The sequence below is a fragment of the Stenotrophomonas sp. Y-13 genome, from assembly GCF_046267925.1.
GTDB lineage: Bacteria > Pseudomonadota > Gammaproteobacteria > Xanthomonadales > Xanthomonadaceae > Stenotrophomonas > Stenotrophomonas acidaminiphila_A.
Genome location: NZ_CP176501.1, coordinates 62501 through 120171, shown reverse-complemented (window position 1 = coordinate 120171; position 57671 = coordinate 62501). Strand labels below are relative to the sequence as shown.

Here is a 57671-nt window from a genome sequence, read left to right as displayed (position 1 = left end):
CGGTCGAGCAGCGCCAGCTGCACCTGCATTACCAGCCGCAGGTGGGCATCGGCGACGGCCGCCTGCGCGGGGTGGAGGCGCTGGCGCGCTGGCGGCACCCGCGCCTGGGCGACGTGCCGCCGATGCAGTTCATCCCGCTGGCCGAGGAATGCGGGCTGATCGGCGACATCGGCCACTGGGTGCTGGAACAAGCCTGCGCGCAGCTGGCGCACTGGCGGCGCACCGGGCTGGAGGTGCCGTCGGTGGCGGTGAACCTGTCGCCGACCGACTTCCACGACCTGGACCTGCCGCTGCGGATCGAACAGGTACTGCGGCGCGAAGGACTGCTGCCGGGCGACCTGAAGGTGGAGATCACCGAGGACGTGCTGCTGGATACCGACCCCAGCACCCTGCGCACGCTGCACGCGGTGCATGCACTGGGCGTGCGCCTGTCGATGGATGATTTCGGCACCGGCTATTCCAGCCTGAGCTACCTGCGCCTGCTGCCGATCAGCGAACTCAAGCTGGATCGCAGCTTCGTGCGTGGCATCGAGAACGACGAAGTGGCCAGCGCCCTGACCCGCGCCATCGCCCACATCGGCCAGAGCCTGCGGCTGACGGTGGTCGCCGAAGGCGTGGAAAGCGGCGAACAGCTGCGCCTGCTCGGCGAACAGGGCTACGGCATCGCCCAGGGCTACCACTTCACCCCGGCGCTGCCCGCGCACGAGCTGGACAGCTGGATCCGCGAGCATCTGCCGGCCGCCGCGTTCGCGCACGCATGAGCCGGGGCGCGCCGGGGCCCGGCATGCCTGCGCTCAGGCCGGTACCACCGCCAGGGTCAGGCGCGAGACGCACACCGGCTTGCCGGCCTCGTTGTCGATGCGGATCTCCCAGACCTGGGTGGTGCGCCCGACATGCAGCGCGCGCGCGGTGCCGGTGACCATGCCACTGCGCGCCGCACGCAGGTGGTTGGCGTTGATCTCCAGCCCCACGCAGACCTGGCTGGCGGTGTCCACGCACAGGTTGCCGGCGCTGCTGCCCAGGGTTTCGGCCAGCACCACCGAGGCGCCGCCGTGCAGCAGTCCGTAGGGCTGGCGGGTGCGTTCGTCCACCGGCATGGTCGCCTGCAGCCAGTCGTCACCGGCCGCGGTGAAGACGATGCCGAGGTGCTCGATCAGCGTGCCCCGGCTGAGGCGATTGAGTTCGTCCAGTGAAACGGGGGCGCGGAAAGCCATGGCGATGACCGGTGTGGGGGCAGGCCAGTTTACGGTGCCGCGCGCGGGCCGGGCTCAGGCGAACAGATCGTCCTGCGGCGGCGGATAGCGCAAGCGGCCATCGACCACGCGTGCGCTGGCGGTGAGCACGTGCGGTCGCGTCGGGCCGGCATCGAGGATGTGCCGCACCGGGATGCCGCGCACGCTGAGCAGATCGGCGATCAACCGGCGGTGGCAGCGCCACCACGGTGCTTCGGCGCACATCAGCGCGGTGCGGCGGCGCGCGGCCAGTTCCAGCAGCCGCGCCAGCCCGTCGGCGAACTCGGTGCTGTCCAGGTGGTCGGCGTAGCCCTGGAAGGCGGCGTTGCGCCAGGCCCCGTTGGGCGAGCCGGGTCGCGCACGGCGACGCCCGCCCAGCTGCGGCAGCCACAGGTAATCGATCCCCGCCGCCGGAAGCGCGTGCGCCAGCGTCCCGCCGGCAAACCAGGGATGGCGCCGCGAACCCGGGAAGCGGCGCACGTCGGCCACGGCCTGGATGCCGTGCCCGCCCAGCAGCGCGAGGAAATCCTCCCGGCTGCGGGTGGAATGGCCGATGGTCCAGAGCGTCACGGCGCCTTCCATGTCAGCCGATCTTCTCCGGTGTCATGCCGCGGGCATGCGCCCGGACGACACGGCCGGCGACGCGGCCGGCTTCGGAGTTCCAGCGCACGGGGTCGCCGCGCTGGAAGGCGCTGCCCATCGGCATCCTCGGTGCAGGCAGGGCGACGGCCATTGCAACCGAGGCCACGTCCACGCGCCGTGTGCGCGCTACAGGATCGGTACCAGCCCCGCGCCGAACGCGGTCAGCATGCGCACCAGCAACCACTTGGGGCCGACGTCGACCTCGGGGAAGTCGCCCACCGGCACGTAGCAGCGGCGGAAATCCGGGTCGTGCCGCGACAGCGGCAGCGGGCACTCCGGCCCGGGCTGGAAGGCGTAGTTGGTGGCGTAGCGCCACGGCCACACGTCGAGCACGGGCAGTGCCTCGGACGCCTTGCCCAGGCTGTAGTTCAGGCCCGACAGCACCGGCGCCTTCTCGCGCGGCGCCACCACCCAGGCATTGTCCGGCGCGATGTCGCGCAGGATGCTCTGCGCCAGCCGCTCGGCGAACACCGGGTCGTCGATGATCACCGCGCCCTCGGTGTTGTAGTTCTCGCTGCGCGGGTCGAAGTTGTGGGTACCGACCACGCCGATGCGGCGGTCCACCACCAGCGATTTGGCATGCAGGCCCATGCGCGCGCCGCGGCGGGTGACCGGCAGCGGGCGGTTGGCCGCCTTGCTGCCGAGGAACGAGGGCCGGGTCTCGGTGCGCAGCACCTCGCGCTCGACCTCGCTGCCGTCGGCGCCGGCGCGACGCCCGGAACCGCTGCCGCGCACGTTGCTGCCGGCCGCGCTCGCCCCGATCAGGCGGTGCGGCGGCGGTGGCAGCCCGGTCCCGTCCAGTGCCGAGGACAGCAGGTTGTCCGGGGCCACCGGCGGATCCAGCGGGAACGGCTTGTACTCGTAGATATCGAAGCCCAGCACGCGCAGGTTGCGGCGCTTGTACTTGTAGGCCATCGCATACACGATCGGGTTGTCGGTCGCCGCCAGGCTGTTGGTCGACACCACCACCCGTGGTGGTTGCGGGCGCGCGCGCAGGTCCTTGAACAGCTGCTGCGCTGGTTCGGACAGCACCAGGTACGGCGTCTGCAGCAGGACTTCGGACCGGGCGCCGGAGATCAACGTGTCCAGCCGCGGTTCGCTGGGGTTGGGCAGCGGGTCGCGGCGGTGCTTGCGCGGCAGGTCGGCGACATAGGCCACCGCGCGCACCGGCAGCGCGGTATCGACGAACGCCTCGGTGACGAACGCCGGGTCGGCCGCCTCCGCCGCGGCGCGCGCCACCCGCTCCGGGCGCATGAAATGCGCCGCCGGCATGTCCGGCACGCCATGCCGCAGCAGGGTGCGGCCGACATCGTTCAGGCGCTCGGCCGGCACGCTGCGCGGCGCGTCCCAGAAGGACTGGAAGTTGGCGGCCATCTCGCGCGCCTCGGGCCCGGCCACCACCACGTCGCGGTCGCGGAAGTTGTACTCGCGGTCCCAGTCGTAATAGTCGTCCTGGTAGTTGCGGCCGCCGACCACGCCGACCACCCCGTCCACCACCAGCAGCTTGTTGTGCATGCGCTGGTTGAAGCGGCGGAAGCAGCACAGCACGCTGCCGGCGTAATCGAAGTAGTTGAGCTTGGCCTTGCCGAACGTGGGGTTGTAGATGCGCAGCTCGAAGTTGGCGTGCGCGCCGGACAGCGCGGCGAGCATCTGCACGTCCGATATGGCCGAGAGCTGGTCGATCAGCACCCGCACCCGGACCCCGCGGCGGGCGGCGTCCAGCAGCGCGTCGATGATCATGCGCGCGCTGTCGTCGGTATCGAAGATATAGGTCTGCAGGTCGATGCTGCGGGCGGCGCTGTGGATCAGGTTGAGCCGCGCCACCAGCGACAACTCGCCCTCGTCGAGGATCGTGGCGTAGTGCCGCGGCGCGCCGGCGGCCGCCGAATCGGCCATGGCTTGGGCGCCAAGCGCGCGCAGCGGCGAATCCAGCGCGCAGCGATCGGCGCGGTCGCAGTCCAGCGCGGTGGGGCGGGCGGACACGGCGATGCCCTGCGCACGGTCGCGCTGCTGCGGCGACAGCGACGCGCAGCCGCCGGCCAGCACGGCCGCGCCGAGCAGCACCAGTCGCAGCAGCAGGTTCACGGCCGGGAAGCGCCCAGCAGGCGCGTACGCAATATGAAGGTCACACGGTCACCGAGGGCAAACTGCCAGCTGTCCATGCCGTAACGACCGCGCTGCACGGTACCCCGGCTTACCAGGTCGCAATCATAGCCCGGGCGGGCGCATTCCGGCGCCTCCAGGCGCAGCACCTCGCGCCGGCTGATACCACGGATGGTCAGCCGCCCCTGCACGCTGCCGCCGCGCTCGACGATGTCCGGTTCGTAGGGATCGGACTCGAACTCGACCAGCGGGTGCCGCTGCGCGTCGAAGAATTCCTCGCCGCGCATCCAGCCGGTGTAACGCGGCTTGCCGGGAATCTCGACGTACTGGGTGAACATGCGCAGGCGCACCTGGTGGCGGCCGTCGGGCAGCACCGTGATCCAGCCATCGAAACGCGGGAACTGGCCCTCGATCCGCTGCCCGAAGCGGGTGCGGATCTCGAAGCCGAAGCGCGAGTGGTCGGTATCGAACTGCAGCGGCTGCGCCGCGGCCGCCGTGCCCGTCGCCGCCAGCCAGCTCAGCAGCAGTCCGCAACGCACCCACCGCATGTGTTCAGTCCCTGTCCACGGCCCCGGGCCAGCGTGCGGCCATGCACGCACGCCCAGCCGGCTTCCGGCCTGTGCCGCCGGGCACGCAGCGTGCCCAGGCGCGGGGGCTGCACCGGTACGGGCGACGGAACCGGATCATCGGCTCACGGCCACCAGAATGCGGCCAGACGGGCGATGCCCGGCTCGATGGCCGCGGCCATCGGCAGCGACAGCACCGCCACCGACGCGGTGGGCATGCCGCGGTAGTCGCCGGACTGGCCGCTGTGCATCAGCGCCACCAGCCGCTCCAGGCCGGGGTTGTGGCCGACCAGCAGCAGGCGTTCGACCTCGCGGTGCTCGTCCACCAGCCCGGCCAGGGTGCCGGGGGTGGCGTCGTAGATCCGCTCCTCCAGGCGCTGCTCGACATAACCGGTCAGCGACAGCACCGCCTCCAGCGTCTCGCGCGCGCGCCGTGCCGGCGAGCACAGCACCCGGTCCGGCACCAGCCGCTGCTCCAGCAGCCAGCGACCGGCCGCCTCGGCCTCGGCCAGGCCATGCGGGGAAAGCGGGCGGTCGATATCGGCCAGGCCGTTGTCGGCCGGCTCGGCATGGGCATGTCGCAGCAGGATCAGTTCACGCATGAGGGTTCATTAGCTCCGGGTCAGACCTTGTTCAACCATTGCAGAAGCGGCTCCCAGTCCTGCTGGTGCTCGCGGACCTGGGCGGAGTGATAGTCGAACAGGCTGCGGCCCAGGCCGACCATGACCACGTAGCTCTGGCTGTCACGCAGCTGCGCGACCACCTCGTAGGGCCATTGCGCCAGCATCTGCCGCGCCTGCTGCGAGGTCTGCGTCCACGGCTTGGTGCGGTTGAGCACCAAGCCCACCGGCAGCGCGCGCGAGTGCACGCGCTTGACCCTGGCCAGACTGTTCAGGAACCCGACGATGGCCTCGATGTCCAGCGCCGACGGCAACACCGGCACCACCACCGCGTCGGCCACGTCCAGGAAATGTTCGAGATCGTCCGCGAGCGCGCCGGCCGGGGCATCGATGATCACCTCTTCGGCGCCATCGGGAATGTGTTTCTGCCAGCTCTTCCTGCGCTGGACGTCCACCGGCAGCACGGCACTGTCCAGGCCGGCGCGGCGCTCCGCCCAGCGCGTGCTGGAGCCCTGCGGGTCGGCATCGGCGATCACCGTCGCCCTGCCCTGCAGCGCCGCATGCGCGGCCAGGTGCGTGGCGATGGTGCTCTTGCCCACCCCGCCCTTGGAACCGGCCACCAGGATCGTCTTCATGCACGCCTCGTTTTGCGCGGGACTGCCCGCAGCGTACACCGGCGCGCGACGGCCGCGGTAGTCGGCGCGTGAGGACACCCCTGCCGGGACGGGAGGCTTTGCTATCGTGGCGGCCCACACCGGAGCCACCATGAGCGAACTGCAGGACCTGACCGCGCTGATCCGCGCCAATACCCCGCTGATCGTCATCGAGACCGCGGACGAGGCCCGCGTGGTGGACCTGTTCCGGCAGGCGCTGATGCACGTGTGGCGGGCGCTGTACCGCTGGTCGATCACCGAAGGCCTGCGCCGCATCGACATGGACCGCGAGGACGACGCCATCGGGCCGCCCGACGCCAGCTCGGCGCTGCGGATGATCCAGGAGGCGGAGCAGCGCGGCATCTACCTGCTGCTCGATTTCCACCCGTACCTGGGCTACGCCAGCCACCAGCGCCTGCTGCGCGACATCGTGCAGCGCCGGCACAGCCAGCCGCACGTACTGGTGCTGGTCGGCACCAAGGTCGAACTGCCGGCCGAGCTGGAAGCGCTGGCCACCCGCTTCAATCCGCGCCTGCCCGACGCCAACGCGCTGCTGAAGATGCTGCGCGAGGAAGCGGCCGCCTACGCCGGCGACAACGGCGGCCGCCGCGTGGAAGTGGACCAGGACGCGGTGCGGCAGATCCTGCGCAACCTGCAGGGGCTGAGCCTGCCCGACGCGCGCCGCATCGCCCGCCAGCTGATCTACGCCGACGGCGCACTGCGCGCCGACGACCTGCCGCAACTGGCCAGGCTGAAGTTCGAACTGCTCAACCGCAGCGGCCACCTGCACTACGAATACGACAGCGCGCGCTTCGGCGACGTGGCCGGCGCCACCCGGCTCAAGCGCTGGATCGAACAGCGCAGGGCGGTGTTCGTGGCCGGCGACGCGCCGCCCGGGCTGGACCCGCCGCGCGGCATGCTGCTGCTGGGCGTGCAGGGCTGCGGCAAGTCGATGCTGGCCAAGGCCACCGCCGCCGGCTTCGGCGTGCCGCTGCTGCGGCTGGATTTCGCCACGCTGTACAACAAGTACCACGGCGAGACCGAGAAGAACCTGCGCGATGCGCTGGCCTCGGCCGAGCAGCTGGCGCCGTGCGTGCTGTGGATCGACGAAGTCGAGAAGGGCCTGGCCAGCAGCGGCGAGGACGGCGGCGTCTCGCGCCGGGTGCTCGGCTACCTGCTGACCTGGATGGCCGAGCGCAAGGCGCCGGTGTTCATCGTCGCCACCGCCAACCAGGTGCACGAGCTGCCGGCCGAACTGCTGCGCAAGGGCCGCTTCGACGAGATCTTCTTCGTCGACCTGCCCACGCCCGACACCCGGGTGGAGCTGCTGCGCCTGCACCTGGGCAAGCGCGGACTCGACGTCGGGAGCTTCGCCCTGCCCGCGCTGGCCGCCGCCGCCGAGGGCTTTTCCGGCGCCGAGATCGAACAGGCGGTGGTCGCCGGCCTGTATGCGGCGCATGCCGAACGCAGGCCGCTGGACACCGACCTGTTGATGGCCGAGATTCGCAGCACGCGGCCGCTGTCGGTACTGATGGCCGAGCAGGTGCAGGCGCTGCGCGACTGGGCACGCGGGCGCACGGTGCCAGCGGAGTGAAGGCGGCTGTGCTCAGCGCGGCGGCGACCAGGGCACCGATTGGGCCTGGTCCAGATACCTCACGCGCGTGGCGCGACCATGCTGCAGCAGCAACGCCTCGCGCGCCGACGGCAGCAGCACGCCGGTGGCGTGGGTGGTATTGGCGCGGTAGAGCCAGGCCACGCCACCGCGCACATCCAGCAGCTCGATCTTGCCCTCCATACGCGCGTTGCCACCGGCGACGCCGGCCAGTACCAGCCAGTCCTCGCCACGGGTGAAGCCGGCCTGGTGCACGCCGACCAGCGAACTGGAATAGACATGTTCGCGCTGCCAGCCGGCCAGGTTCCAGCGCACGGTCTCGTGCTGCAGGCCGCGGTACAGCGGCGGCACATCGTGCTGCAGCACCTTCGCCCGCGCGGGTGAGCGCTGCACCGTCACCAGCCGGGTGCCCTTGTCGAGCAGCATCACCGCCAGCATGTCGTTGCGTGGCCCCCGGCCGGAAGGGGCGTGGCGATCCATGATCTCCAGCCGCGGGATGGCCGCGTCGCGCAGCAGGCGCAACCGCAGTACCACGCCCTTGTCGGTGCCGGCGACGATCAGGCCCGAGGCCTCGTCCCAGTCCAGGCAGGTCACGCCGCCGTCGCCCGGCAGCCGCAACGGCGCACCGGCCAGCGCCCGCCGGGCATGGTCATAGAGGTACAGCTCGTCGCCGCTGGCCAGCAGGTACAGGCCACGCAGCGGCGTGGCCGAGGCCGCGCCCGGCTTCCAGTGCCCTTCGCGGAAGGCATGCAGCAGTTCGCCGCTGCGGGCGTCCCAGACCTTCGGTCCGTTCTCGTGCTGGACAATGTCGCCGGCTTCGACGTTGCCGCTGCTGGAGCGGCTGATCACGATCCCGTCGGCAGGACCGAAAGTGATGTCCTGGGTACGCAGTTCATGGGCCTGCAGCGCGATGCGCGCATCCTTCCTGCACGCGTCCCACAGTTCCAGCCGCCCCGACGCGCGGCCGACCGCCAACAGCCCCATCTGCGGCGAATACGCCGCCGACCATGCGTCATCGTCCAGCCCGCGGTTGGCGTCCACGAACGACTGGGTGAATTCCGGCCGGATGTCCGCCGCGTAGGCCGCCAGCAGGACCGGCAGGAACCACAACGCCATCGTGTATCTCATCGCCCCACTCCCTGGTCGATCCAACCACCCTCGCTCCGGCCCCTGGGCCTCCTGCAATGGCAGGGACGCCGGGCCATTCGAGGGACGGGGAACGGGGCGACATCGCGCCGGCGCCGCGTACCCTCCCGGCCTGGCTCAGGGCCAGGCCGGCGGATTGGCGGCCCAGGCCTGCTGCACCTCGGCCAGGCGCGCCCGTTCCTCGTCCTTCCATGCCGGCAGCAGCTGCGCCAAGCGCGACGGGTCGTTCCACAGCTGCGGCTCGGTACGTACCGCCGCTGCATACCACTGCACGGCTTCGTCGCGGCGTCCCAGCGTCCACAGCGCCAGCGCCAGCGTCGGCGGCACCCAGGCACCGTTGCCGCGCGCGGCCTGGGCGGCGGCGCTCCACTGCTGCAGCGCCCCTTCGGCGTTGCCGTGGCGATACAGGCTCCAGCCCTGGTTCCAGCGGATCCCCCGGGCCTGCGAGGAGTTCTCCGAGACGGCGGCCAGGGCTTCCTGGTAGAGCTTGTCGCCCAGTTCCACGCGGCTCTCGGCGTAGGCGATGGTGGCCAGCTGCACCGTGGCTTCCACGCCCTTGCGGCCGCGCTCGCGCAGCTTCATCAGCTGCTCCACCAGGTCCGGCTGCTCCGGCGGCAGCGCCTGCACCGGCCGCGCGGCGACGTCGTCATCGAAATAGAACTCGGCGATTTTCGGCAACCCCTGTGCCCACGCCGTCGAACAGAACAGGCCGGCCAGCAGCATCAGGCCACCGGCCACGCCCCTTATCACCTGCATGTTTCAATCCCCATCATTCATGTTCCAGCAAGGTCCGATCCTAACCGCTCGGCGGGCGCTCCGCGACCCCGGCCCCCGCCCCGGTGCGGCCGTGGACGCGCCGCAGGGGTACGGCCCGGGTGCCCGGCAGGGCGCCAAAACCCGCGCTGTTACAATCGCCGGCCGCGTGCGCGCCGCCCTGGCGCGGCAGCCGACGCCAGCCGTTCCTGCAATGGGCCAGCCATGACCAGTACCGCCGAACTCACCTCCCCCGCCTCCGCCAACACGCCGCTGACCGGGGTGCGCGACCGCGATTACACGCTCGAGCACAAGTACACCCGCACCGACGGGCGCATCTACCTGAGCGGCGTGCAGGCGCTGGTGCGGCTGCCGCTGATGCAGCAGCAGCGCGACACCGCGGCGGGACTGAACACCGGCGGCTTCGTCAGCGGCTACCGCGGCTCGCCGCTGGGCGGCTTCGACCTGGAGCTGTGGCGCGCGCGCCGGCACTTGGACGCGGCGAAGGTGAAGTTCGTACCCGGGCTCAACGAGGACCTGGGCGCCACCATGGTCTGGGGTACCCAGCAGGCCAATCTGTTCCCCGGCGCCAACGTCGATGGCGTGTTCGGCATGTGGTACGGCAAGGGACCGGGCGTGGACCGCTGCGGCGACGTGTTCAAGCACGCCAACGCCGCCGGCACTTCCAGGCACGGCGGCGTGCTGGCGCTGGCCGCCGACGACCATGCCTGCCGCAGCTCGACCCTGCCGCACGGCAGCGAGGACGAATTCGTCAGCGCGATGATGCCGGTGCTCAACCCGGCCGGGGTGCAGGACATCCTCGACCTGGGCCTGGTCGGCTGGGCGATGAGCCGCTACACCGGGCGCTGGATCGGCTTCAAGACCATCGCCGAGACGGTGGAATCCTCGGCCTCGGTGGATGTAGACCCGTTCGCGCGCCGCATCGTGCTGCCGGAGGACTTCGAGATGCCGCCGGCCGGGCTCAACATCCGCTGGCCGGACCCGCCGCTGGAGCAGGAAATGCGTCTGCACCGCTACGCGGTGAAGGCCGCGCAGGCCTTCGCCCGCGCCAACGGCATCGACAGGGTGGTGATGGATTCGCCGCGCGCGCGGCTGGGCATCGTCACCACCGGCAAGAGCTACCTGGACGTGCTGCAGGCGCTGGAGTACCTGGGCCTGGACGAGAAGGCCTGCGCCGACATCGGCATCCGCGTCTACAAGGTCGGCATGACCTGGCCGCTGGAACCGCAGGGCATCGCCGCGTTCGCGCGCGGGCTCGAAGACATCGTCGTGGTGGAGGAGAAGAAGGCCTTCATCGAGCGGCAGATGAAGGAGTACTTCTACAACTGGCCCGCCGCCTGGGGTGCGCGCCCGTCCATCGTCGGCAAGTACGACGAACAGGGCGAGTGGATCCTGCCGTCCACCGGCGAACTCACCCCGGCGACCATCGCCGGCGTCATCGGCCGCCGCATCCAGCGTTTCTTCAACACCGAATCGATCGAACAGCGGCTGCGCTGGATGGACGAGAAGGAAGCGGAGATGGCGTTGCCGCGGGCGCAGTTCCCGCGCGTTCCGCACTACTGCTCCGGCTGTCCGCACAACACCTCCACCAACGTGCCGGAAGGCTCGCGTGCGATGGCCGGCATCGGCTGCCACTACATGGTGACGTGGATGGACCGCGACACCGACACCTTCACCCACATGGGCGGCGAAGGCGTCACCTGGGCCGGGCAGGCGGCGTTCACCGACACTCCGCACGTGTTCCAGAACCTGGGCGACGGCACCTATTTCCACAGCGGCTCGCTGGCGATCCGCCAGGCGATCGCCGCCGGCGTCAACATCACCTACAAGATCCTCTACAACGACGCGGTGGCGATGACCGGCGGGCAGCCGGTGGACGGCACCCTCAGCGTGCCGCAGATCGCCCAGCAGATGCGCGCCGAGGGCGTGCACACCATCGTGCTGCTGTCCGACGACATCGCCAAGTGGAAGCTGCGCCGCCACGAGTTCCCGCACGACGTCGAGTTCCATGACCGCGCCGAACTGGACGCGGTGCAGAAGCACCTGCGCACGGTGAAGGGCACCAGCATCCTGATCTACGAACAGACCTGCGCCACCGAGAAGCGCCGCCGCCGCAAGCGCGGCAAGCTGGTCGATCCGCCCAAGCGCACGATGATCAACTCGCTGGTCTGCGAGGGCTGCGGCGACTGCGGCGAAAAGAGCTTCTGCGTGTCGGTGCTGCCGAAGGAAACCGAGTTCGGGCGCAAGCGCGACATCGACCAGTCCAACTGCAACAAGGATTTCTCCTGCACCACCGGCTTCTGCCCGAGCTTCGTCACCATCCATGGCGGCCAGCTGCGCAAGGGCAGGAAGAGCGATGCGGCCAGCCTGCTCGACAACCTGCCCGAGCCGGTGTTCCGCAGCGACCTGTCGCAGCCGTGGAACATCCTGATCACCGGCGTCGGCGGCACCGGGGTGGTCACCATCGGCGCGCTGCTGGGCATGGCCGGGCACCTGGAGGGCAAGGGCGCGACCGTGCTCGACCAGACCGGCCTGGCGCAGAAGGGCGGCGCGGTCACCACCCACATCCGCATCGCGCGCGCGCCGGCGGACATTCACGCCGTGCGCATCGCCGCCGGCGAGGCCGACCTGGTGCTGGGCTGCGACATGGTGGTGGTCAACGACTACTGGGCGCTGTCCAAGGTGCGCGGCGAACGCTCGCAGGTGGTGCTCAACACCTACGAAGCGATGCCCGGCACCTTCACCACCCACCCGGACATGCAGTTCCCGGCCGCCGACATCATCGCCGGGGTGAAGGTGGCGCTGGGCGGGCGCGACCCGATCCTGCTCGACGCCACCCAGCTGGCCACCGCGCTGCTGGGCGACGCCATCGCCTCGAACCTGTTCATCCTCGGCTTCGCCTGGCAGCAGGGGCTGGTGCCGCTGTCGCTGGAAGCGCTGATGCGGGCCATCGAACTCAACGGCGCCGCCATCGAGATGAACCAGCGCGCCTTCGCCTGGGGCCGCCTGGCCGCGATCGATCCGCAAGCGGTGCAGCAGGCCGCCGGGCTGGTACGCAACGCGCCGACCGAAGCCGAGCGCACCCCGGGCACGCTGCGCGAGCTGCCGCCCGGCGAGTGGGAAGGCAGCGAGGCCGGCGCGCCGTCGGCGCCGCGCAACCCGGGCAACGAGCCGGAAGTCCGCGGCCTGCCCGCCAGCGACCCGCACCCCGGCGACGCCCCGTTCGCGACCCTGGACGACACCCGCCTGTCGCGCTCGCTGGACGAACTGATCGCGCGCCGCAGCGGGTTCCTCGTCGATTACCAGGATGCGGCCTATGCCAACCGCTACCGCCAGCTGGTGGACGCGGTGCGCCAGGCCGAGCAGCGCGTGGCGCCGCGCAGCACCGCGCTGACCGAGGCGGTGGCGCGCTACTTCTTCAAGCTGATGGCCTACAAGGACGAATACGAAGTGGCCCGCCTGTACACCCGCGGCGATTTCCTCAAGCGCGTGGCACAGCAGTTCGAGGGCGACTACCAGGTGCGTTTCCACCTGGCACCGCCGCTGCTGGCCAAGCGCGACGAACACGGCCGCCTGCAGAAGAAGGAATACGGGCCGTGGATGTTCAGGGCCTTCGGCCTGCTGGCCAAGCTGAAATTCCTGCGCGGCGGCCGCTTCGACGTCTTCGGCCATACCGCCGAGCGCCGCGGCGAACGCCAGCTGATCGCCGATTACGAGCAGACCCTGCACGAACTGCTGGGTTCGCTGGACGCGCGCCGGCTGGCGCTGGCGGTGGAGATCGCCAGCATTCCCGAGCACATCCGCGGCTACGGCCACGTCAAGGAAGCGCACCTGCACGAAGCCAAGGCACGCGAAGCGGCGCTGCTGGCGACGTGGCGCAACCCGAAGGCGCTGCATATCGTGCAGGCGGCTTGACCGTGCAAGGCAACCCAGGCCTTGCGGTTGCGTTATGCAATCTATGGGTTGCATAACGCAAATGAAACCTATCGCTTGCCTTCCGTAGAGGCAAGGCATATGTTGCCCCCACCGTTCGTCCTCGGGGGCGCCTGCCATGACCGACAAACGCCACGCCATCCGTGCCGCCCATCAGCTGGGCCCGTTGATGCGGGCATTCCGCAGGCAGGCCGGGCTCAGCCAGGCGCAGTTGGGCGAGCGCCTCGGTATTTCCCGGCAAGCCATCACCGCGCTGGAGCGCGAGCCCGAGGCGGCCACCTTCGAGCGGCTGATGCGGGTATGGGCCGAGCTCGGTGTGGAGGTCTCGCTGCAACCACGCGGGCAGGAAACGCCAGACACCGGCCTGGAGTGGTGAGCCATGGGCGAACTGCGGGTCTGGATGAACGGCCTGGAAGTCGCTTCGTGGCAGGAGGGCGCACGCACCGGGGCACGGCTCACCTATCTCCCCACGTGGCTGGAATCCGAACAGCCGCGCCCGTTGTCGCTGTCGTTGCCGCTGCTGCCGGCCGGTGAAAGCCACCATGGCCCGCGGGTCACGGACTACTTCGACAACCTGCTGCCCGACAACAGCGCCATCCGCAACCGCATCCGCGACCGCTTCGGCATCCGCTCATCCGGCACGTTCGACCTGCTGCAGGAAATCGGCCGCGACTGCGTGGGCGCCGTGCAGCTGCTTCCTCCCGGCGTGGTGCCGGAAGACATCCACCGTATCGATTGCACGCCGTTGAGCGATGCCCAGGTGGCGGACCGTCTGCAGGCGGTCACCAGCGGCGCGCTGCCGGGCCGGCACGTGGATGACGAGTTCCGCATCTCCATTGCCGGCGCGCAGGAAAAGACCGCGTTCCTGCGCCATCACGACCGCTGGTGCGTTCCCACCGGCAGCACGCCCAGCACGCACATCTTCAAGTTACCGATGGGGCTGGTCGGCAACATGCGGGCCGACATGCACGCATCGGTGGAGAACGAGTGGCTGTGCATGCAGCTGCTGGCGGCGTTCGGCATGCCTGTCGCAACCACCTCGATCGGCCGGTTCGGCGACCAGCGCGCCTTGATCGTGGAGCGCTTCGACCGCAGGCTTGCCCGCAACGGCCGCGGGTGGCTGCGGTTGCCGCAGGAGGACATGTGCCAGGCCTTCGGCCTGCCCTCCTCGCGCAAGTACGAAAGCGACGGCGGCCCGGGCATCGTGCAGATCATGGAACTGCTGCGCCAATCGGAACGGCCGCAGGACCGTGCCACCTTCTTCAAGACCCAGCTGCTGTTCTGGATGCTGGCCGCCACCGACGGGCACGCCAAGAATTTCAGTCTCCACATCGAGCCGGCGGGACGCTTCCGGCTGACGCCGATCTACGACGTCATCTCGACGTATCCGATCTTCGGCAACGGGCCGAACCATCTTTCCCCGCACAAGGCGGCGCTGGCAATGGCGGTGAGTGGCCGGAACCGGCATCGCCAGCTCCTGCACATCCGTCGCAGGCACTGGAACCAGACCGCACGTGTCTGTGGTGTCGCCAACGGCGCCGAACCGTGGATCGGTGACCTGCTGGAGCGCGTCGAGCCGGCCATCCAGACGGTTGAGGCAACGCTGCCGGCCGACTTCCCGGATCGGGTCGCCACCCCGGTCTTCGAGGGCCTGCGCCACGCCGCCGCGCGCCTGGCGCAGATGGCGCCGGACGATTGACCGCGGCCCGCAGCGCTTCGGCGCGCGCGCCGCGCAACCGGGCCAACGCCATCAACGCCGCGGCGCAAGAATCTTCGTCAGCAGGTCGGTGCGGCCGGCGATGCGGCGCAGGTGCGGGTAGCGCAGGCCGTCGCGGTAGTCGATGCGCACCGTGCGGAAGCTGTCGGCCTGGCGCACGATCAGTTCGACCGGGGTGCCGCCCTTCGCATCACTCACCGCCTGCTTCAGGCGCGCGCCGGTGTAGGCCAGGCCGTTGACCGCCACCACGGTGGCGTCTTTCGCCAGCCCGGCCTTGAATGCCGGGCTGTCCCAGCCCACCCATTGCAGCACGCCGTCGCTGCCGGCCTTCAGCCCCAGCGAGTACTGCAGGTCAACCAGGCCACCGGCCTCGCCGTCGGCGATCACCGGGTTCGCGGTCTCGCTGTAGTACAGCTCCCAGCCCGCGGCTTCCAGGCCGTCCGGCGCGCTGCCGTCACGCGCCTCCAGGCGCTGGCCGATGAAGGCGTCCCACGCGCCGGGCTGCAGCGCTTCCAGCGCCTGCATCACGTCGCTGCGGTCGTACAGGCGGATCTCGCCCTGCGCACCGCCCTGGTGGAAGCGGCGGGCGAAGTCGTCCAGCGCCACCCTGCCCTTGGACAGGGTGCGCAGACGCGCGTCCACGCCCAGCCACAGCAGCGTGCTCTCGTTGTAGAACTCGAAGGCGCGCTGCCAGTCGGCCCATGCCTGCGGCTTGGAATTGAAATCGAGGATGCCCTGGTGGACGGTGTCGTGCAGGTCGCGCCACTGCCGCCCGGGCTGGGTGGCGTAGTTGGCCTGCAACTGCGCCAGCATCGCCATGGCGTAGTCCGGCGCCCACAGGCCCGAACGCGCGGCCAGCACCACCGCCCAGTACTGGGTCTGGCCTTCGTACATCCACAGCTCGTCGTTGTGCATGGGCGCGTTGTAGTGCGGCACCCAGGTCGGGCGCGGCCGCCACGCCTTGCCGATCCACGCATGCGCGTATTCGTGCGGCAGCAGGTCGTTGTCGGTGTAGGGACGCTCGCCGCGCAGGTAGCCGTCGTGCATGCCGTTCTCGCTGGACTGCGCATGCTCCAGGCCGATGCCGCTGAACACGTCCGACACCGCCAGCAGGAAGTCGTAGCGCGTGTACGGGCGCGCGCCGAACACCTTGTCCGCTTCGTGCACCAGCGCGCGGTGCGCATCGAGCACCTTCGGCTCGGCCTGCAGGCCCTGCGGGTTCTCGGCGACCACGTCCAGCCACACCGGCCGGGCGGCCTTGTCGTCCAGCGCGAAGCGCCTGAACCAGCGCCCGGCGAATACCGGCGAATCGATCAGAGTCATCAGCGACACCGGCGCGTAATGCTCGACCGCGCCGTCGCGCCGGGCCACGTCCAGCGCGGTGCCGCTAAGCCAGCCCTCGGGCAGGCGCAGGGCCGGCTTGACCTGGATGCCGCGCGCATCGAAACCGGCCGGGTACAGCACCACGCGGTGCCACTGCAGGTCGAGCAGGTTGGGCGTCATCGCCACCCGGCCCTGGTCGGCGGCGGTGGGCGACAGGTACTGGAACTGGACGTCGAGCGCGTCCACGCCTTCCGGCACCTGCAGCCGGAAGGCGTACATGTCGCCGGAGTCGCGGGTCCACGGCAGCGGCTGGCCATTGCCGCGGATCACCAGCCCGGCCATCTGGTTGATCGGCCCGGTCGGCGCATGGTTGCCGGGTATCCACTGCGGGTACCACAGGGTCAACGGACCGGGCGACACCGGAATGCGCTGGCGCACGCGCTGGATGCGCCGCTCCAGGTCGCTGGCATCCACCTCCAGTTCGATCACGCCCGGGTAGCTTGCCTGCACCTGCATCGCCGCCTGCCGCGCCTGGCCGCCCTGCGCGTGCGCGCACGCCAGCGGCGCCAGCCCCAGCACCATCGCCAACCACCACTTGTGCGCGTACATCCGTTCCCCTGCCCCGTGTTGAAGTTTCCGCATCCTAGCCGTTCCGCAGCGGTGCCTGCTGCCACACCAGGGTGCGGTTGTTGGCCGGCATCGCCGCGTCCTCGAGCAGCTGCAGCCCGTGCGCGCGCGCCAGCGCGTCGACCGCCTCGAAATCGCGGATACCCGAATGCGGGTCGCGCGCCTTCAGCCAGCCGTCGAAGACGCGGTTGCTGTCGCTGCTGAAGCCGCCACCGTAGTTGAACGGCCCATAGGCGATGAACCGCGCGCCGGGCGCCATCAGCGCGGGCAACCCGGCGAACAGTGCCTGCACCTGCTCCCAGCCCATGATGTGCAGCGTGTTGGCGGTGAACACCGCATCGAAACCGGCCACGCCGGCGGCCACCGGCAGCGCCGGTGCCGGCTGCAGCCCGGCGCCGGCCACCGCCTGCAGTTCCAGCGCGGCCGGGGTATTGGCCAGCGCGGCCTCGTCCAGCCACAGGCCGATGCCGGGCAGGTGGTCGCGGTGGTCGCTGGCCTGCCAGCGCAGCCACGGCATGGCCGCGGCGAAATACACCGCGTGCTGGCCGCTGCCGCTGCCGATCTCCAGCACGTTGCGGGCCTCGCCCAGGTGGCGGCGCAGCACCGCGAGGATCGGCTCGCGGTTGCGGTCGCAGGACGCGGCATGGGGTTTGGCGGTCATCGCGGCGGGGGCTGGCAAGGGACCCGGGCGATTGTGCCGGAGCGCGCATCGACGCCGCGCATGACCATGGTCACTTGTGCGCGCACCGTGTCGCGGCCGAGATTCGGTGGTTACGCGCGGTGCGCCCGCATCGCATCACCCAGGGAGTCCCGCATGCAACGCCGCCAGTTCCTCGCGCTTTCCGGCCTCGGCCTCGCCGGCATGATGCTGCCCAACGCGCGCCTGATCGCCGCCGAGGAACTGCTCGCGCCGGCCGACGTGGCGCGCAAGAAGGCACTGGCCGACAGCGTGCTGGCACTGGCGCGCAGGGGCGGCGCCAGCTATTGCGACGTGCGCATCGGCCGCTACCTCAACCAGGCCATCATCACCCGCGAGGACAAGGTCCAGAACGTCACCAACAGCGAGTCGGCGGGCGTCGGCATCCGGGTGATCGTCGACGGCGCCTGGGGCTTCGCCGCCAGCAACCAGTCCAGCGAACAGGGCGTGGCCGCGGCGGTGGCGCAGGCACTGGCGATCGCCCGCGCCAACGCGAAGATCCAGACCCGGCCGGTGCAGCTGGCGCCCACCCCCGGGGTGGGCGAGGTGCGCTGGCAGACGCCGATCCGCCGCAACGCGATGGCGGTGCCGGTCAAGGACAAGGTGGAGCTGCTGCTGGCGGTGAACGCCGCCGCGCTCAACGCCGGCGCCAGTTTCATCAACTCGCAGCTGTTCCTGGTCAACGAGCAGAAGTACTTCGCTTCCAGCGACGGCTCGTGGATCGACCAGGACGTGCACCGCATCTGGCTGCCGTTCACCGCCACCGCGATCGACAAGGCCAGCGGCAAGTTCCGCACCCGCAACGGGCTGTCGGCGCCGGCCGGGATGGGCTGGGAATTCCTCGACGGCGACGCCGCCGGCAAATACCACCTGCCGGGCGGCGTGATCGGCTATGGCCACTCCTACGACCCGGTGGAGGACGCCATCGCCGCGGCCAGGCAGGCGCGCCAGAAGCTGACCGCGCCGTCGGTGAAGCCGGGCAAGTACGACCTGGTGCTGGACCCGTCCAACCTGTTCCTGACCATCCACGAGAACGTCGGCCACCCGCTGGAGCTGGACCGCGTGCTCGGCTATGAAGCCAACTACGCCGGCACCAGCTTCGCCACCCTGGACAAGCGCGAGGCCGGCTTCCGCTGGGGCAGCGACATCGTCAACTTCACCGCCGACAAGACCGAGCCCTACAGCCTGGGCGCGGTGGGCTACGACGACGAGGGCGTGAAGTGCCGGCGCTGGGACCTGGTGAAGGACGGCATCCTGGTCAACTACCAGGCCACCCGCGACGAGGTGCATATCCTTGGCGAGAACGCCTCGCACGGCTGCAGCTATGCCGATTCGTGGAAGAGCGTGCAGTTCCAGCGCATGGCCAATGTCTCGCTGGCGCCGGGCAAGGTGCCGCTGACCCCGGCGCAGATGGTCAAGGACGTGGAGAACGGCATCTACATCCACGGCCGTGGCTCCTATTCCATCGACCAGCAGCGCTACAACGCGCAGTTCGGTGGCCAGCTCTGCTACCAGATCCGCAACGGCGAGATCACCGGCATGGTCGAGGATGCGGCCTACCAGATCCGCACGCCGGAGTTCTGGAACGCCTGCTCGGCGATCTGCGATGCGCGCGATTTCCGCCTCGGCGGCTCGTTCTTCGACGGCAAGGGCCAGCCGGGCCAGGTCTCGGCGGTATCGCACGGTTCGGCGACGACCCGCTTCGACGGCATCAACATCATCAATACCGCGCGCAGCCTGGGCTGAGCCCCGGCGCGCCAGGCCTGCGGGGCCAGGGGCGGCGGCCACAGCGGTGAAGGCGGTACCGGTTCCTATGTCTAAAGTCACTACCGCGGCCAGCCGCGTCCCGCAAGAATCAAACGGTTCGCAGAGCACCGCGGAGCCACTGTCGTTCGTTGCCGTACCGCAACCGGAGAACTGCCTTGCAAAGACGTGACTTCCTCGCCCTGACCGGGCTTACCGCCGGCGGCCTGCTGGTGCCGTCGTTCTTCGGCAAGGCGATCGCCGCCGAACAACTGCTCACCGCGATCGACCCGGCGTTGAAGAAGCGCCTGGCCGACGATGCCATGAACGCGGCGCGCGCCGCCGGCGCCAGCTACTGCGACGTGCGCATCGGCCGCTACCTGCGCCAGTTCGTGATCACCCGCGAGGACAAGGTGCAGAACGTGGTCAACACCGAGTCCACCGGCGCCGGCATCCGCGTGATCGCCAACGGCGCCTGGGGTTTCGCCGCGACCAACGACCTGAGCCCGGCCGGCGTGGTCAAGGCCGCGCAGCAGGCCGCCGCCATCGCCAAGGCCAACGCCCGGGTGCAGACCGCGCCGGTGCAGTTCGCCAAGGCGCCGGGCTTCGGCGAGGTGAGCTGGCGCACGCCGATCCGCAAGAACGCGATGGAGGTGCCGATCAAGGACAAGGCCGACCTGCTGCTGGGGGTCAACGCCGCCGCGCTTGCCGCCGGCGCCAGCTTCGTCAACTCGATGCTGTTCCTGGTCAACGAACAGAAGTACTTCGCGTCCACCGACGGCTCCTACATCGACCAGGACGTGCACCGCATCTGGGCGCCGATGTCGGTGACCGCCATCGACAAGTCCACCGGCAAGTTCCGCACCCGCGACGGCCTGTCCTCGCCGATGGGCATGGGCTTCGAGTACCTGGACGGCGACGCCGGCCAGAAGTTCGTGTCGCCCAACGGCGTGGTCAACTACGGGCTGTCCTACGACATGCGCGAAGACGCGATCGCGGCCGCCCGCCAGGCGCAGGAGAAGCTCAAGGCGCCGTCGGTCAAGCCGGGCAAGTACGACCTGGTGCTGGACCCGTCGCACACCTGGCTGACCATCCACGAGTCGGTCGGCCACCCGCTGGAACTGGACCGCGTGCTCGGCTACGAGGCCAACTACGCCGGCACCAGCTTCGCCACCCTGGACAAGCGCGAACAGCATTTCCAGTACGGCAGCGACAAGGTCGACATCTTCGCCGACAAGACCCAGCCCGGCAGCCTCGGCGCGGTCGGTTACGACGACGAAGGGGTGAAGTGCAAGAAGTGGGACCTGATCCGCGAGGGCAAGCTGGTCGACTACCAGACCATCCGCGACCAGGCGCACATCCTCGGCAAGACCGAGTCCGACGGCTGCTGCTACGCCGATTCGTGGTCGAGCGTGCAGTTCCAGCGCATGGCCAACGTGTCGCTGGCGCCGGGCAAGACGCCGCTGAGCGTGGCCGACCTGATCAAGGACGTGGAGAACGGCATCTACATCATCGGCGACGGCTCGTTCTCGATCGACCAGCAGCGCTACAACGCGCAGTTCGGTGGCCAGCTGTTCTACGAGATCAAGAACGGCCAGATCACCCGCATGTTGGAGGACGTGGCCTACCAGATCCGCACGCCGGAGTTCTGGAACGCCTGCAGCGCGGTGGCCGACGAGCGCGACTACCGCCTGGGCGGTTCGTTCTTCGACGGCAAGGGCCAGCCGGGGCAGGTCTCGGCGGTGTCGCACGGCTCGTCCACCGCCCGTTTCGACGGCATCAACGTCATCAATACCGCGCGCAGCCTCGGCTGACGTCCAAGGAGTTCCTGAGCAATGAGCATCTTCACCGAACAGCAGGCCAAGGCCATCCTGGACAAGGTCATCGCGCTGTCCAAGGCCGACGAATGCACCGCGACCCTGGCCGGCTCCATCGACGGCAACATCCGCTTCGCGCTGAACAATGTCTCCACCAGCGGCATGGTCACCAACGCCGAGCTGGCCGTGCAGGTGGCCTTCGGCAAGCGCGTTGGCACCGCTTCGATCAATGAGTTCGACGACGCCTCGCTGGAGCGCGTGGTGCGCCGCGCCGAGGACCTGGCGCGGCTGGCGCCGGAGAACCCGGAGTTCATGCCCATCATCGACAGGCAGGACTACAGGCCGAGCCCGACCTTCAGCGAGTCCACCGCCGCCATCGACCCGGAGTTCCGCGCCAAGGTCGCCGCCGATTCCATCGCGCCGTGCCGCGGCCACGGCCTGGTCGCCGCCGGCTTCCTCGAGGACAGCCGCGGCTTCGTCGCCATCGCCAACAGCAAGGGCAACTTCGGCTACCAGCGCACCACCTCGTTCGACTACACCTGCACGGTGCGCACCGAGGACGGCCGCGGCTCGGGCTGGGTCGGGCGCAACCTGAAGGACGCGGCCGACTTCCACGCCGACCAGGAGATCGAGATCGCCAAGCGCAAGGCGATCGAATCGGCTGAAGCCAAGGCGCTGGAACCGGGCAAGTACACGGTGATCCTGGAGCCGGCCGCGGCCGCCGGCCTGATCAGCTTCATGATGAACTTCTTCGACGCGCGTTCGGCCGACGAGGGCCGCAGCTTCCTGTCCAAGAAGGGCGGCGGCAACAAGCTCGGCGAGCAGGTCTACGACCCGCAGGTGAACATGTTCGCCGACCCGTGGCACCCGGACGCGCCGGTGCTGCCGTGGGACGGCGAAGGCATGCCGCGCGAGCGCATGGCGATCATCGAGAACGGCAAGGTCGCCAACCTGAACTACTCGCGCTACTGGGCGCAGAAGCAGGGCAAGACCGCCAATGCGCGGCCGGGCAACCTGCTGATGAGCGGCGGCAGCAAGTCGATCGCCGAGCTGGTCAAGGGCACGCAGAAGGGCATCCTGCTCACCCGCACCTGGTACATCCGCCTGGTCGACCCGCAGACCGTGCTGCTGACCGGCCTGACCCGCGACGGCACGTTCTACATCGAGAACGGCCAGATCAAGCACCCGGTGAAGAATTTCCGCTTCAACGAATCGCCGGTGATCATGCTCAACAACATCGACGAGCTGGGCAAGCCGGTGCGCGTGGCCGGCGACGAGTCCAGTTTCGTGATGATGATCCCGCCGATGCGGCTGCGCGATTTCACCTTCACCTCGCTGTCCGACGCGGTCTAGGCAGGCCCGCTTCGCGGGCCTTGCCCGCCCCCGGTCGCGCTGGCGCGAAACCGGGGGTCCCGCGCCCCGCTCCCGCCGGCGCCCCCGCGGCTGTCGCCGCGCCCCCCTTTACCCGGAGGGGGGCCCTGTCCCGAGATGTTCCCGCCTTTGTCACCGTCCCGGCTAACGCGTGCGCAATTCCTCCACCTGCTGCTCGGCGGCGCGGTGGCGGCCACGTTGCCCGGCAGGGCGCGCGCGCAGGCCAGCCGCTACGATTTCTGGTTCACGCGGCTCAAGTACGACTCCGGCGACTGGGACGTGGACGCGCGCATGCCGTCCAACCTGATCACCTCGCTGATCGACTACACCACGCTGCGCGTCGACCCTGTCGAGCATGTCGTCGCGCTGTCCGACCCGAAGATGCTGCGCGCGCCGTTCTGCTACCTGGCCGGGCACAAGCTGGTCGAGTTCAATCCGGACGAGCGCCGCAACTTCGAGCGCTACGTGCGCAACGGCGGCTTCGTGCTGGTGGACGACTGCAACCACGACATCGACGGCCTGTTCGCCACTTCGTTCGAGGCGCAGATGCGCGCCATCTTCGGCGCCGGCGCGCTGGCCAAGCTGCCCAACACTCACCCGCTGTACCGCAGCTTCTTCCGCTTTCCCGATGGCCCGCCGGCGACCACGTTCGAACTGAACGGCTGGGGCGACGACCTGGTGCACGACTACCTGAAGGGCATCGAGATCGACGGCCGCCTGGGCGTGCTCTACAGCAACAAGGACTACGGCTGCGAATGGGACTACGACTGGCGCAACAAACGCTTCCTGGCCGAAGACAACACCAAGTTCGGCGTGAACATCGTGATGTACGCACTGACGCACTGACTCCATTGGTGACCGCATGAACACCCCCGTCCACGATCTCGACTCCCTGCTGCCCCGCCTGGGCGAACTGCGCGGCGCGCTGGCGCAGGCGGTGGTCGGCCAGCAGGAAGTGGTCGAGCAGCTGCTGATCGGCCTGCTCGCCGGCGGCCATTGCCTGCTCGAGGGCGCGCCCGGGCTGGGCAAGACGCTGCTGGTGCGCTCGCTCGGCCAGGCCCTGGAACTGCAGTTCCGGCGCGTGCAGTTCACCCCCGACCTGATGCCCAGCGACATCCTCGGCACCGAGCTGCTGGAGGAAGACCACGGCACCGGCAAGCGTGCATTCCGCTTCCAGCGCGGGCCGGTGTTCACCAACCTGCTGCTGGCCGACGAGCTCAACCGCACCCCGCCCAAGACCCAGGCCGCACTGCTGGAGGCGATGCAGGAGCACACCGTCAGTTACGCCGGCACCACCTACGCGTTGCCCGCGCCGTTCTTCGTGCTGGCCACCCAGAACCCGATCGAGCAGGCCGGCACCTATCCGCTGCCGGAAGCGCAGCTGGACCGCTTTCTGCTGCACGTGCGCGTGGATTACCCGAGCGAGGCCGAGGAGCGCGACATCCTGGCGCAGACCACCGGCCGCGGTGGCGGCGCGGTGCCCAAGGTGATGGATGCCGACGCGGTGCTGGCGCTGCAGTCGGCGGTGCGCGACGTGCATGTCGGCGCCGACCTGCTGACCTGGATCACCCGGCTGGTGCGCGCCAGCCGCCCGGGCGACGGCGCGCCGGCCGAAGTGAACAACTGGATCAAATGGGGCGCCGGCCCGCGCGCCGGGCAGTCGCTGGTGCTGGCGTCCAAGGCGCGCGCGCTGCTGCATGGGCGCTTCGCCGCCACCCGCGAGGACGTGCAGGCACTGGCCGCGCCGGTGATGCGCCACCGCCTGCTGCTGTCCTTCGCCGCCGAGGCCGAGCAGAAGAGCGCCGACGACGTGATCGCCGCGCTGCTGCGCGCGGTGCCGTTGTCCACCTGATCCAGACCGGCCCGAGCCCCGCCCGCACCCACCTTGGCCGCCACCGCGCCACCGCTGATTCCCGCCGACGTGCGCAGCCGCCTGCGCGGCCTGCGGCTGCTGCCGCAACGGGCCAGCGGCAGCCGCGGTATCGGAGTGCACGCCAGCCGCAGCCGCGGCGCCGGGCTCGAGTTCGCGCAGTACCGTGCCTACGAGCCCGGCGACGAGCCGCGCCAGATCGACTGGAAGCTCTACGCGCGCTCGGACCGCTTCTTCGTGCGCGAATCCGAACGCGAAAGCCCGCTCACGGTATGGCTGCTGCTCGATACCAGCGCCTCGATGGCGCAGGCCGACCAGGCGCGGCGCGACTGGACCCGCCTGCAGGCCGCCTGCGCCCTGGCCGCGTGCGTGGCGCAACTGGCGCTGCAGCAGGGCGACGCCTTCGGCCTGATCGCCATCGGCGGCGACGGCGTGCGCCTGGTCCCGGCCGGCCATGGCCTGCGCCAGCGCGACCGCGTGCACCTGCAGCTGCATGCCCTGCGCGCGCAGGGCCGGTGGCCGGCGCACGCAACGCTGGCGCCGGTATGGGAACGCATCGCCGGCAACGACCTGGTGGTGATGATCGGCGACGGCTTCGACGACACCGCCATCACCCTGGCCGAACGCCTGGCCCGGGCCGGCCGCGATGTCGTGCACCTGCAGCTGCTGACCGCCGAGGAGCGCGACTTCCCGTTCCGCGACGGCCATCGTTTCCGCGACCCGGAAACCGGCGATGAACTGCTCGGCGACGGCGCCCTGCTGCGTGCCGGTTACCTGGCGCGCTTCGCCGAGGCGCGGCGCACGCTGGATGCACGGCTGCAGGCCGCGGGCATCCGCCATGACACCGGCTTCCTCGACGAGCCCATCGACGCCCCGCTGCAACGCCTGGCCGGTGGCCGCGGAGGCAGCGGCGCATGAGCCTGGTGTGGCTGTTCCCCGCGGGGCTGGCCGCACTGGCGGCGCTGCTGCTGCCGGTGCTGATCCACCTGGCGCGGCGCGACGAGCAGCGGCTGATCGATTTCGCCGCGCTGCGCTGGCTGTCGGCCAGGCCACGCCCGCGCCGGCGCATCCGCTTCGACGACTGGCCGCTGCTGCTGGTGCGGCTGCTGCTGCTTGCGCTGCTGGCGGTGCTGCTGGCGCGGCCGGCGCTGCAAGGCGTCGAGGACGATGCGCCGCGCGTCGCCGTGGCGCCCGGCGTGGACATCGCCGCCGCGCGCGGCGCGACGGGCAGCGGTGACGCGCGCTGGCTGTGGCTGGCGCCGGGCTTCCCCGCGGTCGATGCGGGCGCCGCGCCCCCGCCCGTGCAGCCGCTCGCCAGCCTGCTGCGCGAACTGGATGCGACGCTGCCGGCCGGCGCGCCGCTCACCGTGGTCGTGCCGTCGGTGCTGGACGGACTGGACGCGCAGCTGCCGCGGTTGTCACGCGCGGTACGCTGGCAGGTCGTCGCGGCCGCGCCGCCCGCCGCCGCAGCCACCGCCGCGCCGCCACCGCGCCTGCACATCCGCCATGACCCCGCTGGCGCCACTGCCCTGCCGTGGCTGCGGGCCGTCGGCCAGGCATGGAACGCCGCCACGCCGGCGGACATCGGCGGCGACGAGCAACCCTTCGCCGACGACGCGGGCGTGCGCGTCTGGCTGTCGGCCAGACCGGTTCCCCCCGCCGTGCAGGCATGGGCGCGCGCGGGCGGCCGGTTGCTGGTCGATGCGCGCACGCCGGTGCCGGCCGACACGCAGCGCCTGCCGGTCTGGCACGACGACAGCGGCGCGCCGGTGATCGAACAGGTGGCCGGCGGCGGGGGACGCTGGCTGCGCTGGGCCGCGCCGCTGCAGCCGGCCACCCTGCCGGTGCTGCTGGACGCCGGCTTCCCGCAGCACCTGCGCGACGTGCTGCAGGCGCCGCCGGCACCGACGCGGGCGCTGGCCGCGGCCATGGCGCCGGGCCGCGGCGCGGCCGCCTGGCCACAGCCGGCCTACGAACCCGTGCCGTGGCTGGCCGCCGCCATCGCCCTGCTGTTCCTGCTGGAACGCTGGCTCGCCAGCGCGCGCCGGCGCCGGGGGCCGCCATGAACCCGCAGGCCCTGCTGCATGGCGCGCGGCGCCGGGTATTGCTGATCGTCCTGGCCGGCGGCGTGCCGCTAGCACTGGCGGCGGGCGCGCTCGCGATGCGCCTGGCCGGTTTCGACGCCGGCAGCGTGGCCCTCACCCTGGCGCTGCTCGCCGTCGCCACTGTCGCCACCTGGCGCGCACGGCGCCTGGACACCCGCTGGCTGATCGCGCGCCTGGACCAGCAACCGCGCCTGGAGGACAGCGCCGACCTGCTGTTCGCCGCGCCGGAAACGCTGAACCCGCTGCAGCAGCGCCAGCGCGCGCGCATCGAACAGCGCCTGCGCGCGGCGCCGCCCGACCTGCGCCCACGCTGGCCGTGGCCGCGCTTGGCCGCGTGCTTCGGCGCCGCACTGCTGGTCGCCGCCGCCACCCTGCTGTGGCCGCGCGCTGCCGCGGTGGTCGCGGGCGGCCACGACGCCTCCGCGACTGCCGCTGCCCCATCCGCGCCGCCCGCGCTGCGCGGCACGCGGCTGCAGGTGACGCCGCCCGCCTATACCGGCCAGCCCGCCAGCGCCGGCGCGAAGCTCGACGCGCGCGCCCTGCAGGGCAGCCGCCTGCACTGGCAACTGCGCTTCGCACCGCAGCCGCAACAGGCATGGCTGCAGTTCCACGATGGCCGCCGGCTGCCGCTGCAGCGCGACGGCGACCACTGGCAGACCCGCGAAACCCTGCAGCGCTCCGGCCTGTACCGCATCGCCACCGAACCGGCGCTGGCCGGGGCCGGGCGCGCGTGGCGGCTGGAGGTGGTGCCGGACCGGCCGCCGCAGGTGAAGGTGATCGAACCGGTGCAGACGCTGACCCGCGCCGCGCCGCGCCAGCGCCGCTGGCCGCTGCGGTTCGAAGCGCGCGACGATTTCGGCGTCGCCGCCGGCGCGGTGCTGGAGCTCACCACCGCCAAGGGCAGCGGCGAGAACATCGACTTCCAGCAGCGCCGCATCGAGCTGGCCGGCAGTGGCCCGGCCACCGCGCGCCGTTTCGCCTACGACGTCGACCTGGCGGCGCTGGGCGTCGGCCCCGGCGACGAGGTGGTGGCGCGCCTGGGCGTGCGCGACAACCGCGCGCCGCAGCCACAGGAGGCGCGCAGCCCCAGCCTGATCCTGCGCCTGCCCAGCGCGCAGGAAGTGCAGACCAGCGACCTGGAAGGCGCAATCAAGAAAGTGATGCCAGCCTATTTCCGCAGCCAGCGCCAGATCATCATCGACGCCGAGGCATTGCTGAAGCAGCGCGGCGCGCTCGATGCGGACACCTTCACCCGGCGCGCCGATGCCATCGGCGTGGACCAGCGCATCCTGCGCCTGCGCTATGGCCAGTTCCTCGGCGAGGAGGCCGAGGGCGGCGCCAAACCGCCGCCAACCAGCGACAGCGCGCCCACCGGCGACACCGCGGCCAGTGAGCACGCGCACGACGATGGCCATGACCATGCCGAGGCCGGCGACGGCAGCGCAGCGGCGTTCGGCAGCGCCACCGACGTGCTCGCCGAGTACGGCCATACCCACGACCACGCCGAGGCCGCCACCCTGCTGGATCCGCAGACCCGCGCCATCCTCAAGGCCGCGCTCGACCAGATGTGGCAGTCCGAAGGGCACCTGCGCCAGGGCCATCCCGACCAGGCGCTGCCCTACGCCTACAAGGCGCTGGGTCTCATCAAGCAGGTGCAGCAGGCCGAGCGCGTCTACCTGGCGCGGGTCGGCCCCGAGCTGCCGCCGATCGACCTGGCGCGGCGCATGGGTGGCAAGCGCGACGGGCTGGGCAACCGCGACCTGCAGCTGGCGCCACGCACGTCCGGCGACCGCACCCCGGTGGACGCATGGCGGGCGCTGGCGGCGGCGGACGCGGCGGTCGACCTGGACGCGCTGTCGCGCTGGCTCGATGCGCATCCGCAGGCGGTGCCCGACCCACTCGACATCGCCGCCGCCATCGACGCACTGCGCCAGCAACCGGATTGCCATGCCTGCCGCCAGCGCCTGCGCGACCAGCTGTGGCCGGCGCTGCCGCGCGCCCCCGGGCCGCCGGCGCGGCGCGAGGCCGCCGACGCCATGGGCCGTCGCTACCTGGATGCCCTGGCCGCACCGCAGGAGACCGCGCGATGAGTGCCTGGCTGCCGTTGGGGGTCATCGCCCTGGCCGTGCTGCTCGCCAGCCTGCGCCTGTGCCTGCCGCCGCGACCGCCGCGCGCACGCCTGGCGGTGCAGCTGGTGCTGCAGCTGGCGGCGGCGCTGCTGCTCGGGCTGGCGCTGTTCCCGCCACGCCAGGCGCTGCCTGCCGATACGCTGCTGGTCGCCACCGCCGGCACGCGCGCGGCGGAGCTGGCGGCGGTTCGTGCCGCCATCCGGGTACGCCTGCCGGAAGCGCCGGCGCTGGCGGGGGTGGAGCGGGTACCCGACCTGGCCACCGCCCTGCGCCAGCACCCTGGCACCCGCGAACTGGTCATCGTCGGCCAGGGCCTGCCGGCGCGCGACCGCGATGCCACACTGCCGCCGCTGCGCTTCCTGCCCGGTGCCGCGCCGCAGGGCTTGGTCGAACTGCAGGCGCCGCCACCGCTCGCCCCGGGCGCGCGCTTCGAGGTGGGCGCACGCGTGCACGGCCTGCCGCAGGCGCGGGTGGAGCTGCTCGACCCGGCCGGGCATCGCGTCGCCCTCGCCGCCCCCGGTGACGACGGTCGCGTCCGCCTGGCGGCCAGCGCGCGCGACGCCGGCGACGTCGAGTTCACCCTGCGCGTGCTCGACCGCGAGGGCAGGCGGCTCGACCAGGTACCGGTGCCGGTGCGCGTGCGTCCGCTGCCGGCGCCCACGCTGCGCCTGCTGGCCGGCGCCCCAGGGCCGGAACTGAAGTACCTGCAGCGCTGGGCCGCCGACACCGGCGCCACCGTGCAGACCGGCATCCATGTCGGTGGCGGGGTGCAGCTGGGCGATGCACCGGCGGCGATCGAGCCGGCCAGCCTCGCCCGGCTCGACCTGCTGCTGCTCGACGAGCGCCGCCTGGCGGCGCTGTCCTCGGCGCAGCGCGCGGCCATCGCCGCCGCGGTGCGCGACGGCCTCGGCGTGCTGGTGCGCATGGGCGGCGCGCTGGACGCCAATGCCAGGCGCACCCTGCGTGACTGGGGGCTGGAGGTGCGCGGTGGCGAACGGACCGCCACGCTGAAGCTGCGCGACGCCGATACGGGCGCGGATGCGGAAGCAGGTACTGACGGTGGGCGCGCGCCCGCGGCGCCGGCCATCGAGCGCTTCGACCTGGCGTTCGCCAATCCCGGCGTGGTGCCGCTGCTGCGCGCCGCCGACGGCAGCGCGATCGGCGGCTGGCGTGCCGTCGGCCGTGGCCGCATCGGCCTGTTGCCGGTCGCCGACAGCTACACCCTGGTGCTGGCCGGCCACGCCGACACCCATGCCGAACTGTGGAACCAGGTGCTGGCGGTGCTGGCGCGGCCGCTGCCGGCATCGCCGCTGGCACGGCTGCCGGCCTGGGCCTGGGCCGGTGAACGCACCGCGCTGTGCGGGCTGCCCGACGGCACCCGGATCGAAGCCCCCGATGGCGGCACGACCCCCCTGCTGGCCGATCCACGCGCCGGCAACTGCAGCGGCTGGTGGCCGCGGCAGGCCGGCTGGCACCGCGTCGTCGCCGGCGATAGCAGCGCCGGGATACGGGTCATCGACCCGGCCGACGCACGCGCCCTGCACGCGCAGGCCACGCGCGAGGCCACTTCAGCCTTGCGCGGCAGCACCGGAATTACCGCAGCATCCGCGCTGCCGGTGCCCGGTCCCCGCTGGCCGTGGCTGCTGGGCTTCATCGGCGTGGCGGCGCTGCTGTGGTGGCTGGAGCGGCGGCGCCCGGCCGTCATCCGCCGTGCCACAGGCGCGCCGTAGGCCGCGACCGGTGCTTCCGCGGGGTCTCCGGCGACGCCCTGCGGCGCCCTGCGATCGCTGGCCATGACCGCCCGGCGGCGTCACCGGGCGCGGGGAGCAACAGCCAGCGGTACGGCGTCGTGCCCAGGTATTCCCCCGGCCGGAGCGCCATCCGGGCGATGCCCCGGGGGTCGCCAACTCCCGCAGCGGCACGGCAGGGTGGCGTCGCTGTTGCGGTGGCGTGCTTTTGCCTCAGCTTGCCGGACAGAGGCCCGCTTCCCCGCGAACCGGGCACCGGGTCGATGATCCCGGCATCGGGGGCAACCCGCAGCACGTACGGTGCGCCGGCCTTCAGCTCACGGGTGCCGCACCCGCCGCCGGATCGCACCCGTCCGGCTTTCGGCCTGGCACCCGGTACCCTTCCGCGACCACGACCCGTGCGCGCTGCCCGGGCGCGATGAGCCTGTCCTTGCCGGCCTGCGGCAAGCGGCAAGCGGCTGACCGGCTCGATCCGGAGCGGGCATTGGGCAAAGCACCCTGCCGCCGGCGGCAGCCGGTGCCTGGCAGGCAGGCGCGCGCAGCGGCGTGCCTGCCGTGACAGGCAACAAGGGCGGCGATCCGCGGCCGTCCGCTGGCCACTTCACCTCGTGGACAGGGCAGGCTGACGGGATACCCGCCTGCCCCGTCCAATGTCCGCCCGTTGCCTTCCGCCGCTTTTACCTGCGCGCGCTGAAGATCGGCGTCAGGTAGTCGGGGGTGCCCTCGATGCGCTGCAGCGACGGGTAGCGCAGGCCGCCGCGGTAGTCGATGGCGAACGTGCGGTACACGTCCATGTCCTTGACCAGCAGGCGGATCGGCTGCTGGCCGTCCTTTGCCGCGCGCACCGCGTCCTCCAGCTCCCCGGCGCTGTACTGCAGGTCGTTGACCGCCAGCACCTGCATGCCGCTGCCAAGGCCGGCGTTGAACGCCGGGCTGTCCCAGCGCACCTCGCCGATGCGCCCATTGCCGTCCAGCGACAGCCCCAGCGAGTAGATGAAGCTGGCGCCGCGGCCCTTCATCGTCGCCGTGTAGTAGGCGCTGGGCGTGTCGGTGTAGACCAGCTTCCAGCCGGACGCCTCGATGCCGCCGGTCAGGCCCACCCGGCGCTCGAGGCGGTCGCGCAGGAATCGCGCCCAGTCGCCGGTGGGCTGCACCTGCTCCAGCGTCGCGGCGACGTCCTCGAAGGTGTAGGTGTCCGGTCGTTGCCATTGGCCGTCGTTCTTTCCGAAGAAGGCGCGGGCGAAATCATCCAGGCTGCGCTTGCCGCTGCTGAGCCGGCGGATGCGCACGTCCGCTTCCAGCCACAGCATCTGCCCGCCCTGGTAGTAGTCCTCGCTCATCTGGTAACCGCGGTAGGGCTTGGGCTTGCGGCGCGCGATCACCGGGTCGTTGGTGGTGTCGCCCAGCGAGCGCCATTCCAGGCCGGGGCGGTTGTCGGCGTAGGTGGCCGCGACCAGCGCCAGCGCGTCGCGCGAGGCATCCAGCGGGCGGATGCCGGAACGCGCGGTCAACACGTTGCCCCAGTACTGGGTCTGGCCCTCGTAGACCCACAGCAGGCTGCCCTGCATCGGCACGTTGTAGTTCAGCGTCGCCAGGTCGGCCGGGCGCCGGTACTTGCCGTCCCACGAATGCGTGTACTCGTGGCCGAGCAGGTCGCTGCTGCCGACCTTGGGATTCCAGCCGCTGAAATAGTCGCGATCCTCGCTGTTCTCGCTGGAGCGCTGGTGCTCCAGTCCAATGCCGCCGAGCTGGCTGGTCACCGCGAACAGGAAGTCGTAGTGGTTGTAATGCTCGGCGCCGAACAGCCGGCGCGCCTGGGTCACCAGCGCGCGGTGCTGGGCGATGTGCTCGGGCTTGGCCTCCAGGTCCTTGGCGCGGTCGGCGAACACGTTCAGGCGCACCGGCCGGGTGCCGGCCGGGGCCAGATCGAAGGTACGGTGGTAGCGGCCGGCGAACACCGGCGAATCGACCAGGATCTCCAGGTTGGTCGGCGCGTAATGCACGGTGTCGCCGTCGCGGCGCTCGACCTCCAGCGCACTGGCCGCTTCCCAGCCCTGCGGGTAGCGGGCGCTGGCGCGGTAGCTGATGGCGTGCGCGGCATGGCCGGCCGGGTACAGCACCATCGCGATCCACTGCAGGTTGAGCATGTTCGGGGTCATCACCGTGCGCCCCTGCGCGGCATCGGTGGGGCTGAGGAACTGGTAGTCCATGCGCAGTTCGGCCACGCCTTCGGGCACCTGCACGTTGAAGGTGAAGACGTCGAGCGGATCGCGGGTCCATTCCAGGCGCTGGCCGTTGCCGGTGACGACCAGCCCGGCCAGCTTCTCGATCGCGCCACTGGCGGCATGGTTGCCCGGCAGCCATGCCGGATAGTGGAACCGCTGCAGCCCGGGCCGCACCGGCACGGTCTGGCGCACCTTGAACACCCGCTGGCCGAGGTCGGTGGCATCCACCTCCAGCCGGATCGTGCCCGGATAGGCCGCCTCGCTGATGGCGACGCCGCGGGCGTCGGTGGCGGGCACGGCCGGGGCGGCGTGTGCCAGGCCCAGGGCGGCCATCAGTGCCAGTCCCAGCAGGGCGGGGCGGATCGGATGCATCGGCAGGTCTCGCGTCGGTTCGGGACCGCGATGATCGCCGCAGCCGCTACCCGGCGCACGGGCCGTTAGCCATGCCCCGGCCTGCGAGAACCCCGCTCAGGTCCGCACGAATATCTCCACGCGGCGGTTGAGCTGGCGGCCGCCGGGGTTGTCCTTGCCGTCGACCTCGTTGGGCGCCACCGGCTGCGATTCGCCATAGCCGCGCGCGCTGGCGTCCTGCGCCACGCCGCGCTGGCGCAGCGCCGCCACCACCGCCTGCGCGCGCCGCTCGGACAGCGCTTGGTTGTAGTCATCGCCGCCCTTGGCGTCGGTGTGGCCGCGGACTTCGATGGCGCGGGCGGGAACCTTGGCCAAGGCGCCGGCCAGGGTGTCCAGCACCTTGCCGGCGTCGGCGCGCACCTGCGCCTTGTCGAAGTCGAACAGCACCTTGTCGTTGAGGGTCACGACGAATCCGCACGGCGCGCCGGACGGCCTGAACTTGTCCAGCAGCGGGAAGCGCCCGGCCGGCGGCAGCGGCGGCAGCGGCGCCATGCGCACCTCGCGGGCGACCGCGCCCACGGTACCGGTGCCGTCGCCGCGGTTCTCGGCGATGCCTTCGGGCCCGCCGATCCAGCGCCCGGAGCCATCGGCGCGGACCTCGATGCTGCCTTCTTCGCCCACCCACAGGCCCGAGCCATCGCCATGGTTCTCGATGTTGCCGAAGTCGCCCACCCAGGTGCCGCCCCCCTTGCCGTCCAGCTCGATATGCCCATGCTCGCCGACATAGGTGCCGGAGCCGTCGGCCCTCACCTCGAAGGTGCCGGCACTGTTGACGATGCTGCCGCTGCCATCGGGATTGACCCGCACCACATCCTCGCCGGTCACCGCCAGGCCGCTGCCGTCGGCGGCCACCTCGAACACGCCCTCGCCGGCAACGCGCTGCAGGTTGCCGACGGCATCGAGATTGGTGAAGCCGCTCTCGTTGACCAGCGCGCCGTCGGTGGCGCAGTTCGCCGGGCGCACGCTGATGCCGGCCACCGGGTCGATCAGTGCCTGCATCGAGGCTTCCAGCTGCTTCTGCGCCGGGCCGCTGCCGACGAGGCTTGGCACCATGATCGGCGGGATCGCCGGGAACTCGAAAGCGGCATCGGCCGGCGCCGCATCCGCCTGTTCCTGCGTCGCCACGGCGGCCGCCTCCGCTTGCGTGGCGGCCGGCGGTGACGACGGGCTGCAGGCCGGCAGCAGCAGGGTCAGGCAGGCCAGCGAAAGGGGGGGAAGGCGCATGCAGCAGCTCCTGGGTCGGGGAGCCGCACTGTCGGCGATGCCGCGTTCAGGCCCCGTGACCCGCCACCACCCGGGCGTCGGCGGACACCGTGCAGCGCGGGCTGCCTGCCTGCACGATGGGCATGGCCACCCCGGGACGCGGCCATGCCGCCGGCCGGAGCCCATGGCGCTCAGTCGTAGCGCACCTTCAGGCCATCCAGCTTCACCACGCCGGCCTGTTCCAGGCCGGCCACGATCGCCCCCACATCGTCGGCGCCGATCTGGTTCTGGAAGTGCGCGGCGACATGCTTCTTCAATGCGGCGAGGGTTCCCGGCCGCCCGGTTTTCGTCTTCGACAGTACGGTCTTCATCCGCGTCAGCCGCTGCATGGCCGTGGCGGGTGCCGCGGCGACCGGTGCATCGGGCAGCGGCCGCGGGGGCGCTTTGTCCACCACCACCGTCACCGCGTTCGCCTTGGGTTTCGGTTTCGGTTTCGGTTGCGCCGCGGGCACCGCGCTCACCTCGGTGGCCGCGGCCGATGCGAACAGCGGCATGCCGGCGATCGCCGTCGAGCGGCAGGCGAATATCTTCCTGCCCTTCAGGTGTTCCACCAGCGGATCGAAGCCGGTGTCACGGGAAATGATGTGGAAGAACCCACGCGGGTCGCTGGCGGACAACTGGCCGATGTAGAACGCGATATGGAAATCCAGCGCATTGGGGCCGTTGCCCGAGATGCGCACGTAATCGGCACGCTCGCGCATGGCCTGCATCTGTATCGCCAGCTCGGCCGACAGTTTGGCCTGGCCGGCACCCACGAACACCCACAGGCGGATGTCCGCGCGGTCCAGAAGCCGCAGGTCGGTGGGCTGCACGTTCTCGTGATCGATCAACACGTAGTTGATGCGGCCACTCCCCATGGACAGTGGTCCGACGGCCTCGCTCGGCATGCTGCACGCTCCCTGTTCCCCGGCCGCATCATGGCCCGACGGCGGCCGATGTTCCAATGGCGGCGGTTACCGCGCCGGCCACCCGGCCCGGCGCGCGGCGGCGTGGAAGGTCCAGGCGACGAACCGGCTCTGCTTGCTGCCCTGCGCCATCGCCACTTCACGCACCTCGAGCGCGCCGGCGCGGGACAGTTGCCGGTGCAGGTCGGCCAGGTGCTCACGCTTGGCGACCAGCGAGCTGAACCACAGCACCTGGGCCTGTACGGCCACGCTCTCGCGGATCATCCGCCGCAGGAACGAGGCCTCGCCGCCGGTGCACCACAGCTCGTTGGCCTGACCGCCGAAGTTCAACAGCGGCGGCCTGCCGCGCGGCGCGGGCTTGCCGCCGCCAAGATTGCGCAGCTTGCGCTGGCTGCCCTGCGCGGCCTCCCTGGCCGAGGCGTGGAAGGGCGGATTGCACAGGGTCAGGTGAAAGCGGTCCTGCGCCTGCACCACACCGGCGAACAGGCTGCCGCGCGCGTGCTGCAGGCGCAGTTCGATCAGCCGGTCGAGCCCGTTGCCCTGGACGTTGGCGGCGGCCGAGCGCAGGGCGACGGGATCGATGTCGCTGCCGACGAACGACCAGCCGTACTCGGCCTGGCCGAGCAGCGGATAGATGCAGTTGGCGCCCACGCCGATATCGAGCACGCGCACCCCGGGCCCGCGCGGGATCGTGCCACCGGCGTCGGCGGCCAGCAGGTCGGCCAAGCCGTGCAGGTAATCCGCGCGGCCCGGTACCGGCGGGCACAGGTAGCCGGCGGGGATATCCCAGTGGCCGATGCCGTAGTCGCTGGCCAGCAGCGCGCGGTTGAGTTCGCGTACCGCCAGCGGATCGCTGAAATCGATGCTCTGCCCGCCGTCCGGGGTGCGTCGCAGGTACGCGCGCAGCGCCGGGTTGGCCGCCAGCAGCCGTGCCATGTCGTAACGGCCCTGGTGGCGGTTGCGCGGATGCGGGCCCGCGGCCGCCGGCACGGGGCGCCGCTTCGCCGGGGGCGGAGGCGTCGGCATCGCGGAGGTGGGAGGTCAGTGGCCGGTGGCCGGCGCCGGGTCCTGCGCCTGGAAGCGCCGCAGCGGTCCGCCCTGCCCATCGGCGCGTGCGGCCAGCGCGGCGGCGATGGCCGCACACGCGTCGCGCAACACTTCGGCTTCGTTCTGGCTGGCGTCGATCACCTGCTTGCCGGGCAACTCCAGCTGCTGGAAGATCGCCCGGCAACGCTCCAGATTCTGCGCCGTCTCGAAATGGTTGGGCACGTCGCCGCGGGCGTGGATGCGCGCCAGCCCGGTGGCCGGCGGCAGGTCCAGCAGCAGCAGCAGGTGCGGCCGCGGCGCGAAGGCGTTGAGCTGCAGCAGTTCGTCCACCGGCAGCCCGGCGGCGCCCTGGTAGGCCACCATCGACGGGAAGTAGCGGTCGAGGATCACCACCGCACCGCGCGCCAGCGCCGGCACCACCAGTTCCTCGACGTGCTGGCGGCGGTCGCGCAGCAGTAGCTCCACCTCTTCCTGCGGACTCAGCCGGCCGGTCGCCGCCGAGGCCCGCAGCTGCGTGCCCCACGGCCCGTTGGTCGGCTCCTTGCTCAGCACCACCTCGGCGCCGGCCTGCTCCAGCGCCTCGGCCAGCCCCCGCGCCAGCGTGGACTTGCCGGCACCGTCGATGCCCTCGATGGCGATCAACAGGCCGCCGGGAATGTGCTCTTTCGTCATCGCGCTACTGTAGCCCAAGCGGTCCGGCGCACCCACCCTTGACGTGCCGCCGCCGGCCACCCCGCCGCGGGCCAGTGACCATCGGCCCATGCCGCGCGCCGCGACGGCCGCCACACTGCCGCGACCTGGGAAGGAGCCGGCCATGCCGCCAGCCACGATGCGCTTTCTGTTGCTGGGAATGCTGTGGGTCGCCGGCGGCGCCAGCGCGGCACCGCCGGACGCCGCCACCCTGCGGGCCATCGAGGCCACCGCCTACGACTACATGGACGGACAGCTGGAGGGCGACCCGGCGCGGGTGGCGCGTGCGCTGCACCCGGACCTGGCCAAGCGCAACCTCGTGGACAGGCCCGACGAAACCCTCGGGCTGGGCCGGATGAGCGCGGACGAACTGGTCCGCCTTACCCGCGAAGGCGCGTTGAAGACCCCGCGCGAACAGTGGCAGCGCACGGTGAGCGTGCTGCAGGTGGACGAGGACATCGCCACGGTGCGGCTGGAAAGCCCGTGGTTCATCGACCACCTGCAGATGGGCCGCTTCGACGGCCGCTGGGTGATCGTCAACGCGCTCTGGCACCGCAAGCCGCGACCGCGCAGCTGAGGCGGCCCGCTCCGTCCAACGCCCGGCCTCTTCTCTCGTCCAGACGAGGTCGGGCGCCGCAGTTCGGCGCACGGCGCATAAATCAATGCTGAACGACGCCAGCAAACACCGCTATCGTATGCGGCTTCCGTGAGCCGCCTTCAGCCACATGAGCCAGACCGACGCTTTGCCCGTTGCCGAGCAACACGCTGCCGTTGATTAAGCCCCGCATGCGCATGGCGCCTGCGAGAACTGCAGCACCGCGCTGCATGGCCATTACTGCCATGCCTGCGGGCAGTCCTCGCACAACCCGCTCAAGCATCTTGGCCACGCCATCGAGGAAGTGTTCGAGTCGTTCTGGCACCTGGACGGGCGCATCTTCCGCACGCTGCGCGACCTGCTGGTGCCAGGCCGGGTCGCGCTCAACTACCTCCGCGGCCAGCGCGTGGGCTACGTGCAGCCGCTGCGGCTGTTCGTGATCCTGACCCTGTTCACGTTCTTCGTCGGCAAGCTGACCCTGCATGTCGACGACATGACCCTGAACGGCGGCGACAACACGCTGTTCGCCAACGCGCAGACCGTGCAGGAAGTGGAGGCGATACGCGCGGCGCAGCAGGCCGGGATCGAGCGCCAGCTGGCGGCTTCGCCCGCGGCCACGCCGGCATTCACGGTGGCCATGGCCGCGCTGAACACCGCCGCTGCACGGCGCACCTCCGAACTGCGCGGGCAGCCGGCGCCCGCGCCGGACAACGTGGCCTCGGCGATGACGCGCGCGGCGCAGGCGGCGGGCCAGGCCACCGGGCGCCAGGAGGCTACCGTGTTCGACTCCGACATCAACGGCAGACCCTGGGATCCGCAGACCAATCCGGTGGTGGTACAGGGCATGCCGGCATTCTTCAACCACTGGCTCAACCAGCGCCTGGCCAACGGCAAGGCCAACGTGGAACGCATGGGCGGCAAGACCGACCTGTACGTGCAGGCCTTCCTCACCGCCCTGCCCGGCGCGCTGTTCTTCCTGATGCCGGTGTTCGCGCTGGTGCTGCGCGTGGCCTACCTGGGCCGCCGCATCGGCTACCTCGAACACCTGGTGGTGGCGCTGTACAGCCATGCCTGGCTGATGCTGGTGCTGCTGGCCACGTTCCTGACGATCGGCGTCACCGGCGCCATCGGCAACCGCGTGGTGAACGCCATCGGTGATGGCATCCACGTGGTGCTGTGGCTGTCGGTTCCCGTCTACCTGCTGTGGATGCAGCAGCGCGTGTACGGCGGCCGCGGGTGGGCGACGCTGGCGCGCTACGTGTTCATCGGCGGCATCTACTTCTGGCTGGTGATCCTGGGAGTGACGTACGCGGCGCTGGCCGGGGTGTCGTCCTGAGCGGCCGGACGCGGGCTCACACCCAGCCCTGGGCCACCAGCTCGCGCTTGACGTAGGCGTAGAACACCGGCGCGGCGACCAGCCCGGACAGGCCGAACGCCGCTTCCATCACCAGCATCGCCAGCAGCAGTTCCCAGGCATGGGCGCGGATCTCGCCGCCGACGATGCGGGCGTTGAGGAAGTACTCCAGCTTGTGGATCACCACCAGGAACAGCAGCGCGGCCACCGCGACGTAGAACGACACCGACAGCGCGACGATGGTGATCACGGTGTTGGAGATCACGTTGCCCACCACCGGCAGCAGGCCGGCGAGGAAGGTGATCAGCACCAGGGTCTTGGCCAGCGGCAGGTGCACGCCCAGCAGCGGCAGCACGCCCAGCAGGAAGATCGCGGTGAACAGGGTGTTGAGCAGCGAGATCTTGAGCTGGGCGAACACCACCTGGCGGAACGCGGTGGCCAGGTGGCTGGTACGGCCGACCAGTTCCCGCGCCAGCGGCCCCATGCGTGGCAGCGGCAATTCGTCGTACAGCGCGATCATCGCGCCCAGCACCATGCCGATCAGCACCCGCACGCCGATCTGCACCGCCGAGGTGCCGGCGACGCCGAGCTGGCGGCGGTGCTCGGCCACCCATTCGTTCACCCCGGCGCGCAGCGCCTGCATGTCCTCGGGGATATACGGCTGCAGCAGCGGCGGCACCTGGTGGCGCGAGGTATTGAGGATTTCCATCAGCTGCGCCAGCAGCGCGTCCGGCCCGCCGGTTTCGTTGCGGAAGAACGACACCACCGCGATGATCGCCAGGCCCAGCAGGCCGATCACCGCCACCGACAGCACGGCCACCGCCATCGCCCGCGCCCGGCCCGGCGGCAGCCGGCCCTCCACGGTCGAAGCCAGCACGTGGCTGAGGTGGAACACCAGCAGGCCGGACAGCAGGGTGACCACCAAGCCCAGTTCCAGCACCGCCCACATGCCCAGCAGCATCAGCACCCAGGCGGCGATGCGCGCCGGCGGCGTCGCTGGCTTCAGGGGGAGGAGGTCGGTCACTGCGGCAGGCCCGTCGAAGATGCGCCATGGTAGGCGATCACGCTGCCGCCAACCGTGCCGATGCGGCGCTTCCCGGCAGGCGCGGGCGCGGGCGGGAAAGGCCGCCGCCCGGGGCCGGCGCTCAGTCGCCGGGCGGGGCCTGGCAACCCTCCTGCTGCGCACAGAAGCGCGCCGCGCGGCGGCGCTGGTCCTCGCTCAGCTCCGGCGGTGGGCGGGCGATGGCCGACTGGATCTGGTCGCGGCCGCCGGTCAGCTTGTGCAGGCCCTTGGCGGCGGCCATCAGGCCGTAGCTGATGCCCATCAGCAGGTAACCGCCGCTTTGGCTGACCTGCTCGGGCGTGGGCGGTTCGCTCCATGAACGGCTGAAGCGGTTGGGCTCGACCTTCACCGGGTTGCGGAAGCGGTACAGGTCCAGCGGCGTGTCGTCCTCGGGCTTGAGCGCGCGCACTTCCTCCAGCGTCCTCACCGCGTCCGTGGACGCCGCCGCAGGGTCGGCCGCGGGGTCCGCCGCGGGCACCGGATCCACGGCCGCTGGCGACGCCTGTTGCGCCTGCGCCGCGCCCACCAGCACCATCCCCGCCAACACCATTGCGTATCTTCGAGGCCTTGCCACCGTTCCTGTCCCTGCCGGTTGCCGAAGCAGGCAGCATACGGGCGCCACCTTCAGATTGCGTTGGCGGCGTGCCGGGCGTTCAGCCTGCATGGGTCTCACAGGCTGAGACGGCGCCGTGCTTCCATGCCGTCTTTGGATCGGCACTACCGGCATGGCGTTCTCCCTCGCTCCCCGCACCGAAGCCAGCGAACGGGCGCTGGCCACCACCGACGGCCTGCCCTCGCGCGACGGCGCGCTGCTTGGCCAGCGGCTGGCACGGCGCTACCGCGACCGCGTCACCGGCAGCTTCACGATCCCGGGCCGCGAAGGCAGCCATGCGCCGATCCCCGACGACGTCCCCGAGGCGCTGCAGGCCGCGCTCCGGGCGCGCGGCATCGAACAGCTGTACTCGCACCAGGCCGACGCCTGGAACGCCACCCAGCGCGGCGAGCACGTGGCCGTCGTCACCCCGACCGCGTCGGGCAAGTCGCTGTGCTACACGCTGCCGGTGGTGAGCGCGGCGATGCAGGGCAACGCCAAGGCGCTGTACCTGTTCCCGACCAAGGCGCTGGCCCAGGACCAGGTGGCCGAGCTGCTGGAGCTCAACCGCGCCGGCGACCTCGGCGTGAAGGCCTTCACCTTCGACGGCGATACGCCCGGCGACGCGCGCCAGGCGATCCGCCTGCACGGCGACATCGTGGTCAGCAACCCGGACATGCTGCACCAGGCGATCCTGCCGCACCACACCAAGTGGGCGCAGTTCTTCGAGAACCTGCGCTACGTGGTGATCGACGAGATCCACACCTACCGCGGCGTGTTCGGCAGCCACGTCACCAACGTGATCCGCCGGCTCAAGCGCATCTGCGCGTTCTACGGCGTGCACCCGCAGTTCATCCTGTGCTCGGCCACCATCGGCAACCCGCATGCGCATGCCGAGGCGCTGGTGGAAGAACAGGTGCATGCGATCACCGAGAGCGGCGCACCCAGCGGCCCCAAGCACGTGCTGCTGTGGAACCCGCCGGTGATCAACCCGGACCTGGGCCTGCGCGCCTCGGCGCGCTCGCAGGCCAACCGCATCGCCCGCATCGCGATCAAGAGCGGGCTCAAGACGCTGGTGTTCGCGCAGACCCGGCTGATGGTGGAGGTGCTGACCAAGTACCTGAAGGACATCTTCGACAACGACCCGCGCAAGCCGGCGCGGATCCGCGCCTACCGCGGCGGCTACCTGCCCACCGAGCGCCGCGAGGTGGAGCGGGCCATGCGCGCCGGCAGCATCGACGGCATCGTCAGCACCTCGGCGCTGGAGCTGGGCGTGGACATCGGCGCGCTCGACGTGGTGGTGCTCAACGGCTACCCCGGCAGCGTGGCGGCGACGTGGCAGCGCTTCGGCCGCGCCGGCCGCCGCCAGCAGGCCGCGCTCGGGGTGATGGTGGCCAGCAGCCAGCCGCTGGACCAGTACGTGGTGCGGCACCCGGACTTCTTCGCCAACGCCACCCCCGAGCACGCGCGCATCGCCCCGGACCAGCCGCTGATCCTGTTCGACCACATCCGCTGCGCGGCGTTCGAGTTGCCGTTCCTGAGCGGGGAGCCGTTCGGCCCGGTCGACCCGCTGGTGTTCCTGCAGGCGCTGGCCGAAACCGGCGTGGTGCACCAGGAAGGCGAACGCTGGGAATGGATCGCCGACAGCTACCCGGCCAACGCGGTGAGCCTGCGCGCGGTGGCCGATGGCAACTTCGTGGTGGTGGACCGCAGCGACGGCAAGCAGCAGATCATCGCCGAGGTGGACTATTCCGCCGCCGCGCTGACCCTGTACGAAGGCGCCATCCACATGGTGCAGAGCACGCCCTACCAGGTCGAGCGGCTGGACTGGGACGGGCGCAAGGCCTACGTCACCCGCACCCACGTGGACTACTACACCGACAGCATCGACTTCACCAAGCTCAAGGTGCTGGACCGCTTCGACGGCAATGCCGCCGGACGCGGCGATTCGCACCACGGCGAGGTGCACGTGGTGCGGCGCGTGGCCGGCTACAAGAAGATCCGCTACTACACGCACGAGAACATCGGCTATGGCCCGGTCAACCTGCCCGACCAGGAGCTGCACACCACCGCGGTGTGGTGGCAGCTGCCGCAGGCCACCCTGCTGCGCAGCTTCGCGCAGAAGCAGGACGCGCTCGACGGCTTCCTCGGCGCGGCGTACGCGCTGCACATCGTCGCCACCGTGGCGGTGATGGCCGACGCGCGCGACCTGCAGAAGGCGGTGGGCAATGGCGACGGCGCGTGGTTCGCGGTGGCCGACCAGAGCGGCCGCGGCCAGCTGCGCGGCAACGAGAGCGGCGACGGCGCGGTGGAGCTGATGCAGAGCTTCGTGCCCACCGTTTACCTGTACGACAACTTCCCCGGCGGCGTGGGCCTGAGCGAGCCGCTGTGGCAGCGCCAGGCCGAACTGGTGCAGCGCGCGCTCGAGCTGGTGGAGCGCTGCGACTGCAGTGCCGGCTGCCCTGCCTGCGTCGGCCCGGTGCTGGCCGCGCAGGAACAGGGCCAGGGCGAAGCACCGCGCTCGCTGGCGTTGAAGGTGCTGTCGCTGCTGTCGGCCGAGCGCTGCGCGCAGGTGCCGGCGGTCACGGCCGACGCCGTGGACGAGGCGCTCGACCTGCTGCCATGAGCGTCAGCCTGGACAAGCTCAAGGCGCTGCGCAGGCAGGCCGGGCATGCCGATGCCGCCGTTGCCGCCGCGCCTGCGGCGGCGCTGCCGGGCCCCGCGCCATCGGCCACGGAACCGGCCCGGCCGCCGCCCCCGGCAATGCCTGCGCCTGCGCCGTGCGCCGCACCGGCGCCGGAAGCGCCCGCGGCGTGGCCGCAGGCGCCGCTTCCGCAACGCCATGACGCCGCGCCGAGGCCAGCATCGCCACCACGCGGTGACTCGGTGTTCGGGTGGGTCGAGCAGATCCGGCACAAGCCCGCGGCCGTGCCAGCGCGCACGCCCGACAGCGATGGCCTGCGCCGCCTGCTGGCCACGCGCGGGCGCGTGGTGGCCACGGCGCCGCGCCTGCCACGCAACGGCCCGGTCGACCGCGCGCTTCCAGGCACCGAGATCGCGCCCGGCCTGCATCTGGTCGAGGCCTTCCTGCCGCAGCCGGTTCCGGCGCAGCCGCTGTCACTGGCGTTCAGCAGGCGCCCGGACGACACCGTGCGGCCGCAGGACCTGCTGTTCTTCGACACCGAGACTACCGGCCTGGCCGGCGGCACCGGCACCCGCGCTTTCATGATCGGCGCCGCCGACTGGCATTGCGATGCGGCGCGCGGCGAAGGGCTGCGCGTGCGCCAGCTGCTGATGTCCACGATGGGCGCCGAGAGCGCGATGCTGGAGGTGTTCGCCAGCTGGCTGGCGCCGACCACGGTGCTGTCCAGCTACAACGGCCGCTGCTACGACGCGCCGCTGCTGAAGACGCGCTACCGGCTGGCGCGGCGCGGCGACCCGCTTTCCGCGCTGGACCACGTCGACCTGCTGTTCCCGACCCGGCGCCGCTACCGCGGCACGTGGGAGAACTGCCGGCTGGCGACCATCGAGCGGCAGTTGCTGCGCATCCAGCGCGAGGACGACCTGCCCGGTTCCGAGGCACCGGCCGCCTGGCTGGACTATCTGCGCGGCGGCAGCGCGCGCAACCTGCGCCGCGTCGGCGAACACAACCACCAGGACGTGGTGACGCTGGCGCAGTTGTTCCTGCGCCTGGTGCAGGCCGAGGCCGACGAGCGGGCATCCTCGCTGGCCCCATAGAGGCGGGGCATGCCCTGCAGGGCGTTGCCGGGCAAGCCCGGCACCTACGCGACGTGGAGGCGGGGCCCGCCCTCCTTCGCATTGCAATGCCAGGCCCCGTAGAGGCGGGGCTTGCCCCGCCTTCACGTTGCAATGCCGGCGCCGACCCGCGCCGGCGAGGGCTCCTCACCCGCGGACCGGCTGCGCCAGACCGTCGCGGATCGCCTGCTCGATCAGGCGCTCGGCCTCGCGCTGGGCACGCACGCTGGCGGCGGCCTGCTGGCGGCCCAGCTCGGCCTGCTGCCTGCCCAGTTCCGCCTGCCGGCGCGCCAGTTCACGCATCTCCTCGCGCATGGCCGGGGTGTCGATCTGCGCGCGCAGTTTCTCGGCCTCGCGGCGGGCGGCTTCGGCCTGTTCGCGGCTCGTCGTGGCGTCCCCGCCGTGCGCGGCCAACGCCAGTTCCGCCTGGCGCGCGGCCAGCTCGCCGATGCGGGCGCCAATGTCACCCATGCGCCCGCCGATCTCGCCCTGGCGTTCGCCCAGCTTGCCCTGGCGCTCGCCAAGGCGGCCCTGCTGCTCGCCCAGCCGCGTGGTTTCGGCGAAGGCCTGCTCGAACCGCGACAGCACCCCGGCATCGCGCACCACGTAGGCGCGGCCATCGCGACGCAGCAGCAGCACGCCGTTGCCGTCGTCCAGCCGGCGCGCCTGCTCCAGATCGGCCATCGAGCCGTTCATCACGCTGTGCTCGTCTTTCAACAGCACGTAGCCGTTGCTGCTCGGGCTCTGCGAAAGATGGATCACGCCATGCGTCGACACCGGCGGCGCGGGCGGTGCCGGCGGAGCCTTGGGGGCGGCCGGCGGCGGCGGCGCGGGCAGCGCCGGCGCGGTGCCCTTGGCCCTGATCACGGTGTGCACCACCGAATGGTCGCCTTTGGGCACGGCAGGCGGGCTTGGCACGGCCGGTACCGCGGGGGCCGCGGGCACCGGCGGCGGGGACGGCGGGGACGGCGGTGCCGGCATGGCCACCAGGCGCATCGGCAGCACGCCGACCAGCGCCACCGCGGCGACGATCAGGCCCGCGCCCAGGCGCGGGAAGGACGAGGTGTTCTGCAGCATGAGCAGTCTCCGCTTGAGGCTCAGGTAGGTGGGCGAGGCGCTGGCGAGGCCGGCGCCGGGCCGGGGGCTGACGCCCAGCTGCAGCAGCAGGCGTCCGTAGTGCTGGCGGCAATGGCGGTTGCCGGCGACCACCGCGGCATCGACCGCCGCCTCGCGGGCGATCGCGTACTCGCGGGCCGCCAGGTGCACCAGCGGGTGGAAGAAGAACAGGTGCTGGGCCAGCGCCGGCACCAGCCCCAGCCACAGGTCATGGCGCTGCAGGTGCACCAGCTCGTGGGTCAGGGCCATGTCCAGGTCGTCGTCGCCCATGCGCGGCAGGCCACGCGCCGGCAGCAGCAGCACCGGCCGCCAGGGGCCGACCAGCTGCGGCGAATCGATGGCCGCGCTGAGCATCAGCCGCGGCGCGCGGCGCAGGCCGTGGGCTTCGGCCGCCAGCTGCAACGCGGCATCCAGGCGGCGGTCGTCGCTGGGCCGTGCCGTGCGCAGCAGGGCGCGGCTGGCGCGCCAGGCCGAGGCGGTACGCAGCGCCATCACCAGTACCCCGGCCAGCCACAGCGCCATCACCACGTGCAACCACGACCAGCCGCTTTCCAGCGGCAGTGGCTGCATCACGATCAACGGTTCGGCAGTGGCCTGCGGCTGCGCGGCGGCGGCCTGTTGCACCACGTCGACGGTGGTGTCCAGCGCCGGCAGCACCGGCAGCTGCAACGGCGCGCTCCAGACCAGGCCGACCACCGCCTGCAACGCCACCAGCCACCACAACCCGCACTGGGTTGCCGCCGGCAGTCGCCGCACGCAGCGGCACAACACCCACACCAGCGCGGTGAGCACGACGGTCTGCACGCTGGTGGCGAGCAGGCGATTGCCCAGCAGTTCGAACAGGCTGTCCATGATCAATCCTCCCGGCGCTGCGATTGCAGCCTGCTGACCAGCGCTTCGAGTTCGGCCAGTTCGTTGTCGCTGACCTCGGCCTTCTCCGACATCCACGCCACGAACGGCGAGATCGAGCCCTGCAGGGTCTTTTCGACGAAGCTGCCGACCGCGCTGCTAACCACCTCCTGCTGTTGCGCGGTGGAGCGGTAGCGGTACACGCCCTGGTCCTGCGCGCGCTGCAGGTAGCCCTTGCCGCGCAGCCGCTCCATCATGGTCAGCACGGTGGAGCGGGCCAGGCCGCGCGCCTCGCCGAAGCCGGCGGCGACTTCGCCGACGCTGGCCGGTTCGTTTTCCCCGATGTACTGCAGCAGGGCCAGCTCCTGGTCCCCGATGGTCTTGCGGCGCATGGTCGACTCCGTGACTACATTTGTCGCCACGGTAGTCATGACTACAAATGTAGTCAATAGCCCGGAAGGCATACCGCCCGGTGTCGGGCTGAATGCTTCAGGTTGCGGGGCCGCTCAGGACACCTGGCTGTCGATCTGCCAGCGGGCGAATTCGGCTTCGAACTCCGGCAGGTCCAGCAGGCCCAGGCACGCCTGCGCACCGACCGGCAGCGGTTCGCCACGCGCCAGGCGCCGCGCCAGCAGCACCGCGGCGAAGGTGGGGATCTCCGGCCCGTGCAGCATCGGTGCGGTGAGGTCCCAGTGCACCCGATGGGCGACGCCGCCGCGCTGCCCGCGCAGGGTCACGCGCATGCCGCCCAGGTCGGTGCCGAAACGATCGAAGCAGCGCCCGGCGCGGGCGAACGCACCGGCCAGCGCCGCCATCGGCAGCGGCACGCCACGGTGCCGCAGCCAGGCCAGGGCCGCCAGGCAGCGCGACAGCAGCGGCAGTTCCAGCGCGGCACGGAAGCGCACCGTCGACACGCCTGGATGGCGCTGCACCAGCAGGTCGTGATCGGGCACGTCGCAGGGCGAGGCCAGCCGCGGTGCGATGCGCGCGAACGTGACCGGCTGCGGGTCGGCCCAGCCGACGACCGGCTGCCAGCGCCCGTCGATCCAGCAGCGGAACGACTGCCCGCAGTACGACAGCACCGCGCGCACCGTGGCCATGCCCAGCGGCGTGGCCTGCGCCGGCGCGATCACGATGTCGATGGACTGCAGTACGTCCAAGCGCCCGCGCAGCGCATCGACCACCGCGCCGGACAGGGCCGGCAGGGTGCTGGCGCCGCTGATCGCGCTGCGTCCGTGCCGGCGCGCCACGGCATCGAGCTGCGCGGGAAAATCGCGGACGAAATCGCGGCCGTCGGCCAGGTCGATGTAATGCATGCCCGCCTCCAGGCACGCACGCGCGACCCCGTAGTCCTGCCCCTGGAACGGTCCGGCGGTGTGGATGACCAGGTCGGCGCCGGTCGCGCGCAGGTCATCGGCGAACGTCGCCGCGGCCGTATCCAGCCGCCGGCACTGCACCGGCGCCATCTCCACCCCGGGCAGGTTGGCCGACGCGCGCTGCGGGTGGCGCCCGGCGGCGATGACGGTGATGCCCGGGGTCGCCGCCAGCACGCGCACGATGCGCGCGCCGAAATGCCCGTACCCGCCGAGCACCACGACCCGGCAGCCTTCCTGTTGCGACATCGATCCACTCCGCATGCGGCGATGCACGCATTATCGATGGGCATCGCCGTGGCCGTCGCGGCCGGCTTTCATCGCCCGCACACGGCGGCGGCGGCAGGCTCGGCACTCCGCCCCGCCATGGAGTCCGCCATGTACCGCAGCCTGATCCTCGCCGGCACCGTCGTGCTGTCCGCCGCCGCCTGCAGCAGCGCCCCGGTCGCCGGCATCCAGCCCATCGACGGGGTCATCTCCGGCCAATGCCACACCGACATGGTGCTCGGCGCGGCCGGGCTGGCTGCCTCGCCCGCGACGGTAGAGCGCGCGCGGGTGGACAGCGACAGCCTGCAGGTGCAGACGGTGCGCGGTGGCATGCGGCTGCCGACGACCCCGGCCAGCGCCACGTCCGGGGGCGACCGCCTCACCATCGAGGTCGGTCGCGGCAACGCCATCACCGCGCTGCGCTGCGGTTGAACGCGGCGCCTGCGCATGCAGGCGGGATGACGCGCTGCGACGGTACAGGCCTGGAACCAGGCGATATGCTTCGGTGTCCTTCATCAGCACTGGAGTTCCGATGCGAATCCCGACGATGCCGCGCGCCGTGCGCCGCCCCACCGCCCTGATCGCCGCCCTGTCGCTCGTGCTCGCGCTGGGTGCGTGCAAGGGCCCGGCCCCGGAAGAACAGGAGCAGGCGCTGGACCAGGCCAAGCAGGCCGCCGATGCCGCCGCCACCCCGGACCAGGGCGTCGCCACCACGCCGCCGCCGGTGGGCAGCTGCGATGCCAGCCAGGTCGAAGGCCTGGTCGGGCAGGCTTACACCGAGGCGCTGGCCGAGCAGGCACGACAGGACGCCGGGGCCGCCAAGCTGCGCCTGCTAAAGCCCAACCAGCCGGTCACCATGGAGTTCCTGGGCGAGCGCCTGAACATCGAAGTGGATGACAAGGACGTGGTCACCGGGGTCCGCTGCGGCTGACCCGGAACACGCCGCAAAGCCTTGCGGCGCAAGGGTTTGGTTGCTGCCGCAACCATGCGTTGCGGCACCGCAGCATCTGTGTTCTAGTCGAGCGCATCCGGTGGCCTCAACGCTGCGCTCCAGTGACGGGCATGCCGTGCACGCGACAGCAACACGGCCGTGCATGGGGTGCCGCGGTGGACGAGGGTGAGGTGTCGCCGCCCACCCGCGCACCACGAGGCCCAGATGACCCTCCGCACTCGCCAGGGGCTCTACGACCCGCAAGACGAACGCGACGCCTGTGGTTTCGGCATGGTCGCGCAGCTGGACGACCAGCCTTCCCGGCTCCTCGTCGACACCGCGATCGCCGCGCTCTCGCGCATGACCCACCGCGGCGGCGTCGCCGCCGATGGCCTCACCGGCGATGGCTGCGGCCTGCTGCTGCGCAAGCCCACCGTGTTCCTGCGGCGGCTGGCGGAGGAAGCGGGCATCGCGCTCGGGCCGAACTTCGCCGCCGGCGTGGTGTTCCTGCCGCACGACCCCGCGGCCGCGCAGCGCTGTCGCGGGGAGCTGGACGCGCAGCTGCGCGCGGCCGGCTGCCATCCGCGCGGCTGGCGCGAGGTACCCATTGATGCCAGCGTCTGTGGCGAGCTGGCGCGCGACACCCTGCCGGGAATCGAGCAGGTGTTCGTCGATCCCGATCCGGGGCAGGACGCCACGCAGTTCGCGCTGGCGCTGTTCCTGGCGCGACGCCGCAGCGAACAGGCCCTGCGCGATGTCGCCGATTACTACGTCACCACGCTCAGCGCCGACGCCATCAGCTACAAGGGCATGGTGCTGCCGGACAAGCTGAGCACGTTCTACCCGGACCTGCAGCGCCACGAACTGGCCGCCAGCGTGGTGGTGTTCCACCAGCGCTTTTCCACCAACACGATGCCGCGCTGGCCGCTGGCGCACCCGTTCCGCCTGCTCGCCCACAACGGCGAGATCAACACCATCGAGGGCAACCGCCACTGGGCGCAGGCGCGCAGCCGGGTATGGAAGACCCCCAGGTTCGACATCGCCGAGTTCGACCCGGTGATCTCGATGCACGGCTCTGATTCGCAGAGCATGGACAACATGCTCGAACTGCTGGTGGCCGGCGGCATGGAGCTGATCCAGGCGCTGCGCATCCTGGTGCCGCCGGCGACCCAGTCGCTGGAGTTCAAGGACGCCGACCTCGCCGCGTTCTACGAGTTCTACGGCCTGAACAGCGAGCCATGGGACGGCCCGGCCGGGATCGTCGCCTGCGATGGACGCTACGCGGCGTGCACGCTGGACCGCAACGGCCTGCGCCCGGCGCGCTGGATGCTGACCGCCGACCGCCACTTCCTGGTGGCGTCCGAGGCCGGGGTGTGGGAAGTGCCCACCGAGCGCGTGGTACAGAAGGGCAAGCTGGGGCCGGGGCAGATGATGGCCATCGACCTCAAGCGCGGCGACCTGCTCGACTCCGACGCCATCGACCGCATCAACCGCGCGCGCGCCCCGTACAAGCAATGGCTGCACCAGGGCGTGACCTACCTGCAGACCGAACTGATCGACCCCTCGCTCGCCGAGGAGCCGTTCGACGAAGCCACCCTGCGCAGCTACCACAAGCTGTTCCAGCTCACCGCCGAGGAAGTGGAGCAGGTGCTGCGGCCACTGGCCGAGACCGGGCAGGAAGCCACCGGCTCGATGGGCGACGACACCCCCATCGCCGTGCTCAGCCGCCACACCCGGCCGCTGTACGACTACTTCCGCCAGGCGTTCGCGCAGGTCACCAATCCGCCGATCGATCCGCTGCGCGAAGACTGCGCGATGTCGCTGACCACCCAGCTGGGCAGGGAGACCAACATCTTCCATGCCGGGCCGGAGACGGTGAACCACGTCATCCTCAACTCGCCGGTACTGAGCCAGCGCAAGCTGCGGCAGTTGCTGAAGATGGAGCAGTACGTCGAACGCAACCGCCTGATCGACCTGTCCTACAGCGTCGAGGAAGGCCTGGCCGCCGGCATCGCGCGCATCTGCGCGCAATGCGAGCAGGCCGCCCGCGACGGCGCGGTGATGCTGCTGCTGTCCGACCGCTACCCGGTGCCGGAACGGCCGATGGTGCATGCGCTGCTGGCCACCAGCGCGGTGCACCACCACCTGTCGCAGCGGGGCCTGCGCTGCGACGTCAACCTGATCATCGAAACCGGCACCGCGCGCGACGCGCACCACATGGCGTGCCTGCTGGGCTTCGGCGCCACCGCGGTGTACCCGTACCTGGCCTACCAGACCCTGTTCGACATGGGCCGGCGCGGCATCCTGCTGCTGAAGAAGGGCGGCGAGGTCTCGCAGATCGGCCGCAGTTACCGCAAGGGCATTTACAAGGGCCTGAGCAAGATCATCTCCAAGATGGGCATCTGCACCGTGGCCAGCTACCGCGGCGCGCAGCTGTTCGAGATCGTCGGGCTGGACCCGGACGTGGTGCGGCTGTGCTTCCCCGATGCCACCGCGCGCATCGGTGGCGTCGGCCTGGCGCGGCTGGATGCCGAAGCCCGCGAACTCGCCGCGCGTGCCTGGAACGCGCTGGCCCCGGCCGAAGTCGGCGGGCTGCTCAAGTACGTGCACGACGGCGAGTACCACATGTACAACCCGGACGTGGTGCTGACCCTGCAGCGCGCCGCGCGCACCGGCAACGCCGAGGACTGGCGCCGCTACACCGAGGCGGTGCATGGGCGTCCGGTGTCGGCGCTGCGCGACCTGCTGCAGCTCAAGCCGGCGGCCACGCCGGTGCCGCTGGCCGAAGTGGAACCGGCCGAAGCACTGTTCAAGCGGTTCGACACCGCCGCCATCTCGCTCGGCGCGTTGTCGCCGGAAGCGCATGAGGCGCTGGCCATCGCCATGAACCGCCTCGGCGGCCGTTCCAACTCCGGCGAGGGCGGCGAAGACCCGGCGCGCTACGGCACCGAGAAGCGCTCCAAGATCAAGCAGGTGGCCTCCGGCCGCTTCGGCGTCACCGCCGAGTACCTGGTCAACGCCGAGGTGCTGCAGATCAAGGTGGCGCAGGGCGCCAAGCCCGGCGAGGGCGGCCAGCTGCCCGGCCACAAGGTCAACGAGCTGATCGCGCGGCTGCGGTATGCAAAGCCGGGCATCGGCCTGATCTCGCCGCCGCCGCACCACGACATCTATTCGATCGAGGACCTGGCGCAGCTGATCTACGACCTCAAGCAGGTCAACCCCGACGCGCTGGTATCGGTGAAGCTGGTATCGCATGCCGGGGTCGGCACCATCGCCGCCGGCGTGGTCAAGGCCGGCGCCGACCTGATCACCGTATCCGGCCACGATGGCGGCACCGGCGCCTCGCCGATCAGCTCGATCCGCTACGCCGGCGTGCCATGGGAACTGGGCGTGGCCGAATCGCACCAGGCACTTGTGGGCAACGACCTGCGTGGCCGCACCCTGCTGCAGACCGACGGCGGCCTGAAGACCGGGCTGGACGTGGTCAAGGCCGCGCTGCTGGGCGCGGACAGCTTCGGCTTCGGCACCGGCCCGATGATCGTGCTGGGCTGCAAGTACCTGCGCATCTGCCACCTCAACAACTGCGCCACCGGCGTGGCCACCCAGGACGAGCGCCTGCGCGAGGGCCATTTCACCGGCCTGCCCGAGCGGGTGGAGAACTTCTTCCGGCTGCTGGCCGAGGAAGTGCGGCAGTGGCTGTCGTACCTGGGCGCGCGCTCGCTGGATGAGATCGTCGGCCGCACCGACCTGCTGGAGCAGCTGGACGTGGCGCCGCGCGAAGGGGTCAAGGTCGACCTCTCGCGGCTGCTGGCGCCGGCCCGCTACGAAGGCTCGCACTGTGCGGCGCAGCGCCTGTACCAGTCGCCGGACAGCCTGGCCACGCAGATGGACGGGCTGCTGGCCGGGGCGATCGCGCACAAGCGCGGCGGCGAACACCGCTTCCTGATCCACAACACCGACCGTTCGGTGGGCACGCGCCTTGCCGGTGCCGTCGCCCGCGCGCACGGCAACCACGGCATGGAGGACGCGCCGCTGAACCTGCGCTTCCGCGGCACTGCCGGGCAGAGCTTTGGCGCGTTCAACGTCGGCGGGCTGAACCTGGAAGTCGAGGGCGAGGCCAACGACTACGTCGGCAAGGGCATGGCCGGCGGCCGGCTGGTGGTGCGGCCGCCGCGCGGCGCGCGCTTCGAGGCGCGCAATACCGCCATCGTCGGCAACACCTGCCTGTATGGCGCCACCGGCGGCGAGCTGTTCGCCGCCGGCCGGGCCGGCGAGCGCTTCGGCGTGCGCAACTCCGGCGCGCTGGCGGTGATCGAGGGTGCCGGCGACCACTGCTGCGAATACATGACCGATGGCATCGTCGTCGTGCTCGGCAAGGTCGGGCTGAACTTCGGTGCCGGGTTCACCGGCGGGCTGGCCTACGTGCTGGACGTGGACCGCGATTTCGTTGACCGCTACAACCACGAGCTGATCGACATCCACCGCATCTCGGCCGAAGGCTTCGAGAACTACCGCCAGCACCTGCACGCCCTGATCGGCCGTCACCGCGAGCTGACCGGCAGCATCTGGGCACAGCAGATCCTGGACGAGTTCCGCGACTACGTCGGCAAGTTCTGGCTGGTCAAACCCAAGGCCGCGAGCATCGAATCGCTGGCGGCCGCGCTACGCAACGCCGCATGACGCCAGGAGTCCCTTTCCCGCGCACGCAAAGGGACCGCGGCGGGGATGCCGCAACGGCATCCCCGCTCCGCCCCCGCCCCCACTTCACGAGTTGCCCATGAGCCGCAAGCAAGCTTTCCAGTTCCTCGACCTCCCCCGCACCATGCCGCGGCGCATTCCGGTGGAACTGCGTACGTCCGGCGACTGGGGCGAGCTCTACGGCAGGTTCGACAAGGCCGATGCGCAGCACCAGGCCGGCCGTTGCCTGGACTGCGGCAACCCGTACTGCAGCTGGAAGTGCCCGGTGCACAACGCCATCCCGCAGTGGCTGCAGCTGGTGCAGGAAGACCGCATCCACGAGGCGGCGACGCTGTGCCATTCGACCAATCCGCTGCCCGAGGTGTGCGGCCGGGTTTGCCCGCAGGACCGCCTGTGCGAAGGCAGCTGCACGCTGGAGGAATTCGGCGCGGTGACCATCGGCGCGGTCGAGAAGTACATCGTCGATACCGCGCTGGCCAGCGGCTGGAAGCCGGACCTGCAGGCGGTGCAGCCCAGCGGCAGGCGGGTCGCCATCGTCGGTGCCGGCCCGGCCGGGCTGGCCTGCGCCGATCGCCTGGCGCGCGCCGGCATCCAGGCCGTGGTATTCGACCGCTACGAACAGATCGGCGGCCTGCTGCAGTTCGGCATTCCCAGTTTCAAGCTCGAGAAGCGCGTGATCGCGCGCCGTCGCGAGATCCTCGAGGGCATGGGCGTGCAGTTCCGGCTGGGCGTGGAGATCGGCCGCGACACCACCATCGAACAGTTGCAGGCGGACTACGACGCGGTGTTCCTGGGTACCGGCGCCTACCGCTATACCGACGGCGGACTGGTGGGCCAGGACCTGAAGAACGTGCTGCCGGCGCTGCCGTTCCTGGTGCAGAACGGGCGCATCGTCGGCGGCGGCGATCCGCAGGGGCGCCCGATCGCCGGCTGGGAAGACCAGATCACGCTGCCGGACCTCAACGGCAAGCGGGTGGTGGTGCTTGGCGGCGGCGACACCGGCATGGACTGCGTGCGCAGCGCGGTCCGCCTGGGCGCGGCGCGGGTGACCTGCGCCTATCGCCGCGACGAGGCCAACATGCCCGGCTCCGCGCGCGAGGTGGCCAATGCCCGCGAAGAGGGCGTGCGCTTCCTGTTCAACCGCCAGCCGCTGGCGATCGAGGCCGGCGCCGACGACGAGGTGATCGGCGTGACCGTGGTGGAAACGCGGCTGGGCGAGCCCGATGCCAACGGCCGCCGCAATGCCGAACCGATCGAAGGCAGCGAATCACTGCTCGAAGCCGACGTGGTGATCATCGCCTTCGGTTTCTCCGCCACCCTGCCCGGCTGGCTGGCTTCGCAGGGGGTGGAGGCGACCGGCAGCGGCCGCATCGTCACCGGCGGCGCCGGCCGACTGCCCTACCAGACCCACAATCCACGCCTGTTCGCCGGTGGCGATGCGGTCCGCGGTGCCGACCTGGTGGTGACGGCCGTCGCCGAAGGGCGCGATGCCGCGGCCAGCATCATCCGGCTGCTGCTGCACTGAGTCGTGCGTTGCACGGCCGCAGGTCCGGATGCCACGACGTTGCCCGTTCGTCCGGTCCCGACCGGGACGGATGAGGCGCGCATTGTGCGCGGCGCGGACCGGGTGCCTCGCGGGTACCGGAAAGCGCCCGGTGGTCAGCTGGGTGGACGGTGCCCGCGCCCGAGCGCATCGCCCGGTGCGCGGGCACGCGGGCGCGCATCACCTAAGCGCGGCGGCATGCAGCGGACGACTGCGGCTGCGTGCCCCTGCCGCGGGTCCGGCCCTCTCCAGCACGTAAACTCAGTGCGTTCCCACTCCAGCGAGATCTCCATGCGCATCGGCCTGGCCGCCAACCGCCTGCACCACGAACGCGCCGACGCCGCCCTGTTCCGCTGGCTCCGGGCCAGCGCCGGCGGCATCCGCGAGCTCGGCGTCGAACTGCATGCCGTCGGCCGCACCCATGACGCCATCGCCGGTGCCCTGCCCCCCGGCAGCCTGCCCGGCCTGGCACGCTACCCGAACGGCCGCGACGGCGGACTGATGAAGCTGGTCGCCGAGATCGTGGGCATGGGCACGCCCGCACGTACCCTGGACGGCGCGATCTATCTGATCGATCCGGTGGATCCGTCATCGGTGTTCCCCGAGGCCATCGCGCTGAAGCGACAGTGCGTCATCCACGGCAAGCCCTTCATCTCCACGGTGGCCAGCGCCCGCGACTGGGTCGAGATGGAGCGTATCCATGCAGGCCTGCCCGCCGACCCCGGCGCCGACGATCTCCACGACCTGGGCAACCAGACGCTGGCACTGATCGCGCACGACGCCCGCAAGCCGCAGATGCTGGCGTTCGCCGCCGAGCACTTCGACGTGCTGTCGCGGTTCGGCCAGCGCATCGGTACCGGCACCACCGGGCAACGCCTGAACGAGCTGGCCTGGAGCCGCGGCTGGCCCCGCGACCAGGCGTGGATCCAGCGTTTCCAGAGTGGTCCCCTGGGAGGGGATGCGCAGATCGCCGACCGTGTGCTGGAGGGCCGCTGCCAACGCGCGATCTTCTTCGAGGACCCGCATGTCGCGCGCCAGCACGAGGCTGACATCCAGTTGCTGGAGCGGGCGGTGACGACGGTGACGGACAGGGCGGTGTGTATCACCGCGCCCAACATCGCCGCGCGCTGGGCGGTGGCCGCACGGCAACGCGGCGGCATACGCGCTGCACCACTAACCAGCCATAGTGAAGCATCCGGCGGCGCCGTATAGGCACCGGATACACCGACCTGCATCGGAGTTACGGCGTCCTGCTGGCGCGACGGCTTCAGATCCGGCTCAGCGACCCTCACCACGCTGGCCCCGCGTGCGGAGGGCTTTCCGATCCTGCGTTCGACGCAGGAGGCGCGATTGGAGAGGGTGATGTCGAACCGTTTTGGTTTTGGGGGTACGAACGCGACGCTGGTGTTCGGGCGGGTGTGATCTTCGCGTTCTGGCAGCAGTGCTGGAAACAACGGCGCCTTTTGGCGCCGTTGTCGTATGTGCGGTGGGCGCCGATCAGCTTGAGGCTGCACCTGCTCCACGCCTTCGCCTGGGCGGATCGGCTCCGGTGCAGCAGCCAGGCCCGCGTGGCTGCTGGCCTTTCTGTCTGTCCCGCGCCTGCAGGGCGGCCGTCGCAGTGCACTCCTGCAGATCCGAGGGCTCGCACGTGGCGCGTGAGCGAGAGGCAGGCATACAGCTGCTGGAGCGTGCGGTGACGACGACGAGGCGGTATGCATCACCGCACCCAACCTTGCCACGCGCAGGGCGGTTTACCGCCGGGCAACGCCCGCAGCAACGCTGATTTGAGGGGTGGAAAACGACAACGGCGCCGTCAGGCGCCGTTCTGGTCCATGCGACAGCCGGGTTTGGATGTCGCACAAAAGCAAACCCCCGCTGCGTGAGCAGCGGGGGTTTGGGGGTAAAGCCCCTGGCGATGACCTACTCTCGCATGGCTTGAGCCACACTACCATCGGCGCAGCTGCGTTTCACTTCCGAGTTCGGGATGGGATCGGGTGGTTCCACAGCGCTAATTTCACCAGGGAGAGGGTTGGAGGGTCGCTATCCGTTGGAGCAGGATAAAGCGCCAGCCTCTCGTAGGTCTTGTGACGTAGCGTGCACTTGGGTCTATCGACATGTCATGTCGGCCAAGGCAACTTGAGGTTATATGGTCAAGCCACACGGATCATTAGTATCAGTTAGCTCAACGCGTTGCCGCGCTTACACACCTGACCTATCAACCACGTAGTCTACATGGTTCCTTCAGGGGGCTTGTGCCCCGGGAAGTCTCATCTTGAGGCGCGCTTCCCGCTTAGATGCTTTCAGCGGTTATCGCTTCCGAACATAGCTACCCGGCAATGCCACTGGCGTGACAACCGGAACACCAGAGGTTCGTCCACTCCGGTCCTCTCGTACTAGGAGCAGCCCCTCTCAAACTTCCAACGCCCATGGCAGATAGGGACCGAACTGTCTCACGACGTTCTGAACCCAGCTCGCGTACCACTTTAAATGGCGAACAGCCATACCCTTGGGACCGACTACAGCCCCAGGATGTGATGAGCCGACATCGAGGTGCCAAACACCGCC

43 protein-coding genes, 2 rRNA genes and 1 pseudogene (2 of these 46 running past the window's edge) are annotated in these 57671 nt (G+C 70.9%); 24 read left to right on the top strand and 22 right to left on the bottom strand.

Annotated features, from left to right (window positions below; translation table 11 throughout):
• Positions 1–761, top strand: partial view of an EAL domain-containing protein gene (locus ACJ7VY_RS00485; RefSeq protein WP_409476129.1) — the 3' portion only. Its footprint begins 1816 nt before the window's first position; the window shows 761 of its 2577 coding nt (coding positions 1817–2577); its start codon lies off the left edge, out of view; its stop codon occupies positions 759–761.
• A gap of 33 nt (positions 762–794) precedes the next feature.
• Here the strand turns inward: ACJ7VY_RS00485 and ACJ7VY_RS00480 are convergent, their stop codons facing one another.
• From ACJ7VY_RS00480 to ACJ7VY_RS00455, 6 genes are all read right to left on the bottom strand, one after another.
• Complete coding sequence (locus ACJ7VY_RS00480; protein WP_104937681.1) at positions 795–1214, bottom strand: hotdog fold thioesterase; 420 nt, start codon at positions 1212–1214, stop codon at positions 795–797.
• Positions 1215–1268: 54 nt separating this feature from the next.
• Positions 1269–1814, bottom strand: coding sequence for a DUF488 family protein (locus tag ACJ7VY_RS00475; RefSeq protein WP_409476128.1), 546 nt, complete (start codon positions 1812–1814; stop codon positions 1269–1271).
• 186 nt (positions 1815–2000) lie between these two features.
• Positions 2001–3959 (bottom strand): phospholipase D family protein, encoded by a 1959-nt coding sequence (locus ACJ7VY_RS00470; RefSeq protein ID WP_313249704.1) that lies wholly within the window; start codon positions 3957–3959, stop codon positions 2001–2003.
• Positions 3956–4525: a YceI family protein gene (locus ACJ7VY_RS00465; protein ID WP_161615002.1), complete on the bottom strand. Its 570-nt coding sequence runs from the start codon at positions 4523–4525 to the stop codon at positions 3956–3958. The genes ACJ7VY_RS00470 and ACJ7VY_RS00465 overlap by 4 nt, the downstream gene beginning before the upstream one ends.
• Positions 4526–4668: 143 nt before the next feature.
• On the bottom strand, positions 4669–5145 hold the full coding sequence (locus ACJ7VY_RS00460) for a SixA phosphatase family protein (protein ID WP_104937677.1): 477 nt from the start codon (positions 5143–5145) through the stop codon (positions 4669–4671).
• A 20-nt stretch (positions 5146–5165) separates the two neighbouring features.
• Positions 5166–5798 (bottom strand): AAA family ATPase, encoded by a 633-nt coding sequence (locus ACJ7VY_RS00455; protein WP_409476127.1) that lies wholly within the window; start codon positions 5796–5798, stop codon positions 5166–5168.
• Positions 5799–5928: 130 nt separating this feature from the next.
• On the opposite strand from ACJ7VY_RS00455, the gene ACJ7VY_RS00450 reads away from it, so the two are divergent.
• Positions 5929–7410: an AAA family ATPase gene (locus ACJ7VY_RS00450; RefSeq protein ID WP_409476126.1), complete on the top strand. Its 1482-nt coding sequence runs from the start codon at positions 5929–5931 to the stop codon at positions 7408–7410.
• Between the two features lie 12 nt (positions 7411–7422).
• Here the strand turns inward: ACJ7VY_RS00450 and ACJ7VY_RS00445 are convergent, their stop codons facing one another.
• Entirely contained in the window at positions 7423–8556 is a 1134-nt protein-coding gene (locus tag ACJ7VY_RS00445) for a hypothetical protein (protein ID WP_409476125.1), read from the bottom strand.
• A gap of 135 nt (positions 8557–8691) precedes the next feature.
• On the bottom strand, positions 8692–9330 hold the full coding sequence (locus ACJ7VY_RS00440; protein ID WP_104937673.1) for a hypothetical protein: 639 nt from the start codon (positions 9328–9330) through the stop codon (positions 8692–8694).
• 222 nt (positions 9331–9552) lie between these two features.
• Between ACJ7VY_RS00440 and ACJ7VY_RS00435 the strand changes: the two genes are divergently transcribed.
• The 3 genes from ACJ7VY_RS00435 to ACJ7VY_RS00425 all read left to right on the top strand — a co-directional run bounded on the left by ACJ7VY_RS00435 (position 9553) and on the right by ACJ7VY_RS00425 (position 14980).
• Positions 9553–13263: an indolepyruvate ferredoxin oxidoreductase family protein gene (locus ACJ7VY_RS00435; RefSeq protein ID WP_409476124.1), complete on the top strand. Its 3711-nt coding sequence runs from the start codon at positions 9553–9555 to the stop codon at positions 13261–13263.
• A 136-nt stretch (positions 13264–13399) separates the two neighbouring features.
• A complete protein-coding gene (locus tag ACJ7VY_RS00430; protein WP_104940062.1) occupies positions 13400–13657 on the top strand; it encodes a helix-turn-helix domain-containing protein in 258 nt (85 codons plus the stop codon).
• A gap of 3 nt (positions 13658–13660) precedes the next feature.
• Complete coding sequence (locus tag ACJ7VY_RS00425) at positions 13661–14980, top strand: type II toxin-antitoxin system HipA family toxin (RefSeq protein ID WP_409476123.1); 1320 nt, start codon at positions 13661–13663, stop codon at positions 14978–14980.
• A 51-nt stretch (positions 14981–15031) separates the two neighbouring features.
• Here ACJ7VY_RS00425 and ACJ7VY_RS00420 read toward each other — a convergent pair whose 3' ends face one another.
• Positions 15032–16930 carry a peptidase M61 gene (locus ACJ7VY_RS00420; RefSeq protein ID WP_409476122.1) on the bottom strand — a complete coding sequence of 633 codons (1899 nt, stop codon included), beginning with the start codon at positions 16928–16930 and terminating at the stop codon, positions 15032–15034.
• 34 nt (positions 16931–16964) lie between these two features.
• Positions 16965–17609, bottom strand: a complete 645-nt coding sequence (locus ACJ7VY_RS00415) for a DUF938 domain-containing protein (RefSeq protein WP_409476121.1) — start codon at positions 17607–17609, stop codon at positions 16965–16967.
• Positions 17610–17762: 153 nt separating this feature from the next.
• Between ACJ7VY_RS00415 and ACJ7VY_RS00410 the strand changes: the two genes are divergently transcribed.
• From ACJ7VY_RS00410 to ACJ7VY_RS00370, 9 genes are all read left to right on the top strand, one after another.
• A complete protein-coding gene (locus ACJ7VY_RS00410) occupies positions 17763–19391 on the top strand; it encodes a TldD/PmbA family protein (protein WP_240213186.1) in 1629 nt (542 codons plus the stop codon).
• Between the two features lie 176 nt (positions 19392–19567).
• Positions 19568–21202, top strand: a complete 1635-nt coding sequence (locus tag ACJ7VY_RS00405; RefSeq protein WP_161614996.1) for a TldD/PmbA family protein — start codon at positions 19568–19570, stop codon at positions 21200–21202.
• A gap of 21 nt (positions 21203–21223) precedes the next feature.
• Entirely contained in the window at positions 21224–22558 is a 1335-nt protein-coding gene (locus ACJ7VY_RS00400) for a TldD/PmbA family protein (RefSeq protein WP_312348673.1), read from the top strand.
• A gap of 135 nt (positions 22559–22693) precedes the next feature.
• Complete coding sequence (locus ACJ7VY_RS00395; protein WP_313256292.1) at positions 22694–23422, top strand: DUF4159 domain-containing protein; 729 nt, start codon at positions 22694–22696, stop codon at positions 23420–23422.
• 16 nt (positions 23423–23438) lie between these two features.
• On the top strand, positions 23439–24428 hold the full coding sequence (locus ACJ7VY_RS00390; protein WP_104937665.1) for an AAA family ATPase: 990 nt from the start codon (positions 23439–23441) through the stop codon (positions 24426–24428).
• 33 nt (positions 24429–24461) lie between these two features.
• Positions 24462–25364: a DUF58 domain-containing protein gene (locus ACJ7VY_RS00385; RefSeq protein ID WP_409476120.1), complete on the top strand. Its 903-nt coding sequence runs from the start codon at positions 24462–24464 to the stop codon at positions 25362–25364.
• The gene (locus ACJ7VY_RS00380) at positions 25361–26512 is read left to right on the top strand and encodes a BatA domain-containing protein (protein ID WP_409476119.1); all 1152 of its coding nucleotides are present in this window, start codon (positions 25361–25363) and stop codon (positions 26510–26512) included. The genes ACJ7VY_RS00385 and ACJ7VY_RS00380 overlap by 4 nt, the downstream gene beginning before the upstream one ends.
• Entirely contained in the window at positions 26509–28641 is a 2133-nt protein-coding gene (locus ACJ7VY_RS00375; protein ID WP_409476118.1) for a hypothetical protein, read from the top strand. Before ACJ7VY_RS00380 ends, ACJ7VY_RS00375 begins: the two co-directional genes overlap by 4 nt.
• Complete coding sequence (locus ACJ7VY_RS00370) at positions 28638–30410, top strand: carboxypeptidase regulatory-like domain-containing protein (protein ID WP_409476117.1); 1773 nt, start codon at positions 28638–28640, stop codon at positions 30408–30410. Before ACJ7VY_RS00375 ends, ACJ7VY_RS00370 begins: the two co-directional genes overlap by 4 nt.
• A 695-nt stretch (positions 30411–31105) precedes the next feature.
• On the opposite strand, the gene ACJ7VY_RS00365 is transcribed toward ACJ7VY_RS00370, so the two are convergent.
• From ACJ7VY_RS00365 to tmk, 5 genes are all read right to left on the bottom strand, one after another.
• Positions 31106–33025 (bottom strand): peptidase M61, encoded by a 1920-nt coding sequence (locus ACJ7VY_RS00365; RefSeq protein ID WP_313233132.1) that lies wholly within the window; start codon positions 33023–33025, stop codon positions 31106–31108.
• Between the two features lie 96 nt (positions 33026–33121).
• Positions 33122–34288, bottom strand: a complete 1167-nt coding sequence (locus ACJ7VY_RS00360) for an OmpA family protein (protein WP_409476116.1) — start codon at positions 34286–34288, stop codon at positions 33122–33124.
• Positions 34289–34458: 170 nt separating this feature from the next.
• Positions 34459–35214 (bottom strand): PIN domain-containing protein, encoded by a 756-nt coding sequence (locus ACJ7VY_RS00355; RefSeq protein ID WP_237723633.1) that lies wholly within the window; start codon positions 35212–35214, stop codon positions 34459–34461.
• A 66-nt stretch (positions 35215–35280) separates the two neighbouring features.
• Positions 35281–36222, bottom strand: a complete 942-nt coding sequence (gene rlmF / locus ACJ7VY_RS00350; protein ID WP_409476115.1) for a 23S rRNA (adenine(1618)-N(6))-methyltransferase RlmF — start codon at positions 36220–36222, stop codon at positions 35281–35283.
• A gap of 51 nt (positions 36223–36273) precedes the next feature.
• A complete protein-coding gene (tmk, locus tag ACJ7VY_RS00345; RefSeq protein ID WP_409476114.1) occupies positions 36274–36951 on the bottom strand; it encodes a dTMP kinase in 678 nt (225 codons plus the stop codon).
• Between the two features lie 142 nt (positions 36952–37093).
• Here tmk and ACJ7VY_RS00340 point away from each other — a divergent pair, with 142 nt between their 5' ends.
• Together ACJ7VY_RS00340 and ACJ7VY_RS00335 are read left to right on the top strand one after the other, a co-directional pair.
• Positions 37094–37546 carry a nuclear transport factor 2 family protein gene (locus ACJ7VY_RS00340; RefSeq protein WP_409476113.1) on the top strand — a complete coding sequence of 151 codons (453 nt, stop codon included), beginning with the start codon at positions 37094–37096 and terminating at the stop codon, positions 37544–37546.
• A 322-nt stretch (positions 37547–37868) separates the two neighbouring features.
• The gene (locus ACJ7VY_RS00335) at positions 37869–38900 is read left to right on the top strand and encodes a DUF3667 domain-containing protein (protein WP_409476112.1); all 1032 of its coding nucleotides are present in this window, start codon (positions 37869–37871) and stop codon (positions 38898–38900) included.
• 16 nt (positions 38901–38916) lie between these two features.
• Here ACJ7VY_RS00335 and ACJ7VY_RS00330 read toward each other — a convergent pair whose 3' ends face one another.
• Together ACJ7VY_RS00330 and ACJ7VY_RS00325 are read right to left on the bottom strand one after the other, a co-directional pair.
• A complete protein-coding gene (locus ACJ7VY_RS00330; RefSeq protein ID WP_237723636.1) occupies positions 38917–39882 on the bottom strand; it encodes an AI-2E family transporter in 966 nt (321 codons plus the stop codon).
• A 181-nt stretch (positions 39883–40063) separates the two neighbouring features.
• Complete coding sequence (locus tag ACJ7VY_RS00325; protein ID WP_409476774.1) at positions 40064–40516, bottom strand: hypothetical protein; 453 nt, start codon at positions 40514–40516, stop codon at positions 40064–40066.
• 190 nt (positions 40517–40706) lie between these two features.
• On the opposite strand from ACJ7VY_RS00325, the gene ACJ7VY_RS00320 reads away from it, so the two are divergent.
• Together ACJ7VY_RS00320 and ACJ7VY_RS00315 are read left to right on the top strand one after the other, a co-directional pair.
• Entirely contained in the window at positions 40707–43199 is a 2493-nt protein-coding gene (locus ACJ7VY_RS00320; RefSeq protein ID WP_409476111.1) for a DEAD/DEAH box helicase, read from the top strand.
• On the top strand, positions 43196–44311 hold the full coding sequence (locus ACJ7VY_RS00315) for a ribonuclease H-like domain-containing protein (protein WP_409476110.1): 1116 nt from the start codon (positions 43196–43198) through the stop codon (positions 44309–44311). Before ACJ7VY_RS00320 ends, ACJ7VY_RS00315 begins: the two co-directional genes overlap by 4 nt.
• 165 nt (positions 44312–44476) lie before the next feature.
• On the opposite strand, the gene ACJ7VY_RS00310 is transcribed toward ACJ7VY_RS00315, so the two are convergent.
• The 3 genes from ACJ7VY_RS00310 to ACJ7VY_RS00300 all read right to left on the bottom strand — a co-directional run bounded on the left by ACJ7VY_RS00310 (position 44477) and on the right by ACJ7VY_RS00300 (position 47916).
• The gene (locus ACJ7VY_RS00310; protein ID WP_409476109.1) at positions 44477–46297 is read right to left on the bottom strand and encodes a M56 family metallopeptidase; all 1821 of its coding nucleotides are present in this window, start codon (positions 46295–46297) and stop codon (positions 44477–44479) included.
• A gap of 2 nt (positions 46298–46299) precedes the next feature.
• Positions 46300–46686 carry a BlaI/MecI/CopY family transcriptional regulator gene (locus ACJ7VY_RS00305; protein WP_104937634.1) on the bottom strand — a complete coding sequence of 129 codons (387 nt, stop codon included), beginning with the start codon at positions 46684–46686 and terminating at the stop codon, positions 46300–46302.
• A gap of 114 nt (positions 46687–46800) precedes the next feature.
• Entirely contained in the window at positions 46801–47916 is a 1116-nt protein-coding gene (locus ACJ7VY_RS00300; protein ID WP_409476108.1) for a saccharopine dehydrogenase family protein, read from the bottom strand.
• A 129-nt stretch (positions 47917–48045) separates the two neighbouring features.
• Here ACJ7VY_RS00300 and ACJ7VY_RS00295 point away from each other — a divergent pair, with 129 nt between their 5' ends.
• From ACJ7VY_RS00295 to ACJ7VY_RS00270, 6 genes and pseudogenes are all read left to right on the top strand, one after another.
• On the top strand, positions 48046–48366 hold the full coding sequence (locus tag ACJ7VY_RS00295) for a hypothetical protein (protein WP_409476107.1): 321 nt from the start codon (positions 48046–48048) through the stop codon (positions 48364–48366).
• Positions 48367–48466: 100 nt separating this feature from the next.
• Complete coding sequence (locus tag ACJ7VY_RS00290) at positions 48467–48865, top strand: I78 family peptidase inhibitor (RefSeq protein WP_409476106.1); 399 nt, start codon at positions 48467–48469, stop codon at positions 48863–48865.
• Positions 48866–49090: 225 nt separating this feature from the next.
• Entirely contained in the window at positions 49091–53545 is a 4455-nt protein-coding gene (gene gltB / locus ACJ7VY_RS00285) for a glutamate synthase large subunit (protein WP_409476105.1), read from the top strand.
• A gap of 97 nt (positions 53546–53642) precedes the next feature.
• The gene (locus tag ACJ7VY_RS00280) at positions 53643–55088 is read left to right on the top strand and encodes an FAD-dependent oxidoreductase (RefSeq protein ID WP_161615563.1); all 1446 of its coding nucleotides are present in this window, start codon (positions 53643–53645) and stop codon (positions 55086–55088) included.
• A 309-nt stretch (positions 55089–55397) separates the two neighbouring features.
• Positions 55398–56318, top strand: a complete 921-nt coding sequence (locus ACJ7VY_RS00275; RefSeq protein ID WP_409476773.1) for a methylglyoxal synthase — start codon at positions 55398–55400, stop codon at positions 56316–56318.
• A gap of 45 nt (positions 56319–56363) precedes the next feature.
• Positions 56364–56528 (top strand): annotated as a pseudogene (locus ACJ7VY_RS00270) (beta-ketoacyl-ACP synthase I); the annotation flags it as partial.
• Positions 56529–57013: 485 nt separating this feature from the next.
• On the opposite strand, the gene rrf reads toward ACJ7VY_RS00270, so the two are convergent.
• A 5S ribosomal RNA gene (gene rrf, locus ACJ7VY_RS00265) occupies positions 57014–57128 on the bottom strand.
• Between the two features lie 124 nt (positions 57129–57252).
• A 23S ribosomal RNA gene (locus ACJ7VY_RS00260) occupies positions 57253–57671 on the bottom strand (it continues 2459 nt past the right edge of the window).

Bases quoted from the DNA above. Each gene is read 5' to 3' on its own strand.
- ACJ7VY_RS00430 (WP_104940062.1), top strand. From the start codon at position 13,400: ATGACCGACAAACGCCACGCCATCCGTGCCGCCCATCAGCTGGGCCCG.
- ACJ7VY_RS00390 (WP_104937665.1), top strand. From the start codon at position 23,439: ATGAACACCCCCGTCCACGATCTCGACTCCCTGCTGCCCCGCCTGGGC.
- ACJ7VY_RS00450 (WP_409476126.1), top strand. From the start codon at position 5,929: ATGAGCGAACTGCAGGACCTGACCGCGCTGATCCGCGCCAATACCCCG.
- ACJ7VY_RS00305 (WP_104937634.1), bottom strand. From the start codon at position 46,686: ATGCGCCGCAAGACCATCGGGGACCAGGAGCTGGCCCTGCTGCAGTAC.
- ACJ7VY_RS00435 (WP_409476124.1), top strand. From the start codon at position 9,553: ATGACCAGTACCGCCGAACTCACCTCCCCCGCCTCCGCCAACACGCCG.
- ACJ7VY_RS00300 (WP_409476108.1), bottom strand. From the start codon at position 47,916: ATGTCGCAACAGGAAGGCTGCCGGGTCGTGGTGCTCGGCGGGTACGGG.
- ACJ7VY_RS00325 (WP_409476774.1), bottom strand. From the start codon at position 40,516: ATGGTGCTGGTGGGCGCGGCGCAGGCGCAACAGGCGTCGCCAGCGGCC.
- ACJ7VY_RS00455 (WP_409476127.1), bottom strand. From the start codon at position 5,798: ATGAAGACGATCCTGGTGGCCGGTTCCAAGGGCGGGGTGGGCAAGAGC.
- ACJ7VY_RS00320 (WP_409476111.1), top strand. From the start codon at position 40,707: ATGGCGTTCTCCCTCGCTCCCCGCACCGAAGCCAGCGAACGGGCGCTG.
- gltB (WP_409476105.1), top strand. From the start codon at position 49,091: ATGACCCTCCGCACTCGCCAGGGGCTCTACGACCCGCAAGACGAACGC.
- ACJ7VY_RS00355 (WP_237723633.1), bottom strand. From the start codon at position 35,214: ATGCCGAGCGAGGCCGTCGGACCACTGTCCATGGGGAGTGGCCGCATC.
- ACJ7VY_RS00370 (WP_409476117.1), top strand. From the start codon at position 28,638: ATGAGTGCCTGGCTGCCGTTGGGGGTCATCGCCCTGGCCGTGCTGCTC.
- ACJ7VY_RS00445 (WP_409476125.1), bottom strand. From the start codon at position 8,556: ATGAGATACACGATGGCGTTGTGGTTCCTGCCGGTCCTGCTGGCGGCC.
- ACJ7VY_RS00290 (WP_409476106.1), top strand. From the start codon at position 48,467: ATGCGAATCCCGACGATGCCGCGCGCCGTGCGCCGCCCCACCGCCCTG.
- ACJ7VY_RS00480 (WP_104937681.1), bottom strand. From the start codon at position 1,214: ATGGCTTTCCGCGCCCCCGTTTCACTGGACGAACTCAATCGCCTCAGC.
- ACJ7VY_RS00275 (WP_409476773.1), top strand. From the start codon at position 55,398: ATGCGCATCGGCCTGGCCGCCAACCGCCTGCACCACGAACGCGCCGAC.
- ACJ7VY_RS00465 (WP_161615002.1), bottom strand. From the start codon at position 4,525: ATGCGGTGGGTGCGTTGCGGACTGCTGCTGAGCTGGCTGGCGGCGACG.
- ACJ7VY_RS00410 (WP_240213186.1), top strand. From the start codon at position 17,763: ATGCAACGCCGCCAGTTCCTCGCGCTTTCCGGCCTCGGCCTCGCCGGC.
- ACJ7VY_RS00460 (WP_104937677.1), bottom strand. From the start codon at position 5,145: ATGCGTGAACTGATCCTGCTGCGACATGCCCATGCCGAGCCGGCCGAC.
- ACJ7VY_RS00310 (WP_409476109.1), bottom strand. From the start codon at position 46,297: ATGGACAGCCTGTTCGAACTGCTGGGCAATCGCCTGCTCGCCACCAGC.
- ACJ7VY_RS00380 (WP_409476119.1), top strand. From the start codon at position 25,361: ATGAGCCTGGTGTGGCTGTTCCCCGCGGGGCTGGCCGCACTGGCGGCG.
- ACJ7VY_RS00365 (WP_313233132.1), bottom strand. From the start codon at position 33,025: ATGCATCCGATCCGCCCCGCCCTGCTGGGACTGGCACTGATGGCCGCC.
- ACJ7VY_RS00400 (WP_312348673.1), top strand. From the start codon at position 21,224: ATGAGCATCTTCACCGAACAGCAGGCCAAGGCCATCCTGGACAAGGTC.
- ACJ7VY_RS00280 (WP_161615563.1), top strand. From the start codon at position 53,643: ATGAGCCGCAAGCAAGCTTTCCAGTTCCTCGACCTCCCCCGCACCATG.
- ACJ7VY_RS00315 (WP_409476110.1), top strand. From the start codon at position 43,196: ATGAGCGTCAGCCTGGACAAGCTCAAGGCGCTGCGCAGGCAGGCCGGG.
- ACJ7VY_RS00415 (WP_409476121.1), bottom strand. From the start codon at position 17,609: ATGACCGCCAAACCCCATGCCGCGTCCTGCGACCGCAACCGCGAGCCG.
- ACJ7VY_RS00375 (WP_409476118.1), top strand. From the start codon at position 26,509: ATGAACCCGCAGGCCCTGCTGCATGGCGCGCGGCGCCGGGTATTGCTG.
- tmk (WP_409476114.1), bottom strand. From the start codon at position 36,951: ATGACGAAAGAGCACATTCCCGGCGGCCTGTTGATCGCCATCGAGGGC.
- ACJ7VY_RS00340 (WP_409476113.1), top strand. From the start codon at position 37,094: ATGCCGCCAGCCACGATGCGCTTTCTGTTGCTGGGAATGCTGTGGGTC.
- ACJ7VY_RS00360 (WP_409476116.1), bottom strand. From the start codon at position 34,288: ATGCGCCTTCCCCCCCTTTCGCTGGCCTGCCTGACCCTGCTGCTGCCG.
- ACJ7VY_RS00425 (WP_409476123.1), top strand. From the start codon at position 13,661: ATGGGCGAACTGCGGGTCTGGATGAACGGCCTGGAAGTCGCTTCGTGG.
- ACJ7VY_RS00440 (WP_104937673.1), bottom strand. From the start codon at position 9,330: ATGCAGGTGATAAGGGGCGTGGCCGGTGGCCTGATGCTGCTGGCCGGC.
- ACJ7VY_RS00295 (WP_409476107.1), top strand. From the start codon at position 48,046: ATGTACCGCAGCCTGATCCTCGCCGGCACCGTCGTGCTGTCCGCCGCC.
- ACJ7VY_RS00475 (WP_409476128.1), bottom strand. From the start codon at position 1,814: ATGGAAGGCGCCGTGACGCTCTGGACCATCGGCCATTCCACCCGCAGC.
- ACJ7VY_RS00420 (WP_409476122.1), bottom strand. From the start codon at position 16,930: ATGTACGCGCACAAGTGGTGGTTGGCGATGGTGCTGGGGCTGGCGCCG.
- ACJ7VY_RS00395 (WP_313256292.1), top strand. From the start codon at position 22,694: ATGTTCCCGCCTTTGTCACCGTCCCGGCTAACGCGTGCGCAATTCCTC.